The organism is Rubellimicrobium aerolatum (assembly GCF_017872975.1).
Taxonomy (GTDB): domain Bacteria; phylum Pseudomonadota; class Alphaproteobacteria; order Rhodobacterales; family Rhodobacteraceae; genus Rubellimicrobium; species Rubellimicrobium aerolatum.
Window position 1 is genome coordinate 1 of the sequence record NZ_JAGGJP010000013.1, and the last position, 56981, is coordinate 56981.

Annotated in this window: 48 protein-coding genes (1 of these 48 running past the window's edge); 25 read left to right on the top strand and 23 right to left on the bottom strand. The window is 68.1% G+C overall.

Translation table 11 applies throughout. The features are described from left to right. On the top strand, window positions 1-353 hold a 353-nt coding region (locus J2Z33_RS13470; RefSeq protein WP_209841924.1), incomplete at its 5' end, for a type II toxin-antitoxin system VapC family toxin. 265 nt (window positions 354-618) lie between these two features. On the opposite strand, the gene J2Z33_RS13475 is transcribed toward J2Z33_RS13470, so the two are convergent. The 5 genes from J2Z33_RS13475 to J2Z33_RS13495 form a co-directional block, all read right to left on the bottom strand. Further along, on the bottom strand, window positions 619-2784 hold the full coding sequence (locus J2Z33_RS13475; protein WP_209841926.1) for a DEAD/DEAH box helicase: 2166 nt from the start codon (window positions 2782-2784) through the stop codon (window positions 619-621). Next, on the bottom strand, window positions 2784-4403 hold the full coding sequence (locus tag J2Z33_RS18850; RefSeq protein WP_209841928.1) for a HamA C-terminal domain-containing protein: 1620 nt from the start codon (window positions 4401-4403) through the stop codon (window positions 2784-2786). Before J2Z33_RS18850 ends, J2Z33_RS13475 begins: the two co-directional genes overlap by 1 nt. A 324-nt stretch (window positions 4404-4727) precedes the next feature. Then, the gene (locus J2Z33_RS13485) at window positions 4728-5189 is read right to left on the bottom strand and encodes a hypothetical protein (RefSeq protein ID WP_209841930.1); all 462 of its coding nucleotides are present in this window, start codon (window positions 5187-5189) and stop codon (window positions 4728-4730) included. Window positions 5190-5332: 143 nt separating this feature from the next. After that, window positions 5333-6055 carry an Abi family protein gene (locus J2Z33_RS13490; protein ID WP_209841932.1) on the bottom strand — a complete coding sequence of 241 codons (723 nt, stop codon included), beginning with the start codon at window positions 6053-6055 and terminating at the stop codon, window positions 5333-5335. Between the two features lie 1350 nt (window positions 6056-7405). After that, window positions 7406-9397, bottom strand: a complete 1992-nt coding sequence (locus J2Z33_RS13495; protein WP_209841934.1) for a PIN-like domain-containing protein — start codon at window positions 9395-9397, stop codon at window positions 7406-7408. 764 nt (window positions 9398-10161) lie between these two features. On the opposite strand from J2Z33_RS13495, the gene J2Z33_RS13500 reads away from it, so the two are divergent. Beyond that, a complete protein-coding gene (locus J2Z33_RS13500; RefSeq protein ID WP_209841936.1) occupies window positions 10162-11499 on the top strand; it encodes a reverse transcriptase domain-containing protein in 1338 nt (445 codons plus the stop codon). 218 nt (window positions 11500-11717) lie between these two features. Further along, on the top strand, window positions 11718-14621 hold the full coding sequence (locus J2Z33_RS13505; RefSeq protein WP_209841938.1) for a class I SAM-dependent DNA methyltransferase: 2904 nt from the start codon (window positions 11718-11720) through the stop codon (window positions 14619-14621). Window positions 14622-15135: 514 nt separating this feature from the next. On the opposite strand, the gene J2Z33_RS13510 is transcribed toward J2Z33_RS13505, so the two are convergent. Beyond that, a complete protein-coding gene (locus J2Z33_RS13510; protein WP_209841941.1) occupies window positions 15136-16038 on the bottom strand; it encodes an ArdC family protein in 903 nt (300 codons plus the stop codon). Between the two features lie 529 nt (window positions 16039-16567). On the opposite strand from J2Z33_RS13510, the gene J2Z33_RS13515 reads away from it, so the two are divergent. The 4 genes from J2Z33_RS13515 (at window position 16568) to J2Z33_RS13530 (ending at window position 20076) form a co-directional block, all read left to right on the top strand. After that, complete coding sequence (locus tag J2Z33_RS13515; protein WP_209841943.1) at window positions 16568-17044, top strand: thermonuclease family protein; 477 nt, start codon at window positions 16568-16570, stop codon at window positions 17042-17044. A gap of 313 nt (window positions 17045-17357) precedes the next feature. Further along, window positions 17358-18056 carry a hypothetical protein gene (locus tag J2Z33_RS13520; protein WP_209841944.1) on the top strand — a complete coding sequence of 233 codons (699 nt, stop codon included), beginning with the start codon at window positions 17358-17360 and terminating at the stop codon, window positions 18054-18056. Window positions 18057-18359: 303 nt separating this feature from the next. Next, window positions 18360-18800, top strand: a complete 441-nt coding sequence (locus J2Z33_RS13525; protein ID WP_209841947.1) for a LexA family protein — start codon at window positions 18360-18362, stop codon at window positions 18798-18800. A 10-nt stretch (window positions 18801-18810) separates the two neighbouring features. Beyond that, window positions 18811-20076, top strand: a complete 1266-nt coding sequence (locus tag J2Z33_RS13530; RefSeq protein ID WP_209841949.1) for a Y-family DNA polymerase — start codon at window positions 18811-18813, stop codon at window positions 20074-20076. A 31-nt stretch (window positions 20077-20107) separates the two neighbouring features. Here the strand turns inward: J2Z33_RS13530 and J2Z33_RS13535 are convergent, their stop codons facing one another. Beyond that, the gene (locus J2Z33_RS13535; protein WP_245218850.1) at window positions 20108-20422 is read right to left on the bottom strand and encodes a hypothetical protein; all 315 of its coding nucleotides are present in this window, start codon (window positions 20420-20422) and stop codon (window positions 20108-20110) included. Window positions 20423-21095: 673 nt separating this feature from the next. Here J2Z33_RS13535 and J2Z33_RS13540 point away from each other — a divergent pair. The 12 genes from J2Z33_RS13540 (at window position 21096) to J2Z33_RS13595 (ending at window position 32373) form a co-directional block, all read left to right on the top strand. Further along, the gene (locus J2Z33_RS13540; protein ID WP_209841951.1) at window positions 21096-21710 is read left to right on the top strand and encodes a lytic transglycosylase domain-containing protein; all 615 of its coding nucleotides are present in this window, start codon (window positions 21096-21098) and stop codon (window positions 21708-21710) included. Next, window positions 21707-21991, top strand: a complete 285-nt coding sequence (locus J2Z33_RS13545; RefSeq protein WP_209841953.1) for a TrbC/VirB2 family protein — start codon at window positions 21707-21709, stop codon at window positions 21989-21991. Before J2Z33_RS13540 ends, J2Z33_RS13545 begins: the two co-directional genes overlap by 4 nt. Window positions 21992-22000: 9 nt before the next feature. Then, a complete protein-coding gene (locus tag J2Z33_RS13550; protein ID WP_209841955.1) occupies window positions 22001-22279 on the top strand; it encodes a VirB3 family type IV secretion system protein in 279 nt (92 codons plus the stop codon). After that, the gene (locus J2Z33_RS13555; RefSeq protein ID WP_209841957.1) at window positions 22269-24641 is read left to right on the top strand and encodes a VirB4 family type IV secretion/conjugal transfer ATPase; all 2373 of its coding nucleotides are present in this window, start codon (window positions 22269-22271) and stop codon (window positions 24639-24641) included. The genes J2Z33_RS13550 and J2Z33_RS13555 overlap by 11 nt, the downstream gene beginning before the upstream one ends. A gap of 161 nt (window positions 24642-24802) precedes the next feature. Continuing rightward, window positions 24803-25990 (top strand): lytic transglycosylase domain-containing protein, encoded by a 1188-nt coding sequence (locus tag J2Z33_RS13560; RefSeq protein ID WP_209841959.1) that lies wholly within the window; start codon window positions 24803-24805, stop codon window positions 25988-25990. Next, a complete protein-coding gene (locus J2Z33_RS13565; protein WP_209841961.1) occupies window positions 25987-26811 on the top strand; it encodes a type IV secretion system protein in 825 nt (274 codons plus the stop codon). Before J2Z33_RS13560 ends, J2Z33_RS13565 begins: the two co-directional genes overlap by 4 nt. Window positions 26812-26822: 11 nt before the next feature. After that, window positions 26823-27479: a VirB8 family type IV secretion system protein gene (locus J2Z33_RS13570; RefSeq protein ID WP_209842064.1), complete on the top strand. Its 657-nt coding sequence runs from the start codon at window positions 26823-26825 to the stop codon at window positions 27477-27479. Then, window positions 27476-28183 carry a TrbG/VirB9 family P-type conjugative transfer protein gene (locus tag J2Z33_RS13575; protein WP_342454193.1) on the top strand — a complete coding sequence of 236 codons (708 nt, stop codon included), beginning with the start codon at window positions 27476-27478 and terminating at the stop codon, window positions 28181-28183. The genes J2Z33_RS13570 and J2Z33_RS13575 overlap by 4 nt, the downstream gene beginning before the upstream one ends. Then, window positions 28180-29619, top strand: coding sequence for a TraB/TrbI/VirB10 family type IV secretion system protein (locus J2Z33_RS13580; RefSeq protein ID WP_245218852.1), 1440 nt, complete (start codon window positions 28180-28182; stop codon window positions 29617-29619). The genes J2Z33_RS13575 and J2Z33_RS13580 overlap by 4 nt, the downstream gene beginning before the upstream one ends. Beyond that, window positions 29616-30653 carry an ATPase, T2SS/T4P/T4SS family gene (locus J2Z33_RS13585; RefSeq protein ID WP_209841963.1) on the top strand — a complete coding sequence of 346 codons (1038 nt, stop codon included), beginning with the start codon at window positions 29616-29618 and terminating at the stop codon, window positions 30651-30653. The genes J2Z33_RS13580 and J2Z33_RS13585 overlap by 4 nt, the downstream gene beginning before the upstream one ends. Window positions 30654-30675: 22 nt before the next feature. Continuing rightward, window positions 30676-31257: a hypothetical protein gene (locus J2Z33_RS13590; protein WP_209841965.1), complete on the top strand. Its 582-nt coding sequence runs from the start codon at window positions 30676-30678 to the stop codon at window positions 31255-31257. A gap of 9 nt (window positions 31258-31266) precedes the next feature. After that, window positions 31267-32373 carry a TrbL/VirB6 family protein gene (locus J2Z33_RS13595; protein ID WP_209841967.1) on the top strand — a complete coding sequence of 369 codons (1107 nt, stop codon included), beginning with the start codon at window positions 31267-31269 and terminating at the stop codon, window positions 32371-32373. A 235-nt stretch (window positions 32374-32608) separates the two neighbouring features. On the opposite strand, the gene J2Z33_RS13600 is transcribed toward J2Z33_RS13595, so the two are convergent. After that, window positions 32609-32920 (bottom strand): type II toxin-antitoxin system RelE/ParE family toxin, encoded by a 312-nt coding sequence (locus tag J2Z33_RS13600; protein WP_209841969.1) that lies wholly within the window; start codon window positions 32918-32920, stop codon window positions 32609-32611. Beyond that, entirely contained in the window at window positions 32917-33168 is a 252-nt protein-coding gene (locus J2Z33_RS13605; RefSeq protein ID WP_209841972.1) for a hypothetical protein, read from the bottom strand. The genes J2Z33_RS13600 and J2Z33_RS13605 overlap by 4 nt, the downstream gene beginning before the upstream one ends. Window positions 33169-33322: 154 nt before the next feature. On the opposite strand from J2Z33_RS13605, the gene J2Z33_RS13610 reads away from it, so the two are divergent. Both J2Z33_RS13610 and J2Z33_RS13615 read left to right on the top strand, forming a co-directional pair. Then, entirely contained in the window at window positions 33323-34246 is a 924-nt protein-coding gene (locus J2Z33_RS13610; RefSeq protein ID WP_209841974.1) for a dihydrodipicolinate synthase family protein, read from the top strand. Then, window positions 34243-34893 carry a LysE family translocator gene (locus J2Z33_RS13615; RefSeq protein ID WP_209841976.1) on the top strand — a complete coding sequence of 217 codons (651 nt, stop codon included), beginning with the start codon at window positions 34243-34245 and terminating at the stop codon, window positions 34891-34893. Before J2Z33_RS13610 ends, J2Z33_RS13615 begins: the two co-directional genes overlap by 4 nt. Window positions 34894-34913: 20 nt before the next feature. On the opposite strand, the gene J2Z33_RS13620 is transcribed toward J2Z33_RS13615, so the two are convergent. After that, the gene (locus J2Z33_RS13620; protein ID WP_209841978.1) at window positions 34914-35693 is read right to left on the bottom strand and encodes a pirin family protein; all 780 of its coding nucleotides are present in this window, start codon (window positions 35691-35693) and stop codon (window positions 34914-34916) included. A 65-nt stretch (window positions 35694-35758) separates the two neighbouring features. Then, entirely contained in the window at window positions 35759-36370 is a 612-nt protein-coding gene (locus tag J2Z33_RS13625) for an NADPH-dependent FMN reductase (protein WP_209841980.1), read from the bottom strand. Window positions 36371-36527: 157 nt separating this feature from the next. Here J2Z33_RS13625 and J2Z33_RS13630 point away from each other — a divergent pair, with 157 nt between their 5' ends. Together J2Z33_RS13630 and J2Z33_RS13635 are read left to right on the top strand one after the other, a co-directional pair. Continuing rightward, the gene (locus J2Z33_RS13630; protein ID WP_342454194.1) at window positions 36528-36896 is read left to right on the top strand and encodes a winged helix-turn-helix transcriptional regulator; all 369 of its coding nucleotides are present in this window, start codon (window positions 36528-36530) and stop codon (window positions 36894-36896) included. A 108-nt stretch (window positions 36897-37004) separates the two neighbouring features. Further along, entirely contained in the window at window positions 37005-38420 is a 1416-nt protein-coding gene (locus J2Z33_RS13635; protein WP_209841984.1) for an IS1182 family transposase, read from the top strand. 253 nt (window positions 38421-38673) lie between these two features. On the opposite strand, the gene J2Z33_RS13640 is transcribed toward J2Z33_RS13635, so the two are convergent. From J2Z33_RS13640 to J2Z33_RS13660, 5 genes are all read right to left on the bottom strand, one after another. Then, the gene (locus J2Z33_RS13640) at window positions 38674-38997 is read right to left on the bottom strand and encodes a DUF736 domain-containing protein (protein ID WP_209841986.1); all 324 of its coding nucleotides are present in this window, start codon (window positions 38995-38997) and stop codon (window positions 38674-38676) included. Between the two features lie 645 nt (window positions 38998-39642). Continuing rightward, window positions 39643-40104 (bottom strand): hypothetical protein, encoded by a 462-nt coding sequence (locus tag J2Z33_RS13645; RefSeq protein WP_209841988.1) that lies wholly within the window; start codon window positions 40102-40104, stop codon window positions 39643-39645. A 329-nt stretch (window positions 40105-40433) separates the two neighbouring features. After that, window positions 40434-41102, bottom strand: a complete 669-nt coding sequence (locus J2Z33_RS13650; protein ID WP_209841989.1) for a hypothetical protein — start codon at window positions 41100-41102, stop codon at window positions 40434-40436. A gap of 386 nt (window positions 41103-41488) precedes the next feature. After that, entirely contained in the window at window positions 41489-42037 is a 549-nt protein-coding gene (locus J2Z33_RS13655; RefSeq protein ID WP_209841990.1) for a hypothetical protein, read from the bottom strand. A 230-nt stretch (window positions 42038-42267) separates the two neighbouring features. Further along, window positions 42268-45567 carry an AAA family ATPase gene (locus J2Z33_RS13660; RefSeq protein WP_209841991.1) on the bottom strand — a complete coding sequence of 1100 codons (3300 nt, stop codon included), beginning with the start codon at window positions 45565-45567 and terminating at the stop codon, window positions 42268-42270. 370 nt (window positions 45568-45937) lie between these two features. Between J2Z33_RS13660 and J2Z33_RS13665 the strand changes: the two genes are divergently transcribed. Continuing rightward, a complete protein-coding gene (locus J2Z33_RS13665; RefSeq protein WP_209841992.1) occupies window positions 45938-46465 on the top strand; it encodes a conjugal transfer protein TraD in 528 nt (175 codons plus the stop codon). 109 nt (window positions 46466-46574) lie between these two features. Then, the gene (locus J2Z33_RS13670) at window positions 46575-48533 is read left to right on the top strand and encodes a type IV secretory system conjugative DNA transfer family protein (RefSeq protein ID WP_209841993.1); all 1959 of its coding nucleotides are present in this window, start codon (window positions 46575-46577) and stop codon (window positions 48531-48533) included. A 903-nt stretch (window positions 48534-49436) separates the two neighbouring features. Here J2Z33_RS13670 and J2Z33_RS13675 read toward each other — a convergent pair. The 7 genes from J2Z33_RS13675 to J2Z33_RS13705 all read right to left on the bottom strand — a co-directional run. Then, window positions 49437-50279, bottom strand: coding sequence for a bifunctional DNA primase/polymerase (locus tag J2Z33_RS13675; RefSeq protein ID WP_209841994.1), 843 nt, complete (start codon window positions 50277-50279; stop codon window positions 49437-49439). Window positions 50280-50614: 335 nt separating this feature from the next. Then, window positions 50615-50962, bottom strand: coding sequence for a hypothetical protein (locus tag J2Z33_RS13680; RefSeq protein WP_209841995.1), 348 nt, complete (start codon window positions 50960-50962; stop codon window positions 50615-50617). After that, window positions 50959-51648 (bottom strand): ParA family protein, encoded by a 690-nt coding sequence (locus J2Z33_RS13685; RefSeq protein WP_209841996.1) that lies wholly within the window; start codon window positions 51646-51648, stop codon window positions 50959-50961. The genes J2Z33_RS13680 and J2Z33_RS13685 overlap by 4 nt, the downstream gene beginning before the upstream one ends. Before the next feature lie 1680 nt (window positions 51649-53328). After that, the gene (locus J2Z33_RS13690; RefSeq protein WP_209841997.1) at window positions 53329-54441 is read right to left on the bottom strand and encodes a replication initiator protein A; all 1113 of its coding nucleotides are present in this window, start codon (window positions 54439-54441) and stop codon (window positions 53329-53331) included. A gap of 334 nt (window positions 54442-54775) precedes the next feature. Then, entirely contained in the window at window positions 54776-55219 is a 444-nt protein-coding gene (locus J2Z33_RS13695; protein WP_342454195.1) for a type II toxin-antitoxin system VapC family toxin, read from the bottom strand. After that, window positions 55216-55455 carry a FitA-like ribbon-helix-helix domain-containing protein gene (locus J2Z33_RS13700; RefSeq protein WP_209841999.1) on the bottom strand — a complete coding sequence of 80 codons (240 nt, stop codon included), beginning with the start codon at window positions 55453-55455 and terminating at the stop codon, window positions 55216-55218. Before J2Z33_RS13700 ends, J2Z33_RS13695 begins: the two co-directional genes overlap by 4 nt. A 371-nt stretch (window positions 55456-55826) precedes the next feature. Further along, window positions 55827-56981, bottom strand: partial view of a ParB/RepB/Spo0J family partition protein gene (locus tag J2Z33_RS13705; protein WP_209842000.1) — the 3' portion only. Its footprint extends 678 nt past the window's final position; only the last 1155 of its 1833 coding nucleotides appear in the window; the start codon falls outside the window, past its right edge — the gene reads right to left on this strand; it ends in the stop codon at window positions 55827-55829.

Consider the following 56981-nt stretch of genomic DNA (forward strand, 5'->3'; position numbering starts at 1 on the left):
GCCTCATCAACGGCGAGCCCGGGGCCGAGCGCGTGGCGGCCGTGCTGTCCCAAGCCGTCATCTCGACCGTGAACCTCGCCGAGGTGGCCACCAAGTTGAACGACCTCGGCGCCGACGCGGCCACCGCCCGCGCCCTTCTCGCGCCCCTTCATCTCTCCGTGGTGCCCTTTGACGAAGCCATGGCCTACGCCACGGGCGCGCTGCGGGCCGCGACACGGGGACAGGGCCTGTCCCTGGGGGACCGGGGCTGCCTGGCCCTGGCTGCAAGCCGCAGGGCCACGGTCCTGACCACGGACAAGGCTTGGGCGACAGTGGGTGATCTGGTCGGGGTGGCCGTGGAGATGCTCCGCTGAGCGGTCATGAGGCCGGGTCAGGCGTGGGGGGGCGTCTATAATCCTTGACGCTCCTCCTCGACCCGCTCACCGGCTCAGGGCGGACGATGCGCAGCGCGAACCGCCTGGGGTGAGCCGTCGAGAAAGCTTCAGCTGAACCTACGCCTTTGTGCGTGCTTGCGGGTTTCCGGACGGCCCTGGCGTGTAAGGTTTGGGAACGTTTGCTGGACCTCTTTATCACAAGGCCTGAACGGACGTTCTAGCGGCTAGCCTACTCCGTCACTGCTCAAGCTGAGTAAGCTCGAGGAGGCAATGATCGACGGACATTGTTGAGTAGATCGCGCTCGAATGGGTGAAGATCGATCTGCTCGGTGTTCAACGAAGCGAGCAGCCGCAGGCCATGGTCTACATCTTCAATTGCGCCCCAATGCCTTTTCATCTTCAATGAGATTTCAGCCGGAACACCGTACTCATCCAAGGCGAAAAGGCCGGCCGGCATGAAAAGGGAGTCCGCCTGCGCCGCATACATGCTGTAGTCCCCCGGAACCGATCGCTTATGTCGGCCAAGAACGTCTGCTTGAATGCGGCTGACTGCCATTAACTGACGGCCGAACGTATAGCCAACATACTTGCGAAGAAAGGCGAGCGCGTCCTCAACAGCATCGCTGACGGTCCTAGTCTCCCATCGTTCGCGTACCCGGCGTCTGATGAAATCTTTAAAATCACCCGCATTCATAAGACTGGTAAGAACAGCATGGAGCTGGTTGCCATCGTATATACCATGATGCCGCAAGGAGCTCCCTTGATCAATGTGAGTGTAGATCAACTCGCACACTGCGCGAAGCTGATTAGAGTTCGGAACGCCGCGCCACTGAAGTAATTCGGGCGATCTATCATAAATCCCAGATATAGCGTCAAACAGTATGTTCTGAACGTCGATCGGCAAATAACGATTTGCGCGTATTGTCGCTTCGCTTAGTTTTGAATCTCTGAAGATAGTGCTCAGACGCTCCTTAGATCCAGTGGACAGACTTGTTTGTGGTAGATCAAGGAGCAACGAGAGCGGGGTTGAGAGGTCTTGTCCTTCAATCGGTAGGTTAACCATGTGGTCACCTTCAGCAACGGCCTCTTCCAAGACAAAGACCTTGCCGATGAAGTAGCGGTTCATACGTCCTGCGCGACCGGCAATATTCCTGAATGTAAAATCATCGATAGTTTTCGTGTTCCGGCGCCGATCAAAGATCACAACATTCTCGGCGACGGTGTTTACGCCTTCAATGATAGTTGACGTGCAGACGAGGTAGTTAATCCGATGTTCCTCGAATGCGCAAACCATATACTGCTGAATCGCTCTTGGTACATTGCCGTGGTGAATGCCGACGCCCCTCTTGAGGGACTGTATGACCTCCCATTCTGATGGGTAGTGCTGCTCAAGCCATGTCACCGCATCTTTAGTTGCATCGCAGATCGGCAGATTACAACCGGTATGGATTGTGCGTGCAGCTTCTCGCGCGCTACGTGGAGACTGACAATATACAAGGGTCGGACTGGTCAGAGAACTGCAAAGTTCGACGAGTTTAGTGGCACGTTCCTCGCCGCGCTGCTTGAGGTTGAAGTGATGTACATCCAGCGCGACAGTTGAGAAGTCGGATGGAATAAAAACATGCTTGTAGTCGGATGCCAGACCGCTTACAGACGAAATGTTGGGGCCGATCAGATAGAACTGGGCCCCCTGCTGGGCTAGTCGGTGAAAGCAGATATTAAGATCGATTGCACGTTCGTCATCATCGTCGCGCATATCCAGTTTGTAGAACTCATCGATGACGAAGAAGTCGACGTCGCCAAGGTCCTTCCGCCCCAACGCCCTCTCCTGTGTCAGGATGTACACAGTAGGTCGTCCATCATCGAGCCGGGCTTGGCTCGGATGAGTGATGATGTCGTGGCTGGAGCCCAGCGATGAAGCAATGCGCCTCCTAGTCTCATCAATCAAAGCGATCGTAGGTACAATAATAACTGCGCGTTTATGCTTGCGGGTTGCAAGGACAGCATCAATAACGAGGCTCTTACCAACGCTTGTCGGCGCGCTCAGCACTACGTTGCGGCCGTTGATTAGCTCCTGAAAGACAGACAGCTGTAAGCTGTGGAAGAGGCGTTCTTCTCCAACACCATGAACCCTGTGGGCCTCGATCAGGATCTGATCTTCTAGTCCTTCACTCTTGGTTTGGTCGGTATAGGGGAACAGCCCTACCTCCCGGACCAAAGCATCGAGGAGAGCGTCGTACCCATCTGTGAACGTCTCTCTGTGCGACAGCAGGCGGATAATCAAGTCGCGCGCAATCGCAACCGTTCTTTCGTCATTCGCCAGTCGGGCAACTTCCCGGAAAATAGGAAAGCGATGCTCAGCCAGCTTTTCTGGTTGAGTGAGGGATTCTCGAATGAGGCTCAAATCCATCACTGTCCCCTAAGCTGTTTCTCGAAGTCTCGCGCGAGTGTAGTGGCGCATTCTATTGGAACAAGGAATATTGAAACTTGAATGCCGCTTAGTTCATCCCCAATTTGATTCTTAATTCTCACATATTCGTCTTCGACCTCTCGCTGCAACAGGTTGACGTATACAGCGTTGAATCCTGATTGAAGCGTAGTGCTGTCATATGCTACCAGAATGGGAAGGCGGATTACCTTGAGAAGGTCCGACGTCTTCCCAGTAGATTTCAGGATTCCGTCAAGGTTATCGGCGCGTAGGTGTCGCGGCTCGCGTAGTTGGATGATGATGTCCCGCTCTTCATGCAGCACGTCGCGGGTCAATGCAGTACGGAGCTCGGAAAGAACTTCGCTGACAACGGCGTGGTGATTAGATGCGGTCACCAGGCGCGATCGCCCCAGCCAGATCTCCTCACCGGTTACAAGTGGCACGATATGTGCGCTGGTGGACCGCATCGTGCCCGCGATTGAAAAGAAGATCCGGCAAGCAATCGGCTCGGCGCCGAAGTGATGACGGAGGATGGCATGCAGTATAAGCGCGGCGATAAGGTGCGGCATGTCGGCCGGGCCGCGCCGGTCCAATGCCTTCAACGCTTCGCCTGGCAGCCGTCGCGCAGATAGGTGGTTGTAGCTCGCCAGTACGCGAGGAGATAGAGCCACCTCCGGCAGCCAATCGAGCAGGTGCTCGATCAGTTCGCTCTTGCGCCAGACCTGTCCATCATACTCGACGTCATAAGCGTACAGGGCCCTATTGATTTCGCTGTCATCAACTGTGTGAAGCTCCGAGAAGAACCGCGGCGCATCAAAGATCTGGTAGACCTTCACGGCGGCAGTCGCCGCCTCGCGCATCTGACGCAGCTGCTCCTCCCACCATGTCAGACAGTCGCTTCGGCTCCAAACCTTGCCGTCAGGATTACTCGATGGTTCATCACCCATTGCGCGCGTCTTCTGGACGAGGCGCTGATAAGTCTCATCAATCAGGTGGAAAGCCGGATAAAGGCCGCGGCCTCCAGCCAGCTTCAATAACGCATTCGTGTTCCGCGCAATTAGAGATTGTTCGTCTCCTTCCACTTCCCACAGGAGGCAACGTGACCAGTCTTCTAATGTTCGCCCGGAGGCGGATTTGATGTCCCTATAACGCTTGGAAAAGCTCGCAACCAATCCAGCAAGCGTGGTGTTACTACTGCGCTTAGCGCGAGGTAGGGTGAATGGAAGAAGCTTGGTGCACACCTGTCTCGTTGTGACTAGTCGAAACCACGCTGTGTCGCCATGCTTGTCACAGAGGAGAGACTTTTCGCATACTGAGCTTCCCTTCCTGCCGCTATCACGCGCAATCAGCTCAGCTATATTCCATTTGCTATCTTTTTCAGTTGTCTTGACCTGGATGTACTCGTTGATGACTGAACCAGCTTCGTTGCGCCTAACCACAACATCATCGCCTGTCTCACATTCGAGTTGCATGACCATCGGATCCTGTAGCATCTCCAAGGCAACTCTGGCGGCTACATGGTCTTGAATGCGAAAACCGCGTCGTGCAGCGATACCCCCAGCATCTGACGCCCTTGCTGGATCCACTAAACTATCAGGCACTCGGCGCCTCCCTTACGGAGGGGAAGATGCCGACTACCGTAGAAAGTGTAAAGCTGGCGGTCTCGAAGCCTGACACTTTTGCAAGATGAGAGTTCGGCTCGGCGCGAAGTTATGACTTAGCAGGATCGTAGGTCGCACCGGAGCTGCCCGCCAGTTGAGAGTTCCCTGCGATGCCAGACCTTGCATGGAACGCAAGGTAAGGTAGGCGCTCTTCGCGCGGTGAGCGCCACGTGAGGGGCGACTTTCGAGCCCAGGTCATCATCGTGGGTCACCCCTTGATCTCAGCCAGGCCCTAGACCGAACCACCGCAGCGGTCGTCGCCCCCTAGCGCACGAGCAGATCGCCCATGGCGCGCCGCAGGAACGCCTTGCGCCAGCGCGTCCGCCGGTGCTCGGGGGCGTCGTGGAGCATGTGGCAGCGCTGGCAGAGCGCGGCCAGATCGCGGGGCCCGTTGCGGCTGGGGTCGTGCCGCAGATGGCAGCTCGCCAGCACCACCCGGGTGACCGGCAGCCAGGGGACGTGATCGAGACCGGCCAAGGTCGGCTGGCGCGCCTCCAGCACGGCGGGCGGGGCCAAGCCCCGCACCCGCCGACCGCGGCCGTCGCGCCAGGCCGCGCGCTCCTCGTCCCACCAGGTGCCCGCGCCGTCGCCCAGGTGGACGACCCGCCGCCCGTGCGGCCGCCCGCAGCGCTCGCAGCGGCCCCGGGCCCGCCCGAAGCGGATCAGCCGCGACAGCTCCGGCCAGTCGATGGGGTAGAGCCAGCGGTTCTCGGGAGCGATCGGCATGGGAGCGAGTCTGGGCCACAAGGACCCGAAAGCCAAGGGACGGCCCGCTGGGAACGAGGTGGCCTGTGGCTCCTCGGATCGGCCGCCACGCCAGGGCCGGCCCGCGGCAGACGGCGCGGGAGGGTCCGGCTCGGGAAGGTCGGTTAGTTGATCCCCGTATCGTCCTGCCCAACTGTGGGCCCAGCAGGGACGAACTCGGGCGCAGGCCGCGCCAGCTCGATGCCCGAGGCCGGATAAACGGCAGAGAAGCGACCGTAGGTTCGGCACCAAGCGGCCCCCGCAGGCGACAGCCACTCGGTCAACTCGATGATCTTCCCGTGGTGCTTGGGCAAGTTCCAGTTGAGGATAGGCTCGTGGTGCGCGATGCGGTTGCGCAGCATCCTGAGCCGGGCAAGCGGCTCGGAGAAGTCCTTGCGGCGGAGCCCTTTGCCGTCGGCGCGCCGTGCGATCTTGTGCAGGAGCTGCTGCCAGAGCGTCTCGTAGTCCTTGCCAAAAAACGCCGTCCAGTACCCGAAGGTCAGCGCCGCCACGACCCGGCCCGGATCGTGGGAACGGCCGCTCTCCGTCAGCTCGGCCTTGGCCTTTTCCAGCTGCTCCGCCTGCCGGCTGCCCTTCTGGTACTCGGGGCGATTGAACCAGGGGAGCGCTGGGTCGCCGTGAGGCTCGGCGGACGCCACCGCATGGATCCTGTTGCGTAGCGCCACCTCGAGCATGTGGAGGGGAGTATAAAGGCTCTCGGAAAGCTGGGAGTTGAGGGTGTAAAGCTCGACGGCGCGCAGCCGATCGCCGTCGGCCCAGGTGAGGTATCGGCCAAACCGCTCCAGAGAGAGGGTGTCCTCCAGGGCCGCGATCTCCTCTTCGGTCATGCCGTCTCGTTTCACTTTCCACTTGAACCTGTCGCCGTCAGGGGCATATTTGCCCTGTACGCCCCGGTTCCGTCTCTGCCTCTGGCATGCGGCCGGGGCAAATCGTTTCTGTAGCCTGGGCCATCGCAGCCAGCAGGCGCGCCCACGTCCCTACTGGTTCTCTCCCGCCGTTGGCGCTTCTCCACAAACCTCCGTCCCAGCTTATCCCACAGGCTCGATGAGACCCTCAAGGTGATGGATGGTGCCGTTCAGTCGACCGAGGCGGTTCGGCCCCAACCTGGTGAGCTTCTGAGAGCCTCCGTCCCGAGCTGGAACTCTCATCGAGCGCACCGCAACAGCCATCCACCGTACGTCCGATGTCGTCAAGCTGGCCCGGAGCGGCCGGCGGCCGGCACGCGTCCGGACGGACCAGCTCCTCGCGGCGAACCTCGGGGGCGGCCCCCGGCCCCCCGGGATATTTGGAGAAGGTGCGAGGCAGGCAGTCCTACTCGCGCACCACCAGTCGGGGCTACGACCAGGTGTGTTGAACGACGATCCCCATGGCCTTAGATCGGAGCTAGGCTGGCAACAGCTGGCGACTGGTCAGGCCGCGTGCCGGGCCAGCGTTGCGGTGACCCGGCCCCCCCAAAGGGCACCGGTTGCGAGCCGTCCCTTGGAGAGCCGCCCTTTGGGGCGGTTTTTCTTCTTTCCAGAGCCCTGTGATCCAGTACGTCTCGCGCAGCCTGGCCGCGTTCTCCTCGGCCCAGTCGATTTAGGAGCGGGCCTGCGCGACCATGTCGGCTACCTGCAGCAGGCGCACGGCGGCCCAGTCGATCTGCAACACCCGGTTCACCGCCCGAAAGCGGCCACGCGGAGTCCTACTTTGCCCGCGACAGGGACGGAGGCGCACGGCCTAACCCAGCCGGAAACGTGGCCGTTCCGACCCGCTCGAGGATTGGCAAGCTCGGCCTGGAAGCGCCAAGATTTCCTGTCTGCTCCCACGTCCGACAATCATCCCGTCCGCCTGACCGCTATGACGCATGTTGCCGGACGAGCCAAACGCGGGCCGTCAGACGGAGGTTAGACGGACGACGCCTGGAGGCTTCGGAAGGGCGTTGGTGGTATGACTGCTCCCCCTGGTGAATCATCGCAGACCCACCTTGGCACACCATTGCCGTCGGAGGGCGGTCACACAATCAACTCCCCTGGGCGGGGCGACCCGTCGGGGTAGGTAGGGGCTCCCCGCAACAGCTCGGTGGCTGCCGTCCATTCAAGAATTCTCGGTCTCCAGCAAAGCAAGACCGCTCGCGCCTGACGCACATCGCAGAGAGTCTTGCTGGTCGATAACGTCGACAACTGCTCGATCTTTGCTCAATGTCTCTCGGGAAACACAACCTCGGTATTGGTTCCCCACTCGATTAGAACCAGATGCGAGAGGTCATGGTTACCATCTAGATGAGGCTCGACAGCCACAAGGCGCTCCACCGTCGCAAAGTGCTCAGCAATCAACTGCCGCAGTTCTAGCTCAGAAACTTTCGACGGGAGCGAGTCCCAGGTAGAATCTTCGTCGACTGCGCGGGTGATCGGAAATCCTCTCAAGTGAATTGACGTCACCTTGCCGTCGGCAAACGACAGATTGAACGTGTCGACGTTCGGCGGATCGCCAGGTAGGCGAACATACTTCATTTCATTACCAGCTATTTGCCTTCGGAACCAGCGTTTGACGTCTGCGAACCGCTGACTTAGAGCGACAACAAAGATTGGCTCAAGATATGAGTTCTTCGGGGTTGGGCGGATGTTGCCCTCACTATCAAAATACGCCTCGTAAACGATGCCGGCAAAGAAAATATCCGCATTCGGACTGAGCCGCCGAGCTAAGAACTCCCCCAAATTCTCGATGAGCTGAACTGCAGCATGGGAATTTCCGCAGGCAGCTTGATAGACATTGCGGCCCAAGACAAAAATCTGTTCAGGGGTGGCCGCGCCGCTTGAAACAGCGGCAGCAACGCCGGACATAGCTGGGTTTTGGCGATACCAGTTGTAGGTCTTCAGGGCGCGAATGATGTAGTCAGGGGAGTCATCGGCCCCCATCGCTGGGTAGCGCGCGTCCGCCTTCGCATCCGGCGCTAGCGCGTCGAGAAGATCTTCAACTTCCGATCTGAGCTCCACGTCATTTTGGACCGGAATAGCGGGTTCCTGAACGGGGGGCTCTCCCTCCACTTGGTCTTCGGGGTTCCGGACCGGGTTAGCGGGTTCCCGAGCGGGCGGCTCGGCCTCCACTTGGGCTTCGGGCTCTGCATGTTCGCCCAAAACTGAAGTTTCAACCGCAACATCGGACTGCCCGTCGACCGCCTCTTCCGTGCCACTCTCGTCCTTTGGCGGCTTAGCTCGATCCACTTCTGCCGCCTGCTCAATCTGAACTGCACGGGCGAGCTGTTGAACCTCGCGCGATGCCCCATGGCTGCTGAGAAGTTGAATCAGTTGCGGAATTGTTACGATATAGAGCTCATTGACTGCTGAAACTGTCGAAATCTCATGTGATAGGGTCGGGTGCGGGCAGGTAACAACCTTCGGCTTCGCATTATTTGCGAGAGTCTTGCCGTCGTAATCAACATATCTCTCGGGAAAGTAAACCCAGTCGTCCTTTTGATCGTGAGTTATAATGACAACTTTTTCAATATCTGGCTTACTACCCGTGTGAACAAGGATTTCCTTCCAGAAAACGAAGTCTCCATATCGATTGGCCCCATCTCCACCAACAGATCCAGCATCGCCTCGCTTCCCGGCATCTCGGTAGCCGGGCGGAATCCGACCTTCGCTACGAGCGGCAAACTCCCTCTGAAGATCAGAGAAAGTGGGCATCTGCGCGGTGAGGCAGGCTCCCTCAAGGAAGGGGAGTAACTGCTCTTCCACTTTCGTCAGCTCGACCGAATCCTTGAGCATCTTCATGGCTCGCGTGAGATCCGACGCAGCCTTGCGAAGGAAATTCAAATAGCTTGCTCGATCATCAAACGCAAATGCCTTCGCCCGCACGTCATCGGCGAAGAGCGCTGCTGCTTCTTGTATGAAGGACAGATCTGCTTCAATTGCACGAACTTTTGGCCGAGCCGGCAGGAGCGTATCCGGTGAGCGGCGGTGTCGATATAGCTCGTGCAGCGCCCAACTCGGGACATGCACCTTTCCGAGCCGAGGCCCAGTTCCTATCCAGTCAATGAACTCCTTCCGTGCGCCTTCCGCCAGGCGATAGGTCCAAACCAGGGACGATGTGTCCAAGTAGATGGCAGATTGAGCCGTATCGGTAAGAGCTGCCGCGATAGCTGTGTCTTGTGCTTGGCGGTCGAAGGGGTCACGAGGGAGGCGCATGTCACTCCAGGGGTCTACTTCGAGGACGTTCTATGACTGAGAGAAGGTGGGCGAACAAGTTGCCCTAGCCTTCAGCAGGTCGTTGGTCCGACCTCGTCCGGAACAGTTATCTGATGCATAGTTCAGCGGCCGTGCGACCGGATGAAAAACAGATTGGATTGTATCGGCAAGGTATGATGGTCTCGTCTTCCATCGGCGCGGCGGCCTCGTGTGGATCGAACAGCAGCTCCAAGGTTCAAGGGCAAGCAACGACCAAGCGCAGAAGCCGGTTCTGACCCGGCTCAGTCGTTTCGCTGTAGCCCGGCGGTGGACGTCCTCAGCCGTGTTCATGACGCTCTCCGACATCTGTGAGGCCCGCCTCTGCTCCAGCGGCAGACGCCGAGGAAGGCGGATATACCTCAACTTCAGCGCTGGGAGGCTCCTTACAGATCTCCCGAACTAAGGGCCCTCTTAACGACTAGTACGCCTAACGTGCGCTCGATTATCACCGATCCAGGCCCTCCAGCTTCCCCATAATTTCCTGCAAGACGATCACGGCGTCTTGAAGGTCCGTTAAGACGTTCCTATTCTGGAATGCACGTCCATGGTCGCCATGGCGTCCGACGTGAAGCTGGCCTTCGCCATGCGGATCGCGCGCCAGGGAGACCACGCCGAGGTGGCGTTCGCCGCTGAGGTGTCTGTCGTCGCGGCCCAGCCGTGCGCAGTGGATGGGTGCTCGTCAACGGTCGGGACGGTATGTGCGGGGACCCCGAGCGGAGAACTTGATGAGGTCGCTCTTTGAGGATGTGCGAGGCGAGGAGAACATCTTTGCCGCGTGGCGCCATGTGAAGCGCAGTGCGCTGAACTCTGGAAGTGCCGAAATCAAAGGGATGGCATCCGAGTTCGAGCACACCCACCAGAGACAGCTTCGGCGCATCATCACGCAATTACGAGAAGGTCGATTTACCTTCGACCCAGTCGAAGGTGTCCTGAAAGACAAGCAGAAGAGACTAGCGCAGGGCAAGGACCCACGCCCTATCGCAATAGCGACGCTAAAAAATCGGGTGGTCCAGCGGGCGATCCTGCAGGTCTTGCAGCCCCGAGAGTCGCGAGATTTGCGCGATCCAGAAGCTCGTTATGAGACTAAGCTGGACTCTCGGCTTGGTCGAATTAACGATGTAAATCGTTCGTCCTATGGGGTAGGAGGGTTGATTTATCCTTACGGTGGAGTCCGTCCTGCCATTGCAACAATTATGCAGGAGATCGATGCTGGTGCGAAATTCTTCTACCAGTCGGACATCAAATCTTTCTTTACGAAGATTCCTACGGCTCAAGTGGTCGATTTTGTTCTGCATGAAACAGGTGACCGATTGCTCGCCGATCTGTTTTCGCGAGGACTTGAGGTTCATCTCCGCAATAAGGAAGAGTTGAAAGGTTACGCAGCCTTGTTCCCTGATGGGGGAATAGGGGTAGCGCAAGGTTCCTCACTATCGGCGTTTGCTGGAAACGTGCTCCTCTTCGAACTAGACCACGAACTTAACGACATGGGTGTCCGAGCGGTCCGTTACATCGACGATATTCTCATGGTTAGCCGTAATGAAGCTACTCTGGATGCGGCAGTCCTGCATGCCGAGTCCAAGCTAAAGAACTTTGGATTTGGATTGTATTCTCCCATCGACTCACCAGACAAAGCTGCACGAGGCAAGTGCTCCTCGGCTATCAACTTCCTTGGCTGCACCCTGCAACCGAAGCGCTGCACTCCAAGCACTGCGTCGGTGAGGAGGATCAAGTCAGACGTAGTCAGCGGTCTCTCTGAGTCCAAGTCTGCCATCAAAGAGGCGATCCGAAAAGGCATTCCCCCAAGCACGAAACAATCCCAGAGCGCTACGCTCGATGCAATGAGTAAAAAAGTTTATGGCTGGCAAAAGTCCTTTTCCTTTTGCAACGATGGCAGAGTGTTTGAGCAGCTAGATCACTTCATCGCGCAGCAAGTTCTTGACTACCACGGGTTCATCTGTCGAAATATAGCGAAGCTTGATATAATTGCTCAGATGGGTATCTTGGGAGTCCCATCTACTAAACGGATGTTTCAGAAATCTGGTGGCATGAGCGGTTCGACCTAGCTCTACGATGGTTATTTCGGGCCTAGTATGTCTCGCCACTCGATTGACGGCTTCGCCGATTGGAAGATTGTTTTCCGGGAGCACGGACGACGGCTCCTAGGCCGAATTACCTCCGTTGCGGCGGAAGCCGGACCACGCTCCGGCTCTCCGCCACGCCATCGGCTTGTTCCTGCCGATCGGGTTCCCGTAGGATCGCGCGGGAAGCACCGGAGGGACGAGTGACGCCGCAACAGTTCATCGCCAAGTGGCGCCACGTCGAGTTGAAGGAACGCTCCGCCTCCCAGTCCCACTTCAACGACCTGTGCGCGCTCCTGGGCGTCAAGGACCCGGTCACCGACGACCCCAAGGGCGAGTGGTTCGCCTTCGAGAAGGGCGCCTCCAAGACCTCGGGGGGCGAGGGCTGGGCTGACGTCTGGCGCAAGGGCTGCTTCGCTTGGGAATATAAGGGCAAGCGCAAGGACCTCGATGCGGCATTCCGGCAGCTCCTCATGTATGCGGTCGCCTTGGAGAACCCGCCCCTTCTGATCGTCTCGGACATGGACCGCATCCGCGTCCACACCAACTGGACCAACACCGTCCAGCAGGTCCACGAGATCGCGCTCGACGACCTTCTGGACGGGGCCAAGCGCGACCTCTTGCGCTGGTGCTTCACCGACCCCGAACGGCTCAAGCCCACCCGGACCCGGCAGGGCCTGACCGAGGAGGCGGCCGAGCGCTTCGCCGCCTTGGCGCAGCGCCTGCGCGGGCGGGGCCACGACCCGCAGGACGTCGCGCACTTCGTCAACCGGCTGGTGTTCTGCCTGTTCGCCGAGGACGTGGGCCTTCTACCGGACCGGATGTTCCAGCGGATGGTGGAAGGATCACAGGCCCAGCCTGCCGCGTTCGAGGAGGACGCGCGCACGCTGTTCGCGGCCATGCGGACGGGTGGCAAGGTGGGTTTCGAGCGGGTGGAGTGGTTCAACGGCGGGCTGTTCGACACGGACGCGGCGCTGCCCCTGGAGAAGCCGGACGTGGCCGACATTCTGGCCGTGGCGCGGCTCGACTGGTCCGAGATCGATCCCTCCATCATGGGCACGCTCTTCGAGCGGGGACTCGACCCCGGCAAGCGCAGCCAGCTTGGCGCGCACTACACCGGCCGGGACATGATCGGAAAGATCGTGGAGCCCGTGGTAGTGGCCCCCCTCCGGGCCGAGTGGGAGGCCGCGCGGGCGCGCATCGAGGTGGCGCTTGCGAAGGAGAAGGCGGCCAAGGCTACGGCAGGCCGCAACAAGGCCCATGCTGAGGCCCTTACGGCCAAGGCCGGGTTCCTGGAGCGGCTGCGCGCGTTCCGGGTGCTGGACCCCGCCTGCGGCTCGGGCAATTTCCTGTATCTCGCCCTCCTCGCACTTAAGGACCTGGAGCATCGGGTCAACCTGGAGGCCGAGGCGTTGGGCCTGCCCCGCGACCTGATCCCGCTGGTGTCGCCCGCCAACGTCCTGGGCCTTGAGCTGAACCCCTACGCCGCCGAGCTGGCGCGCGTGTCGGTTTGGATCGGGGAAATCCAGTGGATGCGCGCGAACGGCTATGAGGTGAACCGCAATCCGATCCTGCGGCCGCTCGCCACCATCGCCTGCCGGGACGCGCTCGTGAACCCGGATGGGACGCAGGCCGAGTGGCCGGAGGCCGACGCCATCGTTGGCAACCCGCCCTTCCTGGGCGGCAAGCGCCTGCGGTCCGAGTTGGGCGACGCCACCGTGGACCGGCTGTTCGCGCTATATTCAACCGAGGTTCGACCCGAGGCTGACCTCGTGGCCTATTGGTTCGCCAAGGCGGGGGCGATGATCCGCGAGGGCCGCGCGGCGCGCGCGGGCTTCGTGTCCACGAACTCCATCCGGGGCGGGGCGAACCGCGCCACGCTGGAGCGGGCGGTGGGCGCGGGGCGCATCTTCGACGCCTGGGACGACGAGGACTGGGTGCTGGACGGGGCGGCCGTGCGCGTGTCCATGGTCTGCTTCGACGGGGGCGGGACGGGACCGGTCCGGCATGACGGCGAGGAGGTGGACGCCGTGTTCTCGGACCTCACGCCCCGGCGGGCGGGCTCGGCTCATGTGGACCTGACCAAAGCCGTGCGGCTGCCCGAGAACGCGGGCGTAGCCTTCATGGGCGACACCAAGGGCGGGGCCTTCGACGTGCCCGGCGAGCTGGCCCGCGAGTGGCTGAAGCTGCCGCTTAATCCGAACGGGCGACCGAATGCGGACGTGCTGCGGCCCTGGATGAACGGGATGGACGTGACGCGGCGGCCGTCCGGCAAGTGGATCATCGACTTCGGCTGGACGATGACCGAGGCGGAGGCGGCGCTTTATGAAGCACCGTTTGGACACATCATGGTCGAGGTGAAGCCTGTCCGTGCCGAGAACAAGCGCGCGGTCTATGCGACCTTTTGGTGGCGACACGTCGAGGCTCGACAAGGAATGTGGGCCGCTCTCAAGCAGGTCTCGCGCTATATTGTGACGCCGACCGTTGCCAAGCATCGGCTGTTCGCATGGCTCCCCGCTGGGGTATGTCCCGACCATCAACTCATCGCTGTCGCCCGCGACGACGACACGACCTTCGGCATCCTGCACTCGCGGTTCCACGAACTCTGGGCGCTGCGGATGGGCACCTTCATGGGTGCGGGCAATGATCCTCGCTATACGCCCTCGACCACGTTCGAGACCTTCCCCTTTCCCGAGGGACTGACACCGGATCGCCCAGCCTCAAGCTATGCCGCCGATCCACGCGCGCAGGCCATCGCCCAAGCCGCCACCCGGCTGAACGAGCTGCGGGAGAACTGGCTCAACCCGTCCGACCTCGTGGAGCGCGTGCCCGAGGTCGTCCCCGGCTACCCCGACCGCCTGGTGCCGACGAACGAGGCCGCCGCCAAGGCGCTCAAGACCCGGACGCTGACCGCCCTCTACAACGCCCGCCCAGCCTGGCTCACGCAGGCGCACGCCGCGCTCGATCAGGCCGTGTCCGAGGCCTACGGCTGGGGCGAGGACTGGCGGGCCGGACAGCTCACTGACGATGAGATGCTGGCGCGGCTGTTCCAGCTCAATCAGGAGCGCGCCGCCCCGGCAGTCCCGACCCCCGCGTCGGCGGCCTGAGCCGGAACAGCCCGGCTAGGGCCTACCGCCCCGGACCTGTCGGTCGCATGGGCCAGACAGGAGCGGATCGAAGTGATCAATCTGCCGGCTTGCGGACCATTCCCGACGGAACCCGTAGACGGCACCAGTCGGGGCTCCTTCATACCTGCTGGGGAGGTCGCGATCAGCCCTTCCGGCCCCTAGACCGACTCTCGGTCGCACCCCGTCCAAAGAAAAAGGCGGCTGCCCGGGAGGAGGGCGCCGCCTTATCGTCGGCAGAGGCCCACCCAGGGAGGAGAAGAGGGCGGCCGGTCCGATCCAGTGAGCGACAAGGCCGGGAGGAGGATGGCCCGTCGCGTCTTCCTCTCAAGTTAGCGCTAATGCTGCACCTGCACAATGAACGGGAGCGCGGGTCCGGTATGCGCGGCGCGCAAGCCGTCCCCGAGCGGCGTCGGTCGGACGCGCTCGCAGGAGCGTGGTCGGCGGTCTGGACCGGGCATCCCTGCCACCATCCGTGTCGCGAGGCAGAGGCCGCCTAGGCGGCCACCTCCTCAGGATGCTCCACGACGCTCCCGCACCGCTCGATGATGAGATCCACCGCCTTCTGTGCCTCGGAGGCGGCACGGAAGATCGCCTTCTTGTCCTCGGCCAGCGCCTTGAGCCAGCCCGCGATGTAGGCGGCTGACTGGTCGATGGACGGGGTCAGGCCCAGGGTGGCGAAGAGCAGGCACTGCCCGATCTCGGCCACCAGCTCCTCGAAGGCGTAGGCGGCCCGGTCCTTGCAACGGGTGAGCCGGTCGAGCCGCGCGCTTCCGCCCGTCCAATGCACCGCCTCGTGGCCTAGCGTCTCGTAGTAGCCTTGGGTCGTATAGAAGGTGCTGACCGGGGGCATGTGGATGAGGTCGCGCGCGGGGTGGTAGTAGGCGCGCGGGTCCGGGCTGGTCTCGACGGTGGCCCCGAGCCGGGCGAAGTAGGCCTCCAAACCCCCGTCAGCCTGGGTGCCGAGGTCCATGGGCCTGTCGGCCTCGCGGGTGAACTCGGCCGGCAGCCCGTCGATCTGGCCCGCGTTGAACACACGGTAGGCCTTGAGGTAGGGGCGGCGCTCTTCGGTGCCGTCCTCGCCCTCCTTCTCCACGACGCCATACTTCACGACGAGGGTGGAGCGCTCCCCCTTGCGCACCTGCCCGCCCAGGGCCTCGGCCTGCTTGTAGGTCATCCAGTAGGGCGAGGCGTAGCCCTTCTCCGCCGCCTCCAGCCAGAGCATCAGGACGTTGATGCCGCGATACGCCTCGCCGGTGGCGCGCAAGGGGAAGGCCGCGGGGCCTCCCTGCCCCGTCCAGGGCTTGCGCCAGGGCGGCGTGCCCGCCTCGAGGGCCGCGAGGATGCGGGCGCTGATCTCGCGCTCGGGATCGAAGGTCTTCGAAGGGGTGTGTGCCATGACAGCCTCCGCGTGGTGGGTGTGCGGTGGGGGTCTGGAGCCCTCATCCGCCCTTGGGCGAAGCCGTCCCGGTCTGTCGGTCCGAAACTTGCGCCCCGCATGTTTCGGAGCGGCAGAGCGGGGCGGGCGCAGCCCGACCCGCGGCCCCGGCCTTCCCCGTCACAGGGGGCGCAGGAGCCCGGTGGTGCGGCCCGCAGGCGAAGCCGAGGACACGGCGGGCCCCTCGAGCCGACCGCGCCTTGGTGCGGGCGCTGGCCCCTTGACGGGGGAGGCCGGGGATGCGTGGCGGATCACGGCAGATGCTCAAGTGTCGCGCGGCCCGGCTTGGCCGCGCGTCCGTCGTCCCTGGAGCCCGACCTCCTCGGGGTCGGGCTCGCCGCTTTCCCTTCCTTGGCCGGACCATGACCCGGCCCGCCGGACCTGCTACAGGGCGGCCATGACCCGTCGCCCGCGCCGCACCTCCCGTCGTCGTTCTCCGTCTCGCGCCCGCAGTCGGCGTCCCCTGGCCTGGCTCGCGGCCCTCGCGGCCGTGCTCGTCGCCCTGGGCTGGCTCGACCCCACGCGCCTGCCGCAGGGCTGGGACGCCTGGTGGCCGGACGGCCTCACCGAGTGGCTCCCCGGGCCCCCGGGCCCGACCCCGCGCCCGGGACCGACCCCCTCCCCGGCCCCGGAGCGCACGCCCGCGCCGCGCGAGGCCGAGCCCCCGGCCCCGCCCCGCTCGGCCAACACCCTCCAGGGCCGGGTGACGCACGTCCGCGACGGCGACACCCTGGAGGTGGCGGGCACCCCTGTGCGGATCGCCAACCTCGACTGCGCCGAGCTCGGCACCACCGAGGGCGAGAGCGCCCGGCTGTTCCTGTTCGACCTCGTGGACGGGGAGACCCTGACCTGCGACCTGGAGGGGCGCCGGAGCTACGACCGCGAGGTCGGCACCTGCGCCCTGGCCGGCGAGGACGTGGGCGAGATCCTGATCGGGGAAGGCGTGTGCGGACGCTGGGGCGGGTGAGGCTGGGATTGGGTCCAGGCCAGCGTCAGGGATCGTTCGTTAACAGCGGTGGTGGCTAAGGCTCCTGGCGCAACTCCAATGGCAATTGCAGGGACCACACCCGACCCTCCGTCGAAAGGCGGAGTTGGCAGTGAAGCCGTTCCCAACGATGTGATCGTTCAAGACAGAAAACGCATCTCAATCGAGGTCGCCCTGTCTGCCGCACCGTTAGTCACTTCGCGAGGTCACTCTTGATCCTGACTGCATGGATTGCGTCTATCCCTTTGGTCACGCTGCGCGCGAGCCTGTCACACGCGCTTCCGGGGAGGAGCAGATGAACAAGATAAATCTCATTGCCATTGCCACAGCCCTGTTAACCTGCTCGGGGTTCGCCGCCGCACAGGATACTCGGTCTGAAATACTACGCTACTACCCTTGCGCGAGCGCCCTGGATACCCCGACATTGGAGTATTTAGGGGATTGGGCTAATGCAACAAAAAATGATCCTTGCATGCTCGACGCCACCGAATTTGAGGATATTTTCGGGTTCCCGATGGACGAAAAAACGGGCGGAACTGATGACTACAACCCTGAAAATCAACCTGTGCAAAATGCCGGTCGTCCTGTAACCCTTCTCGGGCTGAACATGGCAATGTCAACGGCAGAGATGAGCAACGTTCTTGCCCGACAAGGATTTGATTGCACCGTTGAGGAAGACCCTGGCCACCCCACCCCGCTTATGTGCAGTCGCGACGAACTGCCCATGCAGGTAATGCTGATCCGACCTCTATTCTCAGACGAAAGAGTATTGTCCTTCAATTGCAAATTGTTCGACACCTGTCCATATACGCAAGAGGAGGTGGCTGGATTTTTAATAAAGGAAGGCATCTCAGATTACTTCGAAGTCGAGGAAAGACAGTTCGGGTGGGCCTATTGCGGACGTGCGCCCACCGGCGAGAAGGTCTGCGCCGAGCCGGGTGGAATCTCATTGTCACAAGGCGCACTTGGTGCGCCTGCGCCTTCATTCAACTGAACGATAAGATAGCCTGCCTCCGGCCAGTTCGGGAACACCTGAAGGGGGGCTGACAGCCCCCCTCGCCCACAGGGGGCTCACCCTTGAGGAGTTTCGAGAAGGTGGGGAGCAGGGGAGGCCGGTCCGGTTGGACCGGGCGGCCTGCAGGTCCGACCGGAGAGGCGGGGGTCGTGAATTCGACCCGCGTCGCCGCCCAAGGTTCGGGCGACGCCGTGGCCGGGGCGCGTCACCGCGCGAGGCGGGGCGCCGAGCGGCGGATCATCGCTGTTGCCAAGCGAACCGAAGGCGCTACACGTTCTCGTTATGTTCCTGCTGCGCCACCACGAGTTCGAGTCGCAGGCCGAGGCCTGGTCCCTGCCCTTCGTCCTCGAAGGGCTCTGCGCGGGGTTCCCCTCCCCCGCCGACGACCACCTGGAGCCGGACATCAACCTCCTGGAGCTCCTGATCCCCAACAAGCCCGCGACCTTCCTGTGGCGGGTGGACGGGCACTCGATGACGGACGCCGGCATCTATCATGGCGACATCCTCATCGTGGACCGCAGCCTCACCCCCCGGCATGGCGACGTGGTGGTTGCCGTCGTCAACGGCGAGCGCTCGCTCAAGCGGCTCCTCCTCGACGGGCCTCGGCCGCGCCTGGCGCTCGAGAACCGCGAGTTCCCGGCCTTCGCCATCCCGGAGGCGGCGGAGGTGGAGATCTGGGGCGTGGTGCGCTGCAACGTCCACTGGCTGCGGGGCCGGCGGTGAGGGCGACCCGGTGACCGTTTTCGCCCTGATCGACGGCAACTCGTTCTACTGCTCCTGCGAGCGGGTGTTCGACCCCACCCTTGCCAAGCGGCCCGTCATCGTGCTGAGCAATGGCGACGGCTGCGCGGTGGCCCGCACCCCCGAGGCCAAGGCCCTCGGCATCCGCATGGGGCAGCCCTGGTTTCAGATGCGCGACCTGTGCCGGACCCACAAGGTGGCGGTGCTCAGCTCGAACTACGCCCTCTACGGCGACATGAGCGCGCGCATGAACGAGGTGTACCGCCTGTTCTCGCCCGCCATCGAGGTCTACTCGATCGACGAGAGCTTCCTCGACCTCTCGGGCCTGGGCGGGACGGACCTGGTCACCCACGCCCGCGAGCTGCGCGCCACCGTGCGCCAGTGGACGGGCATCCCGACCTGCGTGGGCGTCGGGCCCACGAAGACGCTCGCCAAGCTCGCCAACTGGGTGGCGAAGCACGACCCCGAGCGGGGCGGTGTGTGCGACTTCCGCGACGAGGCCGCGCGCCTCCCCGTCATGGCGAAGATCCCGGTCACGGAGGTCTGGGGCATGGGCTCGGCCTCGGTAGGCAAGCTGGAGGCGCTCGGCTGCCGCACGGCCGCCGACCTCGCCCGCCTCGATCCCGCCCTCGCCCGTCGGCTCCTGACCGTGGTGGGCGAGCGCATCGTCTGGGAGCTGCGGGGCACCTCCTGCCTGCCCCTGGAGGAGGTCGCGCCCCAGCGGAAGGGCTGCGCCGTCACCCGCAACTTCGCCGGTCGGGTGGAGGACCTGCCCACCCTGCAGGAGGCGGTGGCCGCGCACACGGCGCGGCTCGCCGAGAAGCTGCGCCACCACGGCCTCGCCACTGACGCGCTCACCGTGTTCTTTCACACCTCCACGCACGACCAAGGTCCCCAGCACGCGGCGAGCCGCACGGTGACGCTGCCCGAGGCCACCAACGATACCCTGGCGCTCATCAGGGCCGCGCGGGCGGCGGTGGCGGCGATCTGGCGGCCGGGGCACCGCTACTCGAAGGCCGGGGTGATGACGATGAGCCTGATCCGGGCGGAGGACGCAGCCCCTCCCCTGTTCGACGGGCTCGACCGGGAGCGCTCGGCCCGGCTCATGGGCGCGCTCGACGCGGTGAACGCCCGCTGGGGGCGGGGCACCCTCCTCCCGGCCAGCACGGGACTGAAACGCCCCTGGGCCACCCGCTTCGAGCACCGCAGCCCGCGCTACACGACACGCCTGGATGAGCTGCCGCGGGCGCGGGCCTGACCCCGTCCCGAGCCAGGAGCCCGCTTCCGCCTCACTCGGCGGAGGCCGGCGGCTGCCCGGCCGTCAGCTCCTGGAAGCGGCCGTAGTCGGCGGTGACCTCCCGGGCCTCCTGGAAGACGCGCGCGCGCTCGGTGTCCAGACAGCGCAGGTAGAGGTCGAAGTCGCGGATGTAGGTCTCGAAGTCTTGCCGCAGGAGCTCCGCGTAGGCTTGAACGTCCCGGGGATCGCTGGGCAGGAAGGGCCGGATGGGCGGAATGCAAGGTTCCGTCTGAGCGCGGATGCTGCTTGGGAGGACAAGAAGGGTGACGAGGCAAGCTGTCAGAACGGTTGGCGGTGGAACGCGCATCACGTAACCCTTTGTATACTCTAAATTTCAAAGAAATGAGATCGGCGGCCCATAATCCTGGATGACAGTCTTAACGAATTCGTGAACTCATCTTAAGAGTCTGTTAACGATTCGGTTTTTGCCCCCAACGGTTGCAGGTCGCTGGCGCACGCTCCCCCAGAGCACACGCTGTGCTTGTCACCAAAAATATAACATCCTATCGTTTGTCCATGACCTAGAAACGGGCTGGACGCGATAGCAGGTCGAGGGACCGGAGATCGCACCATGCCAAAGTTAGGTCCCGATGTGGTCACCGAACTCGGCTTGCGAGAGCTTTTGGAATTAGGTCACCGCATCGTGGTGATTTGCCTCAAGCCGCCTGTCAAGAAAGGCACAGTCTTTTATGGGCTATGGGGCATCCGCTGCGTGTCCGGGGATGGGGAGTCCGATCGAGTCCTTGTCATCTCGATGCGGAGCAGCAAGATCCCCGACCGGCCGCGCGTGTTCAAGACGCTCAACGGGGTCGCGAGCTTCCTCTACTCCCTGGACTTCGGCACCGTCTGCATCCCCATGCACGAAGGACGGAGCGCCATCCACACACCTTCGCAAGACCGGACGGCAGAGTCTTAAGGCCGCCATCCTGCTCGGGTGGGCGTTGGCGACGGAGGTCTCGGCCGATGGCCTGGTTTTGGTCATGGGCGCAGACGGCTCGCTCACATCGAGCACCGACACCAGTTTCTCGAAGCACTACGGCAAAGCGGCCCAGGAGGACACGGGCGCCGTGGTCCTGTTCCGCCCCGAGCCGGAGACCGCCGAAGAAGTCCTCGCCGCCGAGGGGACGCTGGTGGGGGTACCCGCCCCGCAGTCCCGCACGCCCTCGCCCGAGATCCTGGCCCACATCGAGGCCACCGCCTTGCGCTACGCCGGGCACGGGGCGCTGCGCGGAGCGGGCCTGAGCCCGTCGGACTGGCTGCTCCTCTACCAGGCCAACATCGAGATCGAGAGCGGCTACAACCCCCGCGCGACAAGCCCGGTGGGCGCCATCGGCCTGGGCCAGCTCATGCCCGGCACGGCCTCCATTCTCCAGGTCGATCCCCACGATTGGCAGCAGAACCTGGACGGATCGGCGCGGTATCTTCTCACGCAGATCGGCCGCTTCCAATCGGCGGAATTGGCGCTCGCGGCCTACAACGCCGGCCCCGAAGCGGTCGCGCAATACGGCGGCATTCCACCTTACGCAGAAACGCAGAGGCACGTCTCCAGGGTATTGGCGGTCTTCGATCGACTCAAAGAGGAAATCGGATCATGAAAAGACAAAACATAGGTCTTGCCAGCCTTGCGCTGGTTCTCGCGATGGTCGAACCGGCCCTCGCGCAGACGGTGGATCTGTCCCCGGTCCAGACGGTGCTCCAAGGCATCGTCGACGCCCTGACTGGGGGCCTGGGGCTCGTGGTGGGCACGCTGGCGCTGATGGGCGTCTTCCTGGCGTGGCTCTTCGGCTACATCGACTGGTCGCGCGCCATCATGGTGCTCGTCGCCATCGTGGGCGTCGCCTCGGCGCCCGTCATCGCAGCCACCATCTTCGGCTGAGGCACGACCATGGCGGATCAGACGCGGCTCTTCCTCGGCCTCATCCGGCCCGCCAAGCTCTTGGGCCTGCCGATCCTGTATGCGGCCAGCTGGCTCTTCGGGTCGGCGCTGCTGTTCCTGTGGACCCAGCTTTGGGCGGTCGGCGTGGCGGCTCTCCTCGCCTACCCGGCGATCTGGAAGGCCGCGGACTGGGACCCGCACTTCCTGGACGTGGTGCGCGTGGTGATGCAGCAGACCCCGCCGCGCCTGCCCCGCTCCGAGGACGGAGAGACCCACTATGCCCCGTGACACCCTGGACGATGGGAGCCCCCTCGATCTGGGGGCTCTTCGTCCCCAGCCACGCCGGTCGGACCGCCAGCTCGCATGGATGCTGCCCTACGTGTCCCTGGTGGATGACGTGACGGTGCGGACGCGCGGCAACGAGCTCTTCCAATGCGTCCGCCTCGACGGCCTCAACAGCGCCACCACCGAGGACGAGCATCTCGACCGCATAAAGCGCCTGTTTGCCCAACTTGTGGCCCAGGTGGGCGCGGGCTACGCCTTCTACGTCCACAAGGTCTCGAAGGGGCTGCGTCCCGAGTTGCGCCCCATCGAGGGGGACGACTTCGCGGCCGCCCTCGACGCCCGCTGGCGGGCGCACCTCGGCACGATGGGGATGCGCGACAAGACCCTGACGCTGACGGTGATGAAGCGCCCCGAGTTGGGCGCCAAGGTGCCCCTCTTCGCCCGCCGGTCGGTGGAGACGCTGCGCGCCGAGACGGCCGAGAGCCTGCGCAAGCTGAACGAGGTCGCAGGCTTCCTCCTGTCGAGCCTCAGTGGCATGCGCCCGCGCCGGCTCCCCGCCTCGACGGGGGAGCTCCTGGGCTTCCTGGGCGGCCTGAACACCGGCGAGGAGCTGCCCCTGCACCGGGGCTCGCGCTACGGGTACCTCTCCGAGGACCTGGCCAACACCCGCGTCAGCTTCAAGGGCGCGCGCTTCACCCTCTCGGAGGGCGGGGTGGGCCGCAAATACGGGACCACCTTCGCCATCAAGACCTACCCCGCGAAGACGACGGTGGGGATGTTCGACGGGCTGAGCCTCCCCGTGGACATGGTGGTGACGCACAGCTTCGTCCCGGTGAACTCGAACCTCATGGCCGAGCGCATCATGCGCCAGAAGCGCCTGATGCGAACGGGCGAGGACGGGGCGGTGTCACTCCTGGCCGAGCTCGACGAGGCGCACGACGACTTGGAGTCGCGCCGCCTCATCTTCGGCGAGCACCACATGACGGTCACGGTCTTCGCCGCCACCCCGGCCGAGCTGGACAACCTCGCGAGCGAGGTCCGCACCATCGCCGCCGAGCAGGGCGTGAGCCTCGTCAACGAGAGCTTTGCGGGGCAGACCCACTACTTCGCCCAACATCCGGGCAACGCGCCCCTGCGGAGCCGCAAGGCGCCTCTCACCAACCGCAACTTCGCCGACCTTGCGGCCTTCCACCGCACCCCGCTCGGCAAGCGCGCCGAGGAAACGCCCTGGGGCACGCCCCTGACCATGTTCCCGACACCGGAGCGGTCGGGCTTCTGGTTCTCCACTCACGAAGCGGGCCGCCCGGACCGCGAGCCCACCTCCGGCCACACCCTGATCCTGGGCCGCTCGGGGGCGGGCAAGTCGGTGCTGGCGGCCTTTCTCATGGCGCAGGCGCGGCGCGCCGACGCGCGGCTCGTCGTCTTCGACTACCGGGCCGGCCTGGAGATGGCGGTTCGCGCCTTGGGCGGCTCGTACGCCCCGGTCCGGCCCGGCGTGCCCACGGGGCTGAACCCGCTCTGGCTCGAGATCGACGAGCGGGGGCAGGCCTGGCTCACCGACTGGCTGGTGGCGCTCCTCACCCGCGAGGGCCGCCCGCTCTCGCCCGTGCAGACCAACCGCATCAGCGAGGTGGTGCGCCAGAACGCCGAGGCGCCCGCGCACCTGCGGAACTGGACGGACCTCGCCTCGCTCTTCGCGTCCGCCGACGACGGCGGCGACCTGCACGAGCGCGTCCACGAATGGACGACCCAAGGCCGCTACGGCTGGATCTTCGGGCAAAGCCGGGCCGACACCTTCTCGCTCGACGGCGAGGTGGTAGGCTTCGATCTCACCGGCCTCCTCGACAGCGAGTCCGAGCGCGAGCGCATGGCGGTGCTGTCCTACCTCTTCCGCCGGGTCGAGCGGCTGATCGAGGACCGCCGTCCCACGATCATCGTCGTGGACGAGGCCTGGAAGGCGCTCGACACCAGCTACTTCGCCGAGCGCCTGTCCAACTGGCTCGTCACCGCCCGCAAGCAGAACGCGGCCGTGGTGATGATGACGCAATACGCGAGCCAGCTCGAACACACCCGGACGGGGCGGACCATCGTGGAGGCCGTGCCGACCCAGGTGCTGCTCCCGAACATCCGCGCCAAGGCCTCCGACTACGCCTTGCTGGGCCTCAACGACAAGGAGCTGGCCCTGCTCCTCGGGACCGGTCCGGCCGCACGGCTGGCCCTGGTGCGCGACGACCGGGGCTCGACGCTGGTGGACGCCGACCTCTCTGCCCTGGGGCCGCTCCTCACCATCCTGGGCGGCCTGGAGAAAGGCGAGGCCCTGGCCGGTCCCGACTGGCGGGCCCGCCCCGATTTCTGGAGGCTGTGACGTGAGCCTGCGGTTGACCCTCCTCGTGGTGCTGCTGGGGCTGGCCGCGTTAGGCTTGGCAGGGTGCGAGCCCACTTCCGGCCCCACGGCCACCTGCTTCAGTCTGGTGGAAGGCCCGGGGCCGTGCGAGTTCCGGCCCCTGCCGGAGGACCTGGACGAGGATGCGTAGCGCCGCCGCCGCTCTCCTGGTCGCGCTTGGCCTCCCGAACGTAGGCCAGGCGGGCCTGCTCGGCGAGCTCTTCGGAGGCCTGTTCGGCGGCTTTGGGGGCGGGGCCGTCTTCGACGTTGGCGCCTGGGTCCAGCGCGAAGCGATCCTGGAGCAGGGGGCCCGCGACCGCGCCGTGCAGGCGGACCGCGTGGCCAACGCCACCGACCTGCTGGACATCGAGCGCGAGCAGCTCGCCGCCCTCGACCGCCTCCTCGCCTCCGTCTCCACCACGGACGGCTCCGGCACCCCGGCCACCCTCGCGGCGCTGGAAGGCGACGGCACCACGCCCGCCTCGGCCAGCGTCCTCTACGGGCCTGAGGACCCCAACCCCGCCGCCGCGCGCCTCTTCGGGGATGCCGCTGTCACCGTCGAGGAGCTCATCATCCAGGTCGCCAAGGACACGGCGGGCTACCCGGGGGTGTCGGCGGCGGGGCTCTCGCCCGTGCAATGGCGCTGCCTCCTGCAGGCGCTGATCTGGCAGGAGTCGCGGTTTCAGGTGGGCGCGCGCTCGCCGGCCGCGGCCTTCGGGCTCACGCAGATCATCCCCGGCACGGCCGAGCAGCTGGGCATCTACCCCGCGTACTACGAGGACCCCTACCTCCAGGTGGAGGGCGGCGCCCGCTACCTCTCCCAGCAGCTCCAGGCCTTCGGCGGCAACGTCGTCTTCGCCCTCGCCGCCTACAACGCCGGCCCGGGCGCGGTGGAGAAGTACGGCGGCGTGCCGCCCTTTGCGGAGACGGAAGCCTACGTCAAGGCGATCCCGGCCCAGTACAACCGCTACCTCGCGACCGTGGGCGGCATCGACGCCAAGGGCACCATCGACCCGGTGCTGCTGGCGGGCGCCACGCTCTCGCTCACCGCCGACGCCGCGATGGTCTACGCCGGACACACGCAGGCCCAGATCGCCGCGGCCGCCACGCGCCTGCGATCCATCGTCGCCCGCATCCGGGCGACGGCCGACGCCGAGGAGGCCATGAGCCTGAACACCTACGCCCGCGCCGAGGTGGGGCGGCTCCTGGTGATGATGGTCCGCCTCCAGGCCGCCCACAGCCAGCCGCTCAGCGCCGAGCAGGTGGCGCTGGCCGCCAGCTACGCCGCCGAGCGCGACTACACCGACTTCACCCTGGAGCCGATGCGATGAAGCGCCTTCTCCTTTCGACCGTTCTTGTCCTCGGGCTCCCCCAGGGCGCCTCGGCCGCCATCCCCGTCATCGACGTGCGGGCCATCGCCCAAGGCGTCGCCCAGCTCGACCAGATGCTGGAGGACTTCGGCCTCCAGTCGGACCTCCTCGACAACGCCCTGGAGCAGCTCCGGACGCTGCAGGATCAGGTGGACAAGCTCACCGCCACCTACGAGGCTCTGACCGGCGAGCGCGACATCATGGAGCTCGTCATGGGCGGCGAGCTCGACAACCTCCTGGGCGGCAACTTCACGGACGTGGTGGCCTCCATCCAGGCCGTGCAGCAGGGCGACTGGTCGCAGCTCACCGGCCCCAACGCCGGCCGCCTGCGCGAGGGGATCGAGGGTGTACTGAACGAGGCGGGCTTCGATCGGGCCACCCTGGGGCGGCTGGCCGCCGGCAACCCCCGGCGCACCGGCCCCTCTGACCCCACCGGCACGCCCGGGGACGGCGTGGGCACCGACAAGGAGGCGCAACGCATCGCCACCCGGGCGACCACCGGCGCCACGATGTCGGCGGCGGCCCAGGTCAGCCACGCAAACGCCGGCGTGGAGGCCGAGCGCCTGGAGGCGCTGGTCGCGGCCATCCCTTCGCAGCCCGACCTCAAGGCCTCCATCGACCACAACACCCGCGTCACCGCCGAGTTGGGCATCATCCTCCTCGAGATGCTGCGCCTCCAGTCGGTCGCGACCGTGGGCGCGGGCCAGGCGGGGGTGATCGACGCCGCCACCATAGCGGCCGAGCGCGAGTACGTCGACTTCACCCTGCCGGACATGAAGTGAGCGCCGTTTCCATGACCCGGATGAGCGAGATCGTCGAGGAGGAGCTGATCTATGGGGCGCGCCGGCGCGAGCGGGTCTGGAAGGCCATTGCCGGGATCTGCTTCCTCTTCGGCGTGGTCGGCTGCCTCGCCGCGGCGGCTGTGGCGATCCTCGACGTCGACCCCCCGCCGGCGCTCGTGGCCTACGACCCCGACACCGGGATGGCGCTGCCCGAGGCGAGCGTCCGGGCCGTCTCGCTCGCCGAGCGCCCGGCGATGATCCAGGCGGAAGTGTTCCGCTACGTGACCGACCGCGAGACCTACAACCAACTCGACAACGACCTGCGCGTGCGCCGCCTCCTCGCCATGAGCGAGGCCGGCGCAGCCGACACCCTGCGCGCGCTCTGGACCTCCGGCCACGACGCCTACCCGCCCGAGGCCTACGGGCCGAACGCCCGCATCGACGTGGAGGTGCTCAGCATCACGCTCATCACCAACAGCCGCGCCCAGGTGCGGCTCCGCAAGCGCCTGACCGCGCCGGAGGGCGCGACCACCGGGCTCTTCACCGCGACCCTCCTCTTCGCCTTCGCGCCCGAGGCGCGCCGCAGCATCGACGAGGTGTGGGGCAATCCCCTGGGCTTCGTCGTGCGGGAGTACGCCATCACCTCCGACCGGCTGGAGGAGGGATGATGGGCTGGATGCGCGGCCTGGGGCTTGGCTTGGGCCTGATGGGGGCCCTGGCCCCAGTGGCTGAGGCCGAGGTGACGCCGGGGCGTGGCGGCCACGACGAGCGGGTGCGGGTGGCCTCTTACGTCGATGGGCAGGTCTATCGGATCAACACCACGCTCCTCCACGTGACCACCGTGGAGTTCGCCCCCGGCGAGACCATCACCAGCATCGTCGCCGGCGACACCGCCGGGTTCCAGTTCGACGGCATCCCGGGCGGGCAGGCCTTCGCGGTCAAGCCCACGGCCTCGGGCGTGAGCACCAACATCAACGTCTACACGAACCTGCGCTCCTACTACTTCAACGTCGTGGAAGCGGGCGGGCCCACCTACTACGTCGTCCGCTTCGCCTACCCAGGGGCCTCCGCGCCCCAAAGGGGTGCCGTCGTGCCCCGGGCCACGACCTATCGCTATGGCGTGAGCGGCACGGCCGAGTTCGCCCCCGTGGCCGTCTCCGACGACGGCACCTTCACCTACTTCCAGTTCGCCCCCAATGCGCCCCTGCCCGCCATCCTGCGGGTCGGGCCCGAGGGCGGCGAGCGCACCGCCAACAGCTCGACCCGCGCCGACGGGGTCGTGCGCGTGTCCGGCATCAGCCCCCGCTGGGTGCTGCGCCTGGGTGAAGAGGTGGTCTGCGTGCAGGCTGCCCGGCCGGAGGGACCATCATGAGCAACGGCACCGATCGCGAGGACGACGGTCCCGACTTCACCGCGCTTCAGGACCGCCTGGAGCCGGGCGGCGGTCCGGGGACACGGGGGTCCCGTGCGCCCCTGCCGATCGGCAAGGCCTTGGCCGGGCTCACCGCCATCGGCCTCGCGGCGGCGCTCCTGGGTTACGGGATGAGCGAGAGGCGCGGGGACGGGGAGGAGCCGCTGACGACGGCGGAGCCCGATGACTGGCAGGGCACGGGTCCGGGCTTCGCGACCATGGCCACGCCGCAAGCGGCGCCGGCCCCCGAGCCTATCCCGGCCGCCACCCAACCCTCCCAGGCTCCGATCCCGCCGCCCAGCCCCTCCGCGACCGAGCAGGCGCTGCGGCAGACCCTGGACGACCTGCGGGCCGAGGTGGAGGCGCTCCGCGAGGCCGGAAAGCACCAAGGAGCGGAGCCGCCCGATGAGGCCAGTCAGGAGGCCATCGACAGCCTGACCCGGCAACTCGCGACCCTGAGCGATGAGGCGGAGGATCTGCGGGCCCAGGTTCGCGACGCGGATGTGCAGGCCCGCGCCCGCGACAACGAGATCCGGGGCCTGGAAGCGCGGCTGGAGGCCGCGCAGTTCGGGGACGGGACCGTGTCCCCCCTGCCCCCGGAGGGTCTGGAGACGGGTCCGGGGACGGGCGGCGAAGCCGCCCGACTGGCGGCCCTGGAGGAGCGCCGCGCCCGCGCCGAGGAGCTGCGGCAGGCGCGCATCGAGTCCCCAATGATCGCCTTCGGCGGATCGGCCTCGCCCTCGAACGCCGCAGGCGCTGCCGGGCCTTCGGGGCTCGGGTCGAACGAGGACTTCCTGCGCCAGGGCGCGCGCCGGGCCGAAGTCGAGCAGGCCAGCGTCATCGCCAATCCGTCCCGCACCGTCATCCAGGGCACCGTGATCCAGGCGGCCCTGGAGACGGCCATCGACTCGGACCTCCCGGGCGCCATCCGTGCGGTCGTCTCCGAGGACGTGCACAGCTTTGACGGCACCCGCGTCCTGATCCCGCGCGGCTCCAAGCTCATCGGCCGCTGCAACAGCCAGATCGGGGCCACGCAGCGCCGCCTGATGATCGCCTGGGATCGCCTCCTCACCCCCGACGGCCAGTCGGTGACGATCTCCGCTTATGGCGCGGACGAGCTGGGCCGCTCCGGCACCACGGGGCGGATCGACCGGCGCCTGGGCACCCGCTTCGGCTCGGCGGCCCTGGTGTCGCTGATCTCCGCCCTGCCCTCGGCGGCGGCGGCCTCGGTGGAAGACCCGTTGGCGGCTGAGTTAGCGGAGGAGCTGGGCGGGGATGCCGAGGACGCCAGCCGCTCGGTGCTGGACGACTACCTGTCCGTGCCGCCCACCATCTATATCGACCAGGGCGCCCGCATTACCGTCCTCGTGGACCGTGATCTGGAGCTTCTCGGATGACCACCGGCCCGGCCCTCGTCCCCTCCCCCGCCGATCCCGTCGCGGACTCCTATCTCTCGGCCTCCCTCCACCGGCTGGGTCCGGCGGTGCGGCGCGACGACGTGATCGAGATCGCCGTGAACCCCGACGGCCGGGTCTGGGGCGAGTTCGGGGGCGACCACTTCATGCGTTCGCTGGAGATCACGCTGGGGCCGCAAGAGGTGCGCGACTTCGCCGCCCGCATCGCCTCGGCGGCGCGCGCGCAGCTCTCCGACAAGCGGCCCATCCTCAGCGTGTCGATCCTCCATGGCGGCCGGCCCATCCGGGCGCAGGTGGTCACAGTTCCGGCTGTCGCCGGCGCCGCGCCCGCCATCTCGCTGCGCTTCTTCTCGACGGTGCCGCTCGACGCCATCCGGCTCGACTGGCTGTATGACGCGCCCCAGAGCCTGGAAGCGCGCCGTCACGCCCGGAACGCCCGGCTGTGCGAGCTGGTGGCCTCGGGCGACCTGGAAGCGGCGCTGGCCTTCTGCGTCCACCACCGGCTCAACCTCGTGGTCTCGGGCGGCACCAACACCGGCAAGACGGTGGTGCTCCGCAAGCTGCTCGACCAGGTGCCCGTCCCCGAGCGCATCGTCACCCTCGAGGACGCGGCCGAGCTGCACCCCCGGCAGCCCAATGTGGTCACGCTGCTCACCGACCGGGACGCCGCTGAGCGCAGCCCGGACCGGCTCCTGACCTCCACGCTGAGGATGCGGCCCGACCGCATCATCCTGGGCGAGGTGCGGGGCGCCGAGGCCATGGCGTTCCTGGAGGCCATCAACACCGGGCATGGCGGCTCGATGACGACGCTGCACGCCGAGACGCCCCAGCTCGCCGTCAAGCGCCTCGCCATCGCCGCGTCCAAGGCCAACCTGCCCATGACCTATGCCGAGCTCCTGGCCTATGTGGAAGGGACCATCGACGTGATCCTGCAAGTGGGCCGGCACGGGGACCGGCGGGGGCCGACCGAGTTCTACCTGCCGGGGTTGGCCCGAGAGGACGACCAGACGGCGTGAGCGCCGCAGAGGAGGAGACGAGATGATGGGCAGACTGCGCTTTCCCACCGCCGCGATCACGGTCATCGCTCTCTCGGGAGCCTTGGCCTACCGCCTCGCGGCACAGGAGACCCCCGAGGAGCCGCCCGCGTCCGAGGCGACGCCGGAGCTGATCTTTCCCGAGATCACCTCTCCGGCCCCGCCGCCGATGACGGAGGAGGAGGCCGCCCGGGTGCTGGGAGTGGACGAGGATGGCGCGGCCGATGTCCTGGACCTTACCCCGCCCGACCTGAGCGCGCCGCGCAGCGCCCGCGCCTACCGGACCTGCCCGGATCGCGAGGAACGGCCCGCGTGGATTGAAGAACTGAAAGGCTGGGACTCTATACGAGGTTTGGTGATCTCAGAGATCTACCAAGCTCGCGTCTACGAGAAGATCGTCGCCACCGGCGACTGCTCCTGCGCCAACAAGGCGCCGCCTTGGGACGCGGCCGAGGCCGAGTATCAGGAGAACTACGCTGCAATAAGCAACCAGGGGCTGCGAGAAGTCAGGGACGAGTTCCAGACTCTCTCTGGCAATCTTTACAAAGACGCGCGGCGCATCTGCCGCGCCCAAGGCAACTGGTAGGAGGACGCCGTGGGACCGGTCGAATGGATGGTGGGCACTGTCGATACTTTCCTCGACGGTGCGGCCGAGTCGAGCTTCGCCGCCGTGGCGGGATCCCTCGGCGGCATCCTCATGGTGGCCTCGACGCTCCTGATCGTCCTGGTGTTCGTCAACCTCGCGCTTCAGATGCGGCCCATGGACGGCAGCACCGCCGTGGGGCTCGTCGTGCGCCTCCTGCTCATCAACGCTTTCGCTCTTAACTGGGTGCAGTTCAACGTGGTGGCGTCGGCCATCATCGACGGCCTCGATGACCTCGGGGCTGGGATCGTCAACGCTGTAGGAGGATCAATTCCACCCGGAGGGTTCCCGAGCGCGTTTGATGATGTGATGTATGAATTTGCTAGATACCTGAATGCGATGGCCGAGAACATGGCTTGGATCGGCGGCAGCGTCGCCACGACCTTCGGCATGGCGATGATGGGCCTCCTGGGCGCGCTCGCGGGCTGCGTCCTCATCTTCGCCAAGGTGATGCTCACCCTCCTCATCGGCATCGCCCCGGTGATGATCGCCACCACGCTCTTCGAGGCCACCAAGGACTACTTCCACCGCTGGCTGTCGCTCTTCGTGGGCTTCGCCATGTATCCGCTCGTCATCGCCGGGGTCATGGCGACCGTGATCGGCATGGCTGATGAGATGGCTACTACAATGGGTGATCCAGCGGATGGGGCGACACTTGGGACCCTTCTACCCTTTTTCGCCATGATGTTTCTCGTCGCCGGCATGATCGGGGTGATCCCCTTCCTCGTCCGCACGTTGTCGGGCAACTTCGTCCTGCCGGCGATCAGCTCCGTGCTGGGCGGCAATGCCCTCAACGCCGGGGCGGGCGCGCTGAGTGGGGCCGCCTCGCAGGCCCGCTACGCCTCGGCCGGGCTCTTCCAGACCCAAGGCTCGCAGGCCCGCGCCCGGATGGGTCACCGAGGCGTCACCGAGACCCTGGCGGCCGGGGTCGGAGCGGCCGCGCGAGCCAACATCCGCAGCGGCACGCAACTGGCCGACACCATCGCCCGCATCCAGCGCCTGGAAGCGGCGGGGGTCATCCCCTCCGGCCTCAAGCCCAAGGACCCCAAGACATCTTAGCGGCCGGGGTCTGTTCGGTCACGGCTCCATGGCCGGGCAGGACGGCCGTCTCGCTCAGCGCATGATCCTCTCGCCGCCGTTCGTCAGGCTCGGCCCCAGGCAGTTCCTCGGGCATCGCTCCACGAACGATGGAGCGACACGGAGGAGGAGGCCCTGGTCGATGCGCTCCAGGCCAGCATCGACCAGGACTGGAGGACAGCGCCTCCCCGTCCGTCGGGGATGTGTGGCTCTGCCCCTACCCTGCCTCTCCCTCGGGGGCGGCACCCGGCATGGTGCGAGGGTCGCGCGCGGCGTGGCGGATCGCCAGGATCACCACCTCCGCCTCTCCCGCCTCGTAGAACGCGAGGTAGGGATAGGGCCGCAGCACCAGCCGGCGCACGCCAGGGTCATCGGTGCGAACGCCCATCTCCGGCTGCTCAGCCAACTGGGCGAGGAGCCGGTCCACCCGCGAGGCGAGGTCCTCGGCCGCTTGTGGTGAGCGCTCAGCCAGGTAGTCCAGAAGTGCGGCCAAGTCCTCGAAGGCCGGGCGGGCGAGGCGGACCCTCACGCCCCGGGCTGCCCTCTGTGCCCTACCCCGTGCCGGGCCAGGAGGCCCCGCACCTCAGCGTCAGAAGCGAACTCGCCCCGGGCCGCCGCCGCGCGACCCGCCGCCACGGCTGCGCGCTCCTCGGGGGTCAGCGGCACCGGCCCCACCTCCTCGCCGGCGAAGATCAGCAGCTCGCGCGCGATCTCGTCCTGCGCCTCGGGCGGGAGCTGGCGGGCGGCGGCGATGGCACGGTCAAGCAGGGCGGTCATGGGGCTTCCTTTCGCACCGGACTTGCGCACAACCTAAGCCCCTGCGGCGCTTGGGTCCAGCAAGCGGATCGAAACTCACAATTGGCGCGCGTCTTGCGCCTGTGGCGTTCGCCTCTCAGCCTGCTAAGGCAGGGGCCGAGCAAAGGACGTCCGCATGACCCTGTTTCGTGGCCTTTCCGCCTTTCCCCTGACGCCGACCGACGCCGCTGGCCATGTGCAGGTGGAGGCCCTGGGCCGCGTCTTGGAGCGCATCGCGGCAGCCGGAGCGGACTCCGTGGGCCTTCTGGGCAGCACGGGGGCCTACGCCTACCTCACCCGGCCCGAGCGGCGACTCGCCGTCGAGGCCGCCGTGGACTGCCTGCGCGGCCGGACGCCCCTCGTCGTGGGCGTGGGGGCGCTTCGCACCGACGAGGCGGTGGCGCTCGCGCGGGACGCCGAGGAGGCCGGGGCCGATGGCCTGCTGCTCGCGCCCATGTCCTACCAGCCCCTCACCGAGGGGGAGGTCCACCGCCTCGTGCTGGACGTGGCCGGGGCTGTCGGCCTGCCGCTCTGCCTTTACAACAACCCCGGCACGACACGCTTCACCTTCAGCCCGGGCCTCATCGCCGAGCTGGCCCAGGTGCCCGGCGTCGCGGCCGTGAAGATGCCCCTGCCGGGGGACGGCGACGTCGCCGGCGAGATCGCCCGCCTGCGCGGGATGGTGCCCCCGGGCTTCGTCATCGGCCACAGCGGCGACTGGGGCGCGGCCGACGCGCTCCTTGCTGGCAGCGACGCCTGGTTCAGCGTGGTGGCGGGCCTGCTGCCCGAGCCCGCGCTCCGGCTCACGCGGGCGGCCCAGGCGGGCGACGCCGAGGAGGCCCGGCGGATCGACGCGGCCTTCGCGCCGCTCTGGTCGCTCTTTCGCCAGTTCGGCAGCTTCCGCATCATGTACGCCCTGGCGGACGCGCTGGGGCTGGGCCGGTGGGAGCCGCCGCGCCCCCTCCTGCCCCTCGGGCCGGAGGTCCGGGCGCGCCTGGACAAGGCGCTGGACCGGATCGCGGCCCTCTCCCCCCTCACCCCAGCCCAAGGTGCCTCATGATCGACTCTCACCAGTTCGCCCTGTTCCTCGCCGCCGCCCTCCTGCTCGCCGCGACGCCGGGGCCGGGGATCTTCTACGTGGCCGCTCGCACCCTGTCGGGCGGACGGGCCGAGGGGGTCGCCTCGAGCTTCGGCACGGGCCTGGGCGGGCTCGTGCACGTGACGGCCGGAGCCGTGGGGGTGTCGGCCCTGGTGCTGGCCTCGGCCCAGCTCTTCACGGCGCTCAAGCTCCTGGGCGCGGCCTACCTGGTCTGGATCGGGGTCCGCACGATCCTGGCCGCTCGTCGGGACGCGCAGGCCATCGCCGAGGGTTTGGAGCCCGCGCCGCCCGTGGGCGCGCGGCGCGCCTTCCGCGAGGGGGTCGTCGTGGAGGCGCTGAACCCCAAGACGGCGGCGTCCTTCCTGGCCTTCCTGCCGCAGTTCTTGGACGTGGGGGCGGGCCACGTGGCGCTCCAATGCGCCATCCTGGGCGTGACCTCCGTCACCCTGAACACGCTGGCCGACCTCGTGGTGGCCGTGGTGGCGGGCCGCGCGCAGGAGGGCCTGGGCGCCCGGCCCGGACTCGTGCGCCGGCTGCGCGAGGCCTCGGGCGGGGCCATGGTCGTCCTGGGCCTAGGCCTGATGCTCGCGCGGCGGCCGGCGAGCTGATCGCAGACGTCTTGCCCTGGTCAGGGCACGACCGGCCGCCTCACCGCCTGATAGAGCCGCCGCGTGGCCCGGTCGCCGATGGAGCCCTCCCGCGTGACCGTCGCGGCCGGGTTCAAGACGAAGGCCACCAGCACCGACGGCTCGACGGCCCGGATCGTCACGTCCACCGGGGCCGTCACCAGGGCGGACTCGGCCTCCCCGAGCCGCTCCCCCTCGGCCTCGACCGCGCCCGAGTAGACGTAGGCGTAGGTGCTCCAGCCCGGCCGCGACGGCAGCGCGACCGACTGGCCGGCGTCCAAGCGCAGGTCGTGAAGATACACGTCGTTGCGGACGACAAAGGGGCTGTCGGTGCCCTCTGGCCCGACAAGGAGGCGCCAGGCGTTCGGCGTGGGGTCCGGGAGCGGGCCGTGCTGGAGCATGGGCTCCAGATCGACCTCATGCGGGCGCACGAAGATCTGGAGCATCCGCAGGGGCGGATCGGAGGGAAGCGTGCGCTCCTCGTGCCAGAACTCCCGCCCGGCGTTCATCACCAAGAGGTGCCCGGCGTCGGTGACGAGCCTGCCGTGCGTGCGGTCGTCGTGGCGCATGACGCCTTCGGGCACCCAGGAGATGATCTCGTCCTGCACGTGCGGGTGCATCCCGATCAGCGTGCCGGGGGCCATGAAGGACTCGGCCACCGCCGCGAGCGGCCCGTGGCCGTGGTCGTCCCCCTCGGGCAGCGCCAGGCCCGGCATGGCGACGCGGACCACGAACTGACCTTGGTCGATGACGGCCGGGGACCGGCCGAGCTTGCGGAACATGGGACGCCTCCTCGGGCGAGGTGGAAGGGACCGGCCGGAGCCGATCCCGGCCGGATGGGGGTGCGTCAGGCCGCCTGCTGGGCGGCGTCAGCCTCGCGGGCCTGCTTGAGGACGCGGGCGTACCAGGACACCTGGTCCAGCATCTCCTTGAGGGAACCCGCGAGCATCCCCTCGATGGCTTCCATGGGCTCGGGGTTGGGGTTGTAGGCCGAGACGCGGAAGAAGTCCGAGCCCCCGATGTGGACGCCGCCCCGCACCGGGACCATCTGCGACTCGATGCCGATCAGGCGCAGGTGCTCGACCGCGCGAGCCGCGCCCACGCTGCCGTAGCCGATGGTGCCCATGGGCTTGGTGCGCCAGGCCGAGTAGTTCTGGTCGAAGGCGTTCTTGAGCGCCCCGGTAATCGAGCGGTTGTATTCGGCGACAAGGAACACGTAGCCGTCGAAGCCCGCGACCGTTTCCTGCCAGCGCACCACGCGCGGGTCGGTGGCGGGCATGAAGAAGTCCGAGGCCGGGGCGTCGAAGACGGGCAGGTCGAAGTCCCGTAGGTCCACGAGCTCTACCTCGATGTCGTCGCGCTCCCGCATCTTCGCCAGCGCCCACTGGGCAGGCTTGTCGGCCCAGCGGGCCTGACGGGTGGAGGAGATGATAAGGGCGATGCGGGGCTTCTGAGCCATGATGCTTCCTGTGGTGGGGGACACCGCCCGGCCCTTGTGTCAGGGCCAAGTCGGTATAGATTTGTGACTGAGGTCAAAATAGGCACCGACCCAGATGGCGCAAGAAGGCACAACGTTGATACCGGGGCACAGGGAGAGCACCACCGAGGACACCAGCGTGGAGGACCTCCTCCACTCCCAGCCCTGCCAGGCCGTCGCGGGCACCCTCTCTCTCGTGGGCAACAAGTGGTCGGTGATCGTCGTCATGCTGCTGGCCGAGCGGCCGCGCCGGTTCAACGAGCTCAAGCGCTCCATTGGCGACGTGTCCCAGCGGATGCTCACGCTCACCCTGCGCGAGCTGGAGCGGGAAGGCCTGGTGTCCCGCACGGTGTTCCCGACCATCCCGCCCCGGGTGGACTACGCGCTCACCGACCTTGGCCACTCGCTCAAGGAGCCGGTGAACGCCCTGGGGCTCTGGGCTATCCGGAACCAGTCGGCGCTGGCGGAGGCACGGCTGAGGTTCGACGCACAGGGTAAGGCCGCATGACGTTCTGACCTTTGGTGCAGAATTCTTGGATGCCGTTGAAGAACTCGAGCTTGAGCGACGGCTGACCCCGTGATTCCCTTTGTGTGAGCGGCAGGGAGGGGCGGGGCCATGATGGGGCGTCTGGTCGAGCGGGCTCAGCTCTTCTACGAGTTCAGCCTGGAGCGGCACATGCCGGCGGAGCACCTGCTCAGGCGCCTGGACGCGGCGCTGGACCTGTCTTGGCTCAGGGCTGAACTGGCGCCCTTCTACAGCGCGATCGGCCGGCCCTCGATCGACCCCGAGCTGATGATCAGGATGCTGCTGGTGGGCTACTGCTACGGGGTGCGGTCCGAGCGGCGGCTCTGCGACGAGGTCCACCTGAACCTGGGCTATCGCTGGTTTTGCCGCCTGGGCCTTGATGGCGCCGTCCCCGACCACTCGACCTTCTCCAAGGCGCGGCACGGCCGGTTCCGCGAGGCCGAAGTGTTCCGCCGCGTGTTTGAGCGCGTGGTCGGAGCCTGCATGGGCGTAGGCCTCGTGGGCGGCGAGGGCTTCGCGATCGACGCGTCGGTCATCGAGGCGGATGCGAGCTACGCGCAGCGGGTCGAGGGACCCACGCTGCCGCCCGAGCGGGCCGACCCGGCGAGCGCCACGCGGCCCGTGCGGGAGTACCTGGCGGCGCTTGATGTGGCCGCGGCTCGGGTGGCTGGCGCCGTGGACGGAATGGACGGGCAGGACCAGCCCGAACGCCTTGCGGCCGAGCCGGCGCCGGCGAAGTCGCTCTCCCTCACCGATCCGGCCGCGGCCTGGACCTCCAAGGGCGCCCGCAAGGCCTCGTTCGCTTACGCGGTCAACTACCTGGTGGATCTCAAGCGCGCCATCATCGTGGACACGCAGGCCTCGCCAGCGCGCTGGACCGAAGAGGTGGCCACCACCGCCCTGATGATCGAGCGCACGCGAGAGCGCTTCGGCCTCCAGCCCTCCCGCCTCGCCGCCGACTCGGCCTACGGCTCAGGACGGCTCGTGGGCTGGCTTATGGCGCGCGGGATCGAGCCGCACGTGCCCCTGCTCGATCGCGTGACGCAGACCAAGGGCGTGCTCACCCGGGCCGCGTTCACCTTCGACCGCGAGCGCGACGTCTACATCTGCCCGGCCGGTCATGAGCTGGCCACCTCCGGCCACGTCGCCGCCGCCGGATTCAGGCAGTACCGGGCCAAGCCTACGGCCTGCGGCCCTTGCGCTCTCAAGCCACGATGCACCTCGGGCGTGGCGCGGCTGATCGGCCGCAACGTCCACGAGGACGAGCGCGAGCACGTCCGCCAGATCGCAGGCACCCCTGCGTTCAAGCGCTCAACCCGCGAGCGGCGAAAGGTCGAGATGCTGTTCGCCCACCTCAAGAGGAACCTCGGCCTGAGGCGGCTCAGGCTCCGTGGCCCGACCGGCGCCGGCGACGAGTTCCTCCTCGCCGCCACCGCCCAGAACCTCCGCAGGCTCGCCCGAAGCCTAGCCGCGCCGCCTCCGGCGAGCGCGACGGCCCCGGCCTGAGCTGGCCGGACGACCTGGAGCGGCAACTCCACCCGCCCGAGGCGGAGGACCACAGGCGACCCAGCACCTACGAGGCCCGTCAGAGCCCCTGACCGGGCCCCCAAGCGCCACCCGACCGGCCTTTTTCCACGGAATCCTTGAATTGTTAGCCGGTGAGCGCGTGGATGGCGGGGTCGGAGGGGCAGTCCGAACCGCGGCGGCGGCCGTTCCGGGCGCCCCGCCCGGACGAACCGGGCGGGGCGCGGCGCGGGCCTCAGTCCTCGCGCCGCTCGCTCGGCCGCGACCAGATCAGCCGGTAGCCCTCGCCGTCCTCGCCCTCGACGAGGTTGGCGAACACCGGGGCGGCGAAGCTCGGGTCGTCGAGCTTGAGGGCGAGGTAGGCGCGGCCCCCTTGCGAGGTCTTGGTCCAGCCCGCGCCGATCTCGGCCGCGCCCACGAACACGCGGTGGGTGGGGGCGCTGTCGCTCGCGCGCGTCTCCGCGGGCACGATGCGGACGCGTTTGGCCTGCACGCCGAGGGTGACGATCTCGCCGGTGTAGGCGTCGCCGGTCTTGCGGAAGGTGCCGATGGTGGCCATGGGGTGTCTCCTTGCTCCAGATCCTCGAGCCCGCGACCGCCGCGGCCTCGATGGGGATCGACCGGCCGGAGGCGCGGCCCGGCGCACCCCGCCCCGGGCGGGGCCTGACGGCCAAGGAGGGCTTTGTTGGCGCGCGAGGAAGGGCCCTGCGGCCTGGGGAAGAAAGCCCGACGCCGCCGTTGCGCCCGCGGCCCCGAGGCGCAGCCGTCCTTGGGCCAGATCCCCCCATCGACGAGGCCACGGCGGTCGCGGGAGACGGATCACGGCAAAGCCCAGGAGACCGGACCCCGGCCCTCGGTCCCCCTCCGCACCGGCGGGCGCCAGCGCCCGGCCGAGCGCCGCCTCGGGGGACGGGCCAAGCGCGCCGTGTCCCGCCGGAGGACCTCCCGCGCCAGGGTTCCCCTCCCCCGCGTGCCTGTAGGCCCGGCCAGGGTTCGGGTGGCGCGGGCTGGACCAGGACCTCGCAGGGAGGTCGCGCCTACCTCGCCGACAAGGGCGACATGCCGAGCCGCGTCTCGGGGGTTCGGATGCCAAGACAAGGACGAACGAGGGCTCCCACCGGCTCATCGGGTCGCGGCCGAGCGGCCGGCGCGAGGACTGAGGCCCGTGTCGTGCCCGGCCCGGCCTGTCCGGGCGGGGCGCCCTCTACCGCCCGAGCAGGTCGCCCAGGGCGCGCCGCGCGTGCGCCTTGCGCCACCGCGTCCGCCGGTGCTCGGGGGCGTCGTGGAGCATGTGGCAGCGCTGGCAGAGCGCGGCGAGGTCGCGGGGGCCGTTGCGGCTGGGGTCATGCCGCAAGTGACAGCTCGCCAGCACCACCCGGGTGACGGGGAGCCAGGGGACGTGATCGAGACCGGCCAAGCTCGGCTGCCGCGCCTCCAGCACGGCGGGCGGGGCCAGGCCCCGCACCCGCCGGCCCCGGCCGTCGCGCCAAGTCGCTCGCTCCTCGTCCCACCAGGTGCCCGCGCCGTCGCCCAGGTGGACAACCTTGCGCCCGTGCGGCCGCCCGCAGCGCTCGCAGCGGCCTCGGGCCCGCCCGAAGCGGATGAGCCGCGACAGCTCCGGCCAGTCGATGGGGTACAGCCAGCGGTTCTCAGGGGCGATCGGCATGGGGGCGAATCTGAGTCAGACGGGCCGGAATGCCAAGGGACGGCCGGGCGGGAACGCGGGTCCTGTGGCCTTGGCGCGTCCGCCCCGCCAGGGCCGACCCACCGCAGACCGCGCGAGGGGGACTGACCCAAGGACCGCTCCCGCGAGCCCCGAGCGGGACCTCGGCTGCGCCGTCCGCAGGCGGAGCCGAGCGGCTGGCTGTCTCAGGGTTTATCTCCGCGCCGCGCGAGCCAGATCAGGGGCAACAACACCCCTCCAGGCGTCCTTCGGGTGCTCAACACTGAGGGGGTGATTTGTTTCGGGCCGTCCTGGTAGTCCGCTCTCCGAGGTCAGGCCCTGGCCCGTCTGCGACGCCACCCGAGCGCCCCGATCCCGGCCAGGGCCGCCCCCAGGAGCGTCACCGAGGCGGGAAGCGGCACCGGGGCTGGGACTGTGGTGGAGGCTGCCAGCCCGGCCTTCGGGAAGCGGCCGTGGACCTTCACGTCGAGGGTGGCGGGAGCTGTCCAGTACGTCTGGGTCCGGCCCATGACCCGCATGCGGCCCTCCTCGTAGAACAGCCAGAAGGGCAGGTTGCCGGTGCCGCCCGGGCTGAAGGCGCCGCCGAACTGCGTGATGTTCCCCTGGGTGTCCGTCTTCAGATAGACGCTCGCTACCTCTGGCTCGCCCCACGTCGCGCGGTAGCCCCGTCCCAGGCGGGCCGTCGCCGAAATCAGGGTGCCGGGATCGGACTCGTAGGCCGAGCGCGGCCCGTAGCTGTAGACCCCCCCTTGGCGGTAGAGGTTGGTGTAGTCGACGCTCACCAGGGACTCGAGGTCGAGACGGACCCGGACCCGGCCCGGCCCCTCCCGGCCGACCAGGCTCTGCGGTCGATAGGATAGGTAAGGCACCCACTGGAAGTCACCGACCGTGCTCACCTCGAAGGTGACGGGGACGGCATGGACGGGGGCGGCCATCCCGAGGACGGCGGCTAACATGAGGACGGCGGCGGGCAGCTTCATTCCAGACTCCCAGGAGGCGACGCGTTAACCTTGCTCCCGCCCACGGGACGGCCGTGCTCACCCTTTCGGCGTAGAAGGACGGAGGTCTTGAGCATGTTGGAGGAGCGGAGCCGATCTGGTGGAGCGCCATAGAACGGGCTTGGCATCCGCGCTGCGCAAGCTACCCCGGAGCGGCATCGGTTGGACGCGTCCGCAGGAGCGCGCGGTTGGCGGTTTGGACCGTGTGCTGCCGCATCTGATGGACCTAACCGGGGAGGCGTAACAGCCTGGAGATGCCGTGAGGTGTCGCGCGGCCACTCCGGGTCGAGTTTTTTTGCCTCTCCCGGTCGGCTGGACGGCGCCGTGGTCAGTCGGCGGCGAGACCCTTGGCGTGGGCTCTGCTTACCCTAAGACAGGTGGTCCGTAGGGAGGATCATCACCTCGGAGGCCGTGTCGAACCACTGCGGCCCAGTGAGCGCGTTCTCGACGACGAACAGCGCCTCCAGCCAAAGCCAGGGCGCGCGGGTGGCGATCTCCTCGGCGGCCGTGAGGATCTCGGTGGCGAGGGCTGCGTGCGGCGAGATGGAGTGACGATCGATCCTCACCCCCTGGAGCGCCACCGCCGGGTCCGCAAGGAGCCGCAGGAGGCCGCCCCGCACCAAAGCGAGGAGCGCGGCCTGCTCGCCTTGCCACGGGCCCTCGTCCCAGAGCGCCACCATCAGAGCCAGCAGGACGAGATCCCGCTCCCGGCCGAGTCCTGAGGCCCCGTCGAAGAGGCTCCGGATGACCTGCCCATGGGCGCGCTTCACGTGCCGCTCGGCGAGCCCGTCCACCTGCAGGGCCCCCGGGGGGCAGCGCAGCGGGCCCCTGTCCCCGCGGTGGCGGTCGATGCAAGCGACCACCGGCAGGAACAAGTAGGTCGATCGCTTCTCGGCCAGCTCGCCGAAGAACGCCATCAGGCGCTCGGTGACCGCACCACGCGGCCAACTGGCGCGGATCTCTCCAAGGAGCGCTGGCATGTCACTGTAGCCCCGCCACACCCAGGCCCGGACCTGGGCCAGCACGGCACCGGCGTGGAACGCCGCGCCGCTCGAGCCGCTGCCATCGCCACCGCCTCATCCAGTCCCGGATCGCCACAGGGCTTTCCCCCGAGGGCTGTCTCTCCGGTTCAACGCGCCTGGCCCTGTCACGGCTTCATCCGGGGACCCTGGCGCAGCCGGGAGGCCAAGACGAGGCGGCGCCCTTCCTCGACCGCCGCCCGCTCGCCCTGCCCGATTCGCTGCACGACGTCCCCCAGGGTGGCCAGCGTCGCGCGCGGGATCTCTGGATCCCCCTCGCCCCCGGGCTCGGCCAGAGCCTGGGCCGCGCCTGGCCCCAGCCGCTCCATGAGGCGCACCGCCTCGGGCCCCAGGCGACCCTCCACCGCTCGCACGAAGCTCGCCACCTCGCCCGCAACCGCCGCATCGGCCTGCAGCAAAGCCCAGGCCTCCGCGCGCTCGGGCGGGGTGCCGGCCGCGCCAAGGGCGCGCACAGCCGCCTCGGCCCTCGCTGACAGCGTCGGCACACCGGTGGCCGCCGCCGCCCGCCGGGCCTCCAGCCCGGCCAGGGCGCCCTGTGCGGCCGCCGCCTCCGCGTCCCCGATCCGCCGCACGGCTGGGCCCACGGCTTGCGCCACGCGCTCCGCCTGCGCTCGGGCCGCCCGCGCCGCCCGCCCGGCCAGGAGCCCTGCTCGCCCTGCGAGCGATCCGAGCTGCTCCGGGTCAGCCTCAATCCGCCGCGCCGCCGAGGTCGGCCCGTGCGTCGCCACCAGATCCGTGAGCCGCGCGGCGGCCGCCTCCGGGTTGCGGTAGGCGCCGGCGAGGTAGCGCCCCAAGGCCTCCCGCTCTCGCCGCACCGCCGGATCGATGGCCGCCGCCGCCGCTCCGGCCGCGGCCCGCTCCGCCGAACCCAGGGGCGCTACGGCGTGCGGCGCGATCAGCCACCGCGGCGCGGACGAGGCCTCCGGTCTCGCCCCCGAGGTCGACCCCGCGACGGCACGGCTCGGTCGGGGGTCCGACCCGGCGCTCGTCCGGACCGGGGCCGCCTCCGCGGCCCGGGCTCCGGCCCCGGGGACGCCCGGTTGGATCTCCGGCGCGGCCCGCTCGGCCGACCTCACGCTCGGCCAAGCCCCCTGCCCCACCTCCGGCCTCAGGTCCGGGGGCAACTCGTCCCGCGTGGCCCAGGCGACCGAGGCGGCCCGCACCTCCGGCCGGCTCATCTGACGCGCCAGCTGCGCGAGGCCCATGGCCGTCTCCCGGGCCGCGAAGATCCGGGCGCTCTCTCGCTGCCGCGTCAGCGCCACGTAGGACGACGCCTGCCGCCAGTGCGCCGAGTGCAGCAGGTACGTGTGGTCGATCGTCTTGCCCTGGCCCTTGTAGATGGTGCCGGCGTAGCCATGCCGGAAGCCGGTGAACTCCCCCGCCCGCCAGCTCACCTCGCGCCCAGCCTGCCCATCGAGCCGCGCCGTGATCCGCCCCGTGCGTGCGTCGAGGCCGGTGATCACCCCGGCGTTGCCGTTCCAGAGCCGCGCGCTCCGCAGCGTCTCGGTCACCTGCACGCGGTCGCCCACGGCGAAGAGGGCCGCCCCGTGCTTGGTCTCGAGCCGCATGTCCTCGCCGAGTTCGCCCCGGGCCTTGCGGACGGCCCGGAGCTCGGCGTTCAGCGCGTCGACCTCCCTGTTGGTGTAAGCGAACACGAACCGCGTGGCGTGCGGATCGGCCGCCGTGTCCGCCGACCAGCGCGCCACCAGCGCCGCCCGCGCCGCCTCCTGGGTTCCCGCCCAGTGCAGCGCGCCCTCGCGCGCGAAGGCCGCCACTGCCGCCTCGGTGCGACTCTCCGCCAGATCCTGCGCCGCCTGCCGCTGCCAGTCGACCTTTTGGCGCGTCACCTGGATGATCTCAGCCGAGCCGTGCTGGGCCTTGAGCTCCGTGAAGAGCCCGCCCCGCTCGATGGAGGCGAGCTGCCGGTCGTCGCCGGCGAGCAGCACCTTGGCCCCGCTGCGCCGCGCCTCCGCCAGGAGCTCGCCGGTGACGCGGGCGTCGCACATCGCCGCCTCGTCGACCACGACCAGCGTCCGCGCGCCCCAGGTGACCCGCCCGTTCTTGAGCCGGAACAGCTCGGAATGCACCGTCGCAGCCCGGCCCGGCCGGGCCACAGCCACCGGCCCCACCCCGGAGCCCGCCCCCGCCCCGAACCCGTCCGCCGCGAGGTCCTGCGCCACGGCGTTCGTGGGCGCGAGCCCGATGACCTCGTAGCCCGCGGCCTCGTGCGCGGCGCGCACGGCCCCCAGCATGTGGCTCTTGCCGGTCCCGGCCCGGCCCTCAAGGAGGACGAGACCCCCCGGCCCCACAGCGCGGTCGAACGCCGCCCGTTGGTCCGCCCGCAGCGTCCGGCCCTCAAGCCCGGTGTCTCGAGCCGTGGCGCTCAAGCCTCCGTGCCGGCTCGCGGCCACTGCAGCCCCGTCCGCCAGCGCCGCCCGCTCCTGCGCGCGGACCTCGCGCGTCGTGTAGCGCCCGACCGGTGCCCCCGTCGCCGGATCGTGGAGCGCCAGCACGTCACCGTGCCCCAGCACCTGCGCCTTCACGGCGAGGTGCTCAGCCCCATCAGGAATGTGCTTGGCGAGGAAGCGGTCGAGCTCCCTCTCGGTGAAGCTCGCGTGGCCTCGCGTCAGCGCCTGCAGCACCGTCTCAGGGCTCCGCGCCAGCACCGCATTCGCCCGCGCCACCTCTTCGGCCCGCGCCACCGCCGCCGAGTCCGGCACCCGCATCCGCACCGGCCCCACATGCCGGCCCGGCACTGGGGCCGTTGCGTCGACCCGGAGCTCGAGCCCGTGCCGGGCGAAGTAGGCGTCCTGATGGGCCCGCCAGAGCTCCCCCCAGCGCGCGCCGTCGGTCACCGCCGCGCGGCCCCCCAGACTCCGCACCACCGGGTCGAGGTCGCGCGCCTTGCGTGCCGCGAGGCGGTCCCCCTCCACCCGCCGCGTGGTGATCAGGAGATGCGCGTGGTGGTTGGCCCGCTCCCCTTCGGCCTCGCCCCCCTCGCCCGGGCCGTCGCCGCCATGCGGGGCGTGCACGTCGAGCTGCACCGCCAGGCCCCGGGCCACGAAGTGCGTCCGTGCGAAGCTCTCCGCCAGCGCCACGCGGTCGTCGGGCGTGAGCTCCCGGTCCGCCGGCAGCGCCAGCACGATCTCGCGGGCCACCTGGGCGTCGCCGCGCCGCTCCGCGGCCTCGGCCAGGTTCCACAGCACCGCGCTCGCGCCCAGGCGCGCGTCCGCGCCCTCGGGCAGCAGCACCGCGTGATGCTCGGGGGCGACACGATGCGCGAACGAGTAACGCTCGCCCGTGCGTTCGTCGGTGAGGGCTTCGCGCGCGTTGTAGCAGGCGGACCGCACGGCGCACCCCCCGGTCGAGCGGGACAGGTAGCGCGCGCGGGCGAACGCGATGGCCATGCCCGCATCTTGACGGGTCGGGTCGGCCCGGCGCAAGCCGCATTCGGGAGAATGCATATTGCGTCTGCTCGACGCGCTCGCCGAACCCGGCACCGCCGGTGAGCCCTCCACGACACGGCGCCCTCGCTTGTCCCCAGCCGCTCCGGGCCAAGGCGTCGGACGAGATCACGGCCCAAGAGTGTGGGGCGCGGCCATGGCCCCTTCCGACAGGTGCGCGCTCCGGGCAGATCCCCGCCGAAGGGCGGGACGGCTTCGCGCTCCGATTGAGCCGACTGAGGGACTCTGCCATCCTGGAGTGAGGCCACCCGCGGCCTCCCCCGGATCACGCGGCGGCCGTGCGAGGAAGCGGTTCGACACAGGAGACGGTCCCATGGCCCTGACCAGCCTGGCCGAGCGTCAGGCCCGCCTCGATCAGCAGCGCGCCCGCCTGCAGCGCGAGGAGGCCAAGATCCGCGAGGACGCGCGCAAGGCCCGCACCCGCGCCCTCATCGAGGCCGGCGCCCTTGTCGAGAAGGCCGGCCTTGCCGAGCTCGACGCCAACGCCCTTTACGGCGCCCTCCGGGAGCTCGCTGCCCGGGTGGGCGACCCCGACGCGCTGGCCCGCTGGCGGGCCGAGGGCGGCCGCGCCTTCGACCGCGAGGCCAAGGCCCGGGCGGCGGAGAAGGAGCCGCTGATCCTCACCCTCGCGGGCGCGCAGCCGGCGCTGGTGACCGCGCGGCTCCGAAGCCTGGGCTTCCGCTGGTCCAAGGTGCTCCAGCACTGGGAAGGGCTCGCGACCTTCCGGGACGCTCAAGCCGCCGCCGCCGAGCTCGGCGGCACCCTGCGACGTCTGGCGCCGCCCGCGGCCCCCTCGGACGAGCCGACCGCGCCGGGCACCGCCCGGGATGCGGCCGAGTAGGATGCCGGGGTCTCGGCGTCGTGAGCTCGATCGGGTTCAAGGCGGGCTCCGCCTGGTCCTCCCGCTGGCCCCGCTCGCCTTGGCCTGGCCAGCTCGGGAGGCCTCCCTCGTGCTGTGGCGCGAGGTGGTTCTGCGTGCGCCCGGTCTGGACCCGGGCGGCCTTGAGGCGCGCCTGGCCATCACCCTGTGGCCGGCGGCCGGGCTCTTGGGGCCCCTTCTGCTGGCGGCGCTGGCCTTGGGCCTGCACGCCCGCCGTCTCGTTCCCCTCGCGACGGCCCTGGCCGGGCTCCTGGGCCTCGGGGGAGCCCTGCTCCTGACGCTCTGGCCCTTGGGACAGGCCTTGGCCCCCCTGATGGGCCACGTCCCCCTGCCCGAGCTCGCACGCCGCATCCCCGCCGCTTATCTCCTTGCCGCCGCCCTGGGGCTTGCCGCCATCCTCGGAGGCCTCCGCCTTCTCGTGGCGCCGCCCAAAGGCAGCGGCGGCCGGGCTCCCGCCGCCGCCCGCACCCGCGCCTGGTCCGACAACCACGGCCATGCCGACTGGTTGAGCCTCGCCGAGGCCCGGCGCCTCTTTCCCGGCCCCGACCCCGTCCATGGTGGCCTCGTCGTCGGCGAGGTGTACCGCGTCGACCAGGACCGCGGCCTGCGCCGGCGCGGCGCGGGCGGCGGGCTGCGCCCCTTCGACCCCGACGACCCCTCGAGCTGGGGCCAGGGTGGCACCGCGCCGCTGCTCGTCGACCCCTGCCGCCTTGGGCCCACGCATGCTCTGGTCCTCGCCGGCTCCGGCGGCTTCAAGACCACCGCCGTGGGCGTGCCCACGCTCCTGACCTGGACCGGCGCGGCGGTAGTCCTCGACCCTTCCCGCGAGCTCGGCCCCATGGTGGCCCCCACCCGCCAGGCCCGCATGGGCCAGCGCGTGGTCACGCTCGACCCCTCGGCCGCCGGCACGGCCGGGTTCAACGTCCTGGACTGGATCGACATCGCCTCGCCCCTGGCCGAAGCCAATGTCGAGGCCATCGCCACCTGGCTCGTGGGCGAACCTGCCCGCGGTGCCCGCGCGGGCGGAGGCGGCGAGTTCTTCCGTGACATGGGCCGGAGCCTCATCGCCTGCCTCCTCGCCGACCTCCTCTGGGACGAGAGCCTGGCACCCAGCGAACGCATGCTCCGGCAGCTGCGTCGGGCTTTGGTCACGCCGGAGGCCGAGATGCGCCGTCTGCTGGCCCAGGTTCACACCGGCTCCGCCTCCCCCCTCGCCCGCGACCTCGCCGGAACGCTCATGGGGCTCGTCGATGAGACCTTCTCGGGCGTTTACGCCAACGCCAACGTGGCCACCCGCTGGCTCTCCACCGCCGCCTACGCCGACCTGGTCTCGGGCCACAGCTTCCAGACCCGGGAGCTGGCCGACGGCCGGCTCACGGTCTTCGTGCAGATCCCGCTCAAGGTGCTCCAGGCCACCCCCGGCCTGGGCCGCGTGGTCATCGGCGCCCTCCTCAACGCCGCCTATGAGGCCGACGGCGCCGTGGAGGGCCGCATCCTCTTCCTCCTCGACGAGGTGGCCCGCCTCGGGCCCATGGCCGTTCTGGAGATGGCCCGCGACGCCGGGCGCAAGTACGGCCTGACGCTCCTGCTGCTCTACCAGTCGGTGGGCCAGCTCGTGGAGCAATGGGGCCGCGAGGGCGCGCGGGCCTGGTACGACGGCACCTCCTGGCGCCTGTACGCCGCGCTCCAGGATCCCGAGACCGCCCGCGAGCTGTCCGAGGCCTGCGGCGAGCACGGCGTCCTGGCCACCAGCGAGGGCGACAGCCGCGGCCGGTCCGGGCGCTGGGGCCGGGCTCCCTCCGCGAGCTCCGGGACCAGCGCCACCCGCTCGGAGATGCGCCGCCGCCTCATCACCCCCGACGAGCTCCTCCAGGACACCCGCGCCGACGAGGCCTTCGTCCTCGTCCGTGGTGCCCGGCCGCTCCGCTGCGGCCGCGCCATCTACTTCCGCCGCCCTGACATGGTGCACGCCGTCGCCCCCTCCCGCTTCCAGTCGCGTCCACCTCACCCGGAGCCGACGACCCCGTGAGACCGAGGCCGTGGAAGGCGGCCATATGGGCGCATGCGGTCGAAGAGCCTGCTCTCGGCCCGCTCCGTCCCTGTCGGGACCACGGTGGTCCTGATCCGTTCTCATCGGCCGACCCGGTTGGCCGACTGGTGATGGGGGGCAGCAGGATGTCCCCCCATATGTAAGCCTTGTCTCGGGGTGAGGTCGGTCGGACCTCGCTTCTCACGGCTCGGCTCCGCGAAAGCTTACGTTTGGGGGGCGTTCCGCCTCGGCATTGCGGACCTGAGTTGCTCTTTCTCTGACCCTTATAGTTCCGCAGCTTGCCAAGTTCGGCTGTCAGGTCGAGCCTCTCAGGATCGGCAGGTCGAAAAGGTTCGCGTCGCCTGGTGGCGGAAAGCCAATGACGGGCTCAAGGAAGCCTACGCCGGGTTGCAGCGACCGAAGGTCGGACGATGGGGCGAGGTCCGACCGTTTGTCTGTCGTGAAGCTGAAGATGGCAGTCCGGCCACAGCCGCGCGGGAACGGACGGTCCGGCTGGCCGGACGCCCTGACCAGCGCCACCCTGTCCCGCAACTCCGGGGCAGTAAGCAGCTAAGGTCCGGGCCAAGACACGAACAACCGAGCCGGACCGGCAGGGGGGAGGAGTTTCGACTTCCTCCCCCCTAAGCGAAATAGACGGGGCCGGGTCCTCGGGCTCGCGCCCTGCGGGCCGCACCACCCCCGTCGATTTCGCTTTCCCCCCACCTCTCGTCGCTCGCCGCTTGGGCAGAGGGTCAGGCGCGCCTGACCCTCGCCCTCCAGTGTGAACCAAGCAGGGTCCGGCCGTCGCAGGAGGCAGCGACAGGTGGATCATGACAAAGCGAGCCGCAGGTACGGCACGGCCATCGGGACCATCAGGCCACTCGAAAGAGGACGGATCGGCCATCATCGCTCTGGCGACCATCCACCCTGCTTCGCCAAGGCGCAGAGCGTTCCCATGGTCACCGGACCGGCCTTGAAGCTTCGCCACTGCGCCGCGCAGTCACGGGCGTCGTACTTCTCGGGACACCCGGCGCTCCACTCGTCGAACAGATCGAACGGGTAGTCGCCCGCATGGAGAGCCATGCCGACCCGGATCCAGTCCTCGCGCGGCAGGCTCGGGTCGAGCACGTCGAGCATGCGCCGGACCTCGACCTCGGACCACCGTTCCTGATCGGACGAGAAGGCCCGAGACGGCGCCGGGCGCACGCGGTCTGGCTCCCGGGTGATCAGATCCACGAGCCACTCGGGCGCCGGTGCGATCGGGACGGCCGCATCGCTCCACGCGTAGCGCGTGATCCGATCGGACGGATGCACCGAAGGGGGCAGCATGGCTGCTCCTCCATCGCCCTTGATGTCCAGACCAGACCCCAGCTTCGCCTGACTGTTCCGGACCGGACGTCCCGGATGCTGGAAGTAGAGATGCCGACCATTGCGGGTGAGGGTGGTCAAGGTGGCCGGAAGAGGCCCGTGCGCGGCCTCCAGGTCGGCCAGGGCTCCCCTGCCCTTCTCGCCGTCGACATCGAGAACGAAGACCCCGGACCGTTGTCCGGTGGCGACGGCCAGGTTGAGCCGCGCCGAGGGAATGCGCCATTTCCGCCAGACGCCCTCCCACAGATCGAGCGCCTTCTCCGCACAGGCCGTCGCATCCTTCAGACCATGGGGTGAGGCCGGAACCTTGCTGCACGGAAAGCAGGGAAACACGACCCAACCCCGGGTGGCGATGTAGTCGAGGGCGGCCCGCTTCATGCTGATCCTCCTCCATCCGGTGGAGATCGCCGCCCGTCGGGACGGCTAGTTATGATCTAGCGTGACAACGGTTTTCGTCAATGTTTGCAATACCATGATTGTGGCGACCAGCTTGGGTGTCACGTCGCAGGACCCGACCTTCGGGTCTTAACTCGGGGCCAGGATGCCTTTGGCCTGAACCGCGGCGACGCCGTCCCGCAGGTCCCGGCCAGGCCGGACAGCGGTCGGGCGCGCCTGGGCTCGGCCCCCGACACAGGTGGGATCCGCCCTCGGCCGAGCGCTTGCGAACCGCCGGAGCATCCTCCACCACTTGGTTGAGGCCGGCTAGCCACCAGCTAGCTTTCCGAAAGCGAGCGCTTCCAGACGGCCACGGCACGGGCGAAAGCCTCTCCGAGCACGATCCCCTCCTGATCCGCGAGCTGGTAAAAGGCGTCCATGTCCTCCTGGCGGACCTTGAGGTTGAGCTGCACGTTGCGCCCGGTGCGATAACGGCGCTGCTCCCGCCGGACCGGCTCCGGCTCCGGCTCCGGCTCCGGCATCGGATCGGGCGGGCTGGGTTCGCGGCTACTGAAGCCGGCCTTCCGGGCCACCTCGCGCACCTCCTCGGCCCGCGCCGGCGGCTTTGGCTTGAACTCGGACAGGTCCAGGTCGTCGTCGAAGATCGATGCGCGTTCGTTGCTCATGCCACCACCTCAGCCTGGACCTTGCGCGTCTTCAACAGCGAAACCACCTCGGCGGTGAAAGCGCGGGCATTCGCAACAGCGCTCTCGAGACCGCCGACCTGGTCGGGTCGCAAGGACTCGACGGTGCCGCCGAAGCTGAAGATCGCCCGAAAGGCCTCGCGCTCGTGCATCTGGGTGCGCAGGATCGGGACCCCTGCCCCTTCGAGTTCGGCGCGGATGTGCTTCAGGGTCCGCGGCTGGATCGCGGCCGAGGTCCGGGTGAACAGGACGGCATACGGGATGCGCCGCCCGAAGGCCTTCTCCTGCTGATGGATGAGCTTGATGGCCTTGGCGGCCTCTGCGGCGTCGAGCTGGCTGCCCTGTACGGGGATGATCACCAGGTCCGCCCGGCTGATCGCGTACGCCACCGTCATGCTGGCGGTGCCCTCGACGTCGACGATGACGAAGGCCGTTTGTTCCGCCGCGGCCTCGATCTCGTCGATGATCGATCGTTCGTTCACGTCCGAGACGACGGTCAGGGTCTCGGGGCGGCCCGGTCGCTTGGCCCAGGTGGCGACGGGATGGTTGGGATCGGCGTCGATCATGGTGACCGTCGCCCCTTGGGTGGCCAGTTGTGTGCCAAGGACCACGGCCGAGGTCGACTTGGACACGCCGCCCTTGCTCGATGCGAATAGGATGGTGGGCATGCTCGCCTCCTGGATGCGCCTCATCGCCCCGTCGTGCCGTGCGGGGCTGGATTCAGGGGTAACCCCCCTGCCCCAAGTCGCGCAATTTCGGAATGCCGACCGATAGCGGTCCGCTGGCGGACGGCTGCCAAGAAGCAACAGGATAGCACCCTGGTAGCTAGTAGCTAACGAACAGGTGGCGCCAGGGCATTGCCTGAAACGGCCTAGCTTGCCCGAAAACATGAGGAACGCCGGCCGTTGGCGGCCCGGAACCAGGCAGGCCCCGGGCCGCCAGCGGATAGCCCCCCGATAGCCAGGAGCTGCACGCACCGAGCAGGGCGCATCAGGGAATCAGTCGGGACAGCCCTGCGTCCCGACGGCAGGAGGGTCGCGAGCCAGTAGCTAGTTGGTCTCGGACAGCCATCGGATAGCCCTTCGGTAGCTAGCGGCCTGCGCTCCGCTCGTCACCTGGTCGCGAGCAGACCTCCCTTGAGGCAGTCATAGCATGCCGATCGCGTGCTGAAGGCTGTCCGGTCGCGATCTGGCTGGGTTCATTGGTCTGCGATCTTGGCGTTCGGAGTCCAAACGGCCCCGAGTTGCGCGATCACTGTCGGTTCGTAGCCGGTAGCTATCCGTTGCCTGTTGGATCGCGTTCGTCACGGATTGTGGTCGACGACCGGGGCCTGTTGCCCAAGTGCGCGATCGGCGGACTTTCAGATGGCCAACTGATAGCCTCCGGGATGCGACCGGATAGCCGTCCGATAGCAGCAGGGATCGAAGCGCGTCCTTGCCCGTGGCCGGACCGGACGGACGAGGGGCGCAAGGCCTGGGGCGACGACGTCCCAAGCGTGGTCCGAGGCCGCGGCCGGCTCAGCGGGGCAGGGGCTTCGCGTGTCCAGGGCGCTGCGGGTTCGCATCACGACTTTGCCTAATGTTCGACGGGGATGTGGACCCAGTGGCGGCCTCAGTCCGCTTTGCCAGCCTCGTGACCAAGATCGGGGGGTCAGGACGTTCTCCGATAGCGGAGCCGAACCCCGGCCCACATGAATCCGTCGTTCGATCGGGAACAGCACGGTCCGCGGATCCGGGGATCGATGTGCCGAAGATCGGCTCTGGACGTCGACGGGTCCACAGGCCGAGACGGGCTGGCGTTGTGGTCTTTCGCTCTATCGATCTGAACTTGGTTCTCGGAAGGGGGGGCGGGAGCTCGGCGACCAGCTGGACCTTGGACGGGGACGTGAGCCTCCGAGCCCCGCCAGTCTCTGGGATTTGGGCCTGACGATCTTCTAAGCCATCGGTCTGGCTCGACCGGTCCGTTTCACCAGCGGACGTCATGCGTCCCCGCGCTCGTCCGATCGGGAACAACGCACGCTAAGAGAGTTATAAGGACTCTATTGTTATAGAGGTTACGTCTGTGGATAACACGGACTCCGTCTTCCGGGTCTTGGACTTAGCCGCCGGCCTTGTTCCTGAACGGACGCGACTCCGTTCCTGATCGGACGCAAGGGGCGTTCCTGTTCGCACGATGGAACGTTCCCGTTCGGACGAGCGCTGCGTTCCTGATGGGACGATTGCTCGAATCGGGCGTTCCCGATCGGACGAGAAGCGGCCGCAAGGCGCCCGAATTTCGAGTTCGAGCCCATGAAACTGAAGGAACGGTTCCGTTTTCAGCGCTAGCGGTCGTCCGAACGGGAACGGGCGTCACCGCAACTGGTGACGGTGGCGGGCGTGGTACTGCTTGACGAAGCCGTAGAAGGCCGAGGGGTAGTTGTCGGGCTGCCGCTCGTCGCGGTCCTCGATCCAGGCATCGAACTGCGCCTGGAGCGCGTACACGTCCCAACCCGGGAAATCCTGCCGGATCTTCTGGATCATCGCCTCGGGCAGGATGGCCGACCGGAGGGGCAGGGCGGCTTGACCCATCGGCGCGGGCTTGGCCCTGCTGGCCCTCGGCGTCCTGGGCGGGGCAGGGGGGGCGTCGTCGCCGAGCATCTCGCGCCGGGTCATCCGCAGCAGCGGCTCCTCCCCGGACGCCGCCGCCTCGATCGCCAGGTGATAGCCAGGCAGGGCGTTCGCCTTGGCCACCTTGAGGATCTCGAACTTGAAGCGCCGATAGGTGCCCTCCGCGCCCGACTTCTCGAATAGGACCGGCAGGGAGATTGCAAAGCCCTCGGCACCGTTGCCACCGGCGTGCTTGCGCGCCACCCGGTAGAGCCAGCGTTCCCGTCCGCCGGTGATGTCGAAGTAGCGGGGATCGATGGACAGGATGCCGCCCTCGCGAACGATGCCCTCGAAGAACCATTCGGATAATGTAAGCGACATGCCCTTGCTGTTGCCTTGGTCATCCACCAAGTCCGTCCACTCGGAGATCCAGCCGAAGTTGGCCTCCTTCTTGCCCCGGGGCGCGCGGATGTTGGTGCGGATGTCGGTGGACCGCAGCCGCCACAGCGCCTCGCGGAGTCGCTGGTACTGGGCGCCGGAGGTGCCGCGGCGGATGGACCGGAGCAGGTCGTAGGGCTGGAAGTGCAGCGTGCGCGGCAGATCGTTGATCTTCCGCTTCTGCATCTCGCAGATGACGCTGGCCGCCCAAATGAGGATGTCGGCGTCCCAGATGGTGGCCATGCCGTAGTCGGGGTGAGGCCGGACGGTCACGAACACGCCGTCGCGCGGGTTCTGGTACTCGATGGGCTTGAGGCGCTTGTTCTTCGAAAGGCTGAAGAACGGGCGCTCCATCGTGTCCCGCTGATCCCGGAGGCTGCCGTCCGAGACCAGGGGGACGAACAGGTTGAGCTGGCGATCGGGATTGTTACTCGACATGGGACCGCTCCTGCTCGGTGATCCGGGAACGCCTGCAGCCTATGGCAAGGAAGTCCGCCGCCATGGAGATCCGCGTCGGCGGCGGGGCCGCCGGAGGGTGCAGCCGACCGGCGATCACTGGCAGGACCTCGGTCCTCGCGTCTGCTCGTGTCATGCCGTCCGTCCCGATTCCCGTGTAGCCCCATGCTTACATGCCCTCATGGCCGTCGATAAGGTCAGCGTCGTCGACCCGGCTCCGAGTGGTCTCATCCCAGTGCCGATATTGCGCGCCCGGTCGTCGGGAGGCGCCGTCGCGAGGATCGATCCGGCTTGGGTCGGTCGGGGCGTCCGCGGCCTAGAGCGCGACCGTCTCCAACGCTTCGGCCCGGGCCGCGTGAGGCGTGCCGCGCAGCGCCCGGAGGAGGCGGCCGTCGGCCGTGATCAGGCTCCGGTTCAGGCGCTCCGCCAGGGCTAGGTACACGCAGTCGTAGACCGGGTGGTTGAGGTCGAGCGCCAGTGCCAAGGCGCGGGTCTCAAGCGCGTCGTCGGGGTCGATGATGGTGACGGGCGCGATCTGGAGAAGGCCCAGGAGGTCGCGGGCCTGGGCCGCTTCGGCGGCACCGCGCGCCACCAATGTGCGCAGCACGTTGGCCGTCTCGATGCGCAGGAGCGCCGGCGCGGCAAGGTCCTGGTGCTGGAGGGCCAGCGCGGCCTCGCTCCCGGGCTCCTCGACGAGCCATTTGAGCGCCACGGACGCGTCCACGACCAGGGCTGCGTCCGGCCGTCGAGGCGCCCTCACGCCCCGTTCCGGTCGCGGTCGGCGCGCAGGAGGTCTGCCGTGTCGGCGTCCCCGGACCCGAGCTTGATGCGACGTGACCGCACGGCCTCGAAGAACTCCGTCGCCCGGGCGGGACGGAGCGCCTCCTCGAGAATGCGGCGGTGCTCGGCCTCGGCGGAGCGGCCGGCCTGGGCGGCGCGAGTCTTGAGGGCGGCCGCGAGGTCGTCGGGGACGCCACGAACGGTGAGTTGGGCCATGATGCCACCTTATGCCGTCATATCGACTGCAATATGCAGTCACGCCCCGCCCTGGGCAAGACGCGACCTGGGCGTTGGCTCGCCGCTCGAGAGGCCTTGTGCCCTCGGCGTCCCGCCGCGCCACGCAGCCATGGCCGACGAAGACCCTGCGAGCACAGGCCAGGACCGTCCTACCAAGGCAGGCGGGAGGAGGCGCCTTCGACGATCGAGGCGGTCGCGATCCAAGGCGCGGGAGCCGGGTCGAGGTCCAGGCGCGGCTGTGAGATGCACCGGGAAGGGCAGGAGGCCCCTGAGCCCGTCGTCGCGGGGGCGAGGTTGAGGACGGAAGTGCGGGGGTGGGGCAGGGCGCTCGCGCGCCCTGCTTGTCGAGGTCAGGCCAGGCCCTCGGGCAGCCACTTGGCGATGCGCGTGGCCTGCGCCTCGGTGACGCCCCGCACCGCGCGCGGGTCGGCGAAGAGGTGTTCCAGCCGCTCGGCCTTCTCGCGCTTCTTGAGCCGGGCGAAGGTGGTGGCGGTGGGATGCTCGGGGGCGAGGTCCAGGAGGTGCCGCCACAACTCGTCCAGGGTGGCCCCGCTCACGCGTCCGAAGAAGTTCTCCGCCGTGGGCGTCCAGACCGCGCGGATCGCGGTCCTGGCCTCCTTGTCGAGAAGCTGCCCCAGCGCCTCGTCCTCCACGTCGACGAGCGACGCCAGCGCCCGCGTGAGGTCCGCGCGCACGGCCTCGGGACCCTGCTTGCGGTAGGCCCGGAACGCTTTGGCGAGGTCGAGGCGGAAGGGGTCCTTCGGGCCGTCCGGCGGCGTGGTCAGGCGCGCGTCCAGGACGTAGCCGGTCCCGGTGCTGGGCTGGGTCTCGACCGTGTCGGCCTTCACGCCCAGGGCGCGATGGAACCCCATGCGGCCCCCGATCTGGAAGGCCAGGAGGTCGAGGAGGAGGTCGGGCGTTTCCAGAAGGGCGTTCTGCCGCGCACCCCGCGCGATGCGGCGCAGGTCCTCCCTCAGGGTCGCGGACAGGGACGGCTTGGCTGCGGGCGCGGTCGCCCCAGGGGAGGGGCGATGGCTGGAAGGAGCCAGGACGCCCGCCTCCTCGGCCCCGACGCGGTCCTCGGGTCGGACGAGGCCGGGGGTGGCCCGGCGTTCGCCCGTGCGGTCCACATGGACGAGGACGCCCGCGTGGGCCTTCTGCTCGGGGGTGTAGTCCCCTTCGGCGAGGGCGCTCAAGGCGTCCAGCACGGCCAAGCCGTCCTCGTCCAGCATGTCGGCGTTGGCGAGCTCGGCCAGCTCGTCATGGCGCTCCTGCTCCTCCTCGGTGAGCTCGCCCGGCACGGGGTAGACGCGCCCGGCGGCCAGCCGCTCGATCTCCGCGTAAGGGACGTAGTCCTCCAAGCTGATCGCGGCCCATCTCCACCCTTGGGCCACCCGCAGGGCCTCGGCCTCGGCCCGGAGCTTCGCCTCGAAGACGCGGTCGAGCACGTCCGGGCTGTCGAATAGGTCCTCGTCGGCAAACAGGTCGCCCCCGATGCGGCCCCC

What these genes read in the sequence shown, in the direction of transcription:
- J2Z33_RS13475 (WP_209841926.1), bottom strand. Translation starts at nt 2,784, where the DNA reads ATGGATTTGAGCCTCATTCGAGAATCCCTCACTCAACCAGAAAAGCTG.
- J2Z33_RS13485 (WP_209841930.1), bottom strand. Translation starts at nt 5,189, where the DNA reads ATGCCGATCGCTCCCGAGAACCGCTGGCTCTACCCCATCGACTGGCCG.
- J2Z33_RS13490 (WP_209841932.1), bottom strand. Translation starts at nt 6,055, where the DNA reads ATGACCGAAGAGGAGATCGCGGCCCTGGAGGACACCCTCTCTCTGGAG.
- J2Z33_RS13495 (WP_209841934.1), bottom strand. Translation starts at nt 9,397, where the DNA reads ATGCGCCTCCCTCGTGACCCCTTCGACCGCCAAGCACAAGACACAGCT.
- J2Z33_RS13500 (WP_209841936.1), top strand. Translation starts at nt 10,162, where the DNA reads ATGAGGTCGCTCTTTGAGGATGTGCGAGGCGAGGAGAACATCTTTGCC.
- J2Z33_RS13510 (WP_209841941.1), bottom strand. Translation starts at nt 16,038, where the DNA reads ATGGCACACACCCCTTCGAAGACCTTCGATCCCGAGCGCGAGATCAGC.
- J2Z33_RS13520 (WP_209841944.1), top strand. Translation starts at nt 17,358, where the DNA reads ATGAACAAGATAAATCTCATTGCCATTGCCACAGCCCTGTTAACCTGC.
- J2Z33_RS13525 (WP_209841947.1), top strand. Translation starts at nt 18,360, where the DNA reads ATGTTCCTGCTGCGCCACCACGAGTTCGAGTCGCAGGCCGAGGCCTGG.
- J2Z33_RS13535 (WP_245218850.1), bottom strand. Translation starts at nt 20,422, where the DNA reads ATGCGCGTTCCACCGCCAACCGTTCTGACAGCTTGCCTCGTCACCCTT.
- J2Z33_RS13540 (WP_209841951.1), top strand. Translation starts at nt 21,096, where the DNA reads ATGGGCGCAGACGGCTCGCTCACATCGAGCACCGACACCAGTTTCTCG.
- J2Z33_RS13545 (WP_209841953.1), top strand. Translation starts at nt 21,707, where the DNA reads ATGAAAAGACAAAACATAGGTCTTGCCAGCCTTGCGCTGGTTCTCGCG.
- J2Z33_RS13550 (WP_209841955.1), top strand. Translation starts at nt 22,001, where the DNA reads ATGGCGGATCAGACGCGGCTCTTCCTCGGCCTCATCCGGCCCGCCAAG.
- J2Z33_RS13555 (WP_209841957.1), top strand. Translation starts at nt 22,269, where the DNA reads ATGCCCCGTGACACCCTGGACGATGGGAGCCCCCTCGATCTGGGGGCT.
- J2Z33_RS13560 (WP_209841959.1), top strand. Translation starts at nt 24,803, where the DNA reads ATGCGTAGCGCCGCCGCCGCTCTCCTGGTCGCGCTTGGCCTCCCGAAC.
- J2Z33_RS13565 (WP_209841961.1), top strand. Translation starts at nt 25,987, where the DNA reads ATGAAGCGCCTTCTCCTTTCGACCGTTCTTGTCCTCGGGCTCCCCCAG.
- J2Z33_RS13570 (WP_209842064.1), top strand. Translation starts at nt 26,823, where the DNA reads ATGACCCGGATGAGCGAGATCGTCGAGGAGGAGCTGATCTATGGGGCG.
- J2Z33_RS13575 (WP_342454193.1), top strand. Translation starts at nt 27,476, where the DNA reads ATGATGGGCTGGATGCGCGGCCTGGGGCTTGGCTTGGGCCTGATGGGG.
- J2Z33_RS13580 (WP_245218852.1), top strand. Translation starts at nt 28,180, where the DNA reads ATGAGCAACGGCACCGATCGCGAGGACGACGGTCCCGACTTCACCGCG.
- J2Z33_RS13585 (WP_209841963.1), top strand. Translation starts at nt 29,616, where the DNA reads ATGACCACCGGCCCGGCCCTCGTCCCCTCCCCCGCCGATCCCGTCGCG.
- J2Z33_RS13590 (WP_209841965.1), top strand. Translation starts at nt 30,676, where the DNA reads ATGATGGGCAGACTGCGCTTTCCCACCGCCGCGATCACGGTCATCGCT.
- J2Z33_RS13605 (WP_209841972.1), bottom strand. Translation starts at nt 33,168, where the DNA reads ATGACCGCCCTGCTTGACCGTGCCATCGCCGCCGCCCGCCAGCTCCCG.
- J2Z33_RS13610 (WP_209841974.1), top strand. Translation starts at nt 33,323, where the DNA reads ATGACCCTGTTTCGTGGCCTTTCCGCCTTTCCCCTGACGCCGACCGAC.
- J2Z33_RS13615 (WP_209841976.1), top strand. Translation starts at nt 34,243, where the DNA reads ATGATCGACTCTCACCAGTTCGCCCTGTTCCTCGCCGCCGCCCTCCTG.
- J2Z33_RS13620 (WP_209841978.1), bottom strand. Translation starts at nt 35,693, where the DNA reads ATGTTCCGCAAGCTCGGCCGGTCCCCGGCCGTCATCGACCAAGGTCAG.
- J2Z33_RS13625 (WP_209841980.1), bottom strand. Translation starts at nt 36,370, where the DNA reads ATGGCTCAGAAGCCCCGCATCGCCCTTATCATCTCCTCCACCCGTCAG.
- J2Z33_RS13635 (WP_209841984.1), top strand. Translation starts at nt 37,005, where the DNA reads ATGATGGGGCGTCTGGTCGAGCGGGCTCAGCTCTTCTACGAGTTCAGC.
- J2Z33_RS13640 (WP_209841986.1), bottom strand. Translation starts at nt 38,997, where the DNA reads ATGGCCACCATCGGCACCTTCCGCAAGACCGGCGACGCCTACACCGGC.
- J2Z33_RS13645 (WP_209841988.1), bottom strand. Translation starts at nt 40,104, where the DNA reads ATGCCGATCGCCCCTGAGAACCGCTGGCTGTACCCCATCGACTGGCCG.
- J2Z33_RS13650 (WP_209841989.1), bottom strand. Translation starts at nt 41,102, where the DNA reads ATGAAGCTGCCCGCCGCCGTCCTCATGTTAGCCGCCGTCCTCGGGATG.
- J2Z33_RS13655 (WP_209841990.1), bottom strand. Translation starts at nt 42,037, where the DNA reads ATGGCGTTCTTCGGCGAGCTGGCCGAGAAGCGATCGACCTACTTGTTC.
- J2Z33_RS13660 (WP_209841991.1), bottom strand. Translation starts at nt 45,567, where the DNA reads ATGGCCATCGCGTTCGCCCGCGCGCGCTACCTGTCCCGCTCGACCGGG.
- J2Z33_RS13665 (WP_209841992.1), top strand. Translation starts at nt 45,938, where the DNA reads ATGGCCCTGACCAGCCTGGCCGAGCGTCAGGCCCGCCTCGATCAGCAG.
- J2Z33_RS13675 (WP_209841994.1), bottom strand. Translation starts at nt 50,279, where the DNA reads ATGAAGCGGGCCGCCCTCGACTACATCGCCACCCGGGGTTGGGTCGTG.
- J2Z33_RS13680 (WP_209841995.1), bottom strand. Translation starts at nt 50,962, where the DNA reads ATGAGCAACGAACGCGCATCGATCTTCGACGACGACCTGGACCTGTCC.
- J2Z33_RS13685 (WP_209841996.1), bottom strand. Translation starts at nt 51,648, where the DNA reads ATGCCCACCATCCTATTCGCATCGAGCAAGGGCGGCGTGTCCAAGTCG.
- J2Z33_RS13690 (WP_209841997.1), bottom strand. Translation starts at nt 54,441, where the DNA reads ATGTCGAGTAACAATCCCGATCGCCAGCTCAACCTGTTCGTCCCCCTG.
- J2Z33_RS13700 (WP_209841999.1), bottom strand. Translation starts at nt 55,455, where the DNA reads ATGGCCCAACTCACCGTTCGTGGCGTCCCCGACGACCTCGCGGCCGCC.